This is a genomic window from Natrononativus sp. DTA114, assembly GCF_059736515.1.
In genome coordinates this window covers 115,344-173,014 of sequence record NZ_JCASSN010000006.1, presented here as the reverse complement: position 1 = coordinate 173,014, position 57,671 = coordinate 115,344, and the positions used below count along the sequence as shown (strand labels likewise).

At 55.9% G+C, this 57,671-nt stretch carries 51 protein-coding genes, 1 pseudogene and 2 CRISPR repeat arrays (2 of these 54 cut by a window edge); of the genes and pseudogenes, 21 read left to right on the top strand and 31 right to left on the bottom strand.

Features of this window, described 5'->3' with window-relative positions:
• A CRISPR array of direct repeats spans positions 1 to 3,388; the repeat unit is 37 nt; unit sequence GTTTCAATCCCGTTTTGGGTTTTCTCTTCGCCGCGAC (it extends 66 nt beyond the left edge of the window).
• A 116-nt stretch (positions 3,389 to 3,504) separates the two neighbouring features.
• The gene (csa3, locus tag AC6I6S_RS19570) at positions 3,505 to 4,155 is read right to left on the bottom strand and encodes a CRISPR-associated CARF protein Csa3 (RefSeq protein WP_497952557.1); all 651 of its coding nucleotides are present in this window, start codon (positions 4,153 to 4,155) and stop codon (positions 3,505 to 3,507) included.
• Positions 4,156 to 4,689: 534 nt separating this feature from the next.
• Between csa3 and cas6 the strand changes: the two genes are divergently transcribed.
• From cas6 to cas2, 8 genes are all read left to right on the top strand, one after another.
• Positions 4,690 to 5,136, top strand: coding sequence for a CRISPR system precrRNA processing endoribonuclease RAMP protein Cas6 (gene cas6, locus AC6I6S_RS19565; protein WP_497952556.1), 447 nt, complete (start codon positions 4,690 to 4,692; stop codon positions 5,134 to 5,136).
• A 4-nt stretch (positions 5,137 to 5,140) separates the two neighbouring features.
• On the top strand, positions 5,141 to 8,239 hold the full coding sequence (cas10d, locus tag AC6I6S_RS19560) for a type I-D CRISPR-associated protein Cas10d/Csc3 (RefSeq protein WP_497952555.1): 3,099 nt from the start codon (positions 5,141 to 5,143) through the stop codon (positions 8,237 to 8,239).
• A gap of 3 nt (positions 8,240 to 8,242) precedes the next feature.
• Complete coding sequence (cas7d, locus tag AC6I6S_RS19555) at positions 8,243 to 9,232, top strand: type I-D CRISPR-associated protein Cas7/Csc2 (RefSeq protein WP_497952554.1); 990 nt, start codon at positions 8,243 to 8,245, stop codon at positions 9,230 to 9,232.
• A 10-nt stretch (positions 9,233 to 9,242) separates the two neighbouring features.
• Positions 9,243 to 9,989, top strand: a complete 747-nt coding sequence (cas5d, locus tag AC6I6S_RS19550; protein ID WP_497952553.1) for a type I-D CRISPR-associated protein Cas5/Csc1 — start codon at positions 9,243 to 9,245, stop codon at positions 9,987 to 9,989.
• 64 nt (positions 9,990 to 10,053) lie between these two features.
• Entirely contained in the window at positions 10,054 to 12,135 is a 2,082-nt protein-coding gene (cas3, locus tag AC6I6S_RS19545) for a type I-D CRISPR-associated helicase Cas3' (RefSeq protein WP_497952551.1), read from the top strand.
• Complete coding sequence (gene cas4, locus AC6I6S_RS19540) at positions 12,132 to 12,749, top strand: CRISPR-associated protein Cas4 (protein ID WP_497952550.1); 618 nt, start codon at positions 12,132 to 12,134, stop codon at positions 12,747 to 12,749. Before cas3 ends, cas4 begins: the two co-directional genes overlap by 4 nt.
• Positions 12,746 to 13,741, top strand: coding sequence for a CRISPR-associated endonuclease Cas1 (cas1, locus tag AC6I6S_RS19535; protein WP_497952549.1), 996 nt, complete (start codon positions 12,746 to 12,748; stop codon positions 13,739 to 13,741). Before cas4 ends, cas1 begins: the two co-directional genes overlap by 4 nt.
• A 2-nt stretch (positions 13,742 to 13,743) precedes the next feature.
• Positions 13,744 to 14,016 (top strand): CRISPR-associated endonuclease Cas2, encoded by a 273-nt coding sequence (cas2, locus tag AC6I6S_RS19530; RefSeq protein WP_497952547.1) that lies wholly within the window; start codon positions 13,744 to 13,746, stop codon positions 14,014 to 14,016.
• Positions 14,017 to 14,148: 132 nt separating this feature from the next.
• Positions 14,149 to 16,220: direct repeats of the CRISPR family, unit length 37 nt; unit sequence GTCACGGCGGACCGAAAACCCAGAACGGGATTGAAAC.
• Positions 16,221 to 16,623: 403 nt separating this feature from the next.
• On the opposite strand, the gene AC6I6S_RS19525 is transcribed toward cas2, so the two are convergent.
• The gene (locus AC6I6S_RS19525) at positions 16,624 to 18,597 is read right to left on the bottom strand and encodes a hypothetical protein (protein WP_497952546.1); all 1,974 of its coding nucleotides are present in this window, start codon (positions 18,595 to 18,597) and stop codon (positions 16,624 to 16,626) included.
• Positions 18,590 to 18,715, bottom strand: a complete 126-nt coding sequence (locus tag AC6I6S_RS19520; protein ID WP_497952544.1) for a hypothetical protein — start codon at positions 18,713 to 18,715, stop codon at positions 18,590 to 18,592. The genes AC6I6S_RS19525 and AC6I6S_RS19520 overlap by 8 nt, the downstream gene beginning before the upstream one ends.
• A 187-nt stretch (positions 18,716 to 18,902) precedes the next feature.
• Between AC6I6S_RS19520 and AC6I6S_RS19515 the strand changes: the two are divergent.
• Positions 18,903 to 19,089, top strand: a pseudogene (locus tag AC6I6S_RS19515) (integrase); the annotation flags it as partial.
• A gap of 71 nt (positions 19,090 to 19,160) precedes the next feature.
• On the opposite strand, the gene AC6I6S_RS19510 reads toward AC6I6S_RS19515, so the two are convergent.
• Entirely contained in the window at positions 19,161 to 20,084 is a 924-nt protein-coding gene (locus AC6I6S_RS19510) for a hypothetical protein (RefSeq protein WP_497952543.1), read from the bottom strand.
• A gap of 402 nt (positions 20,085 to 20,486) precedes the next feature.
• Between AC6I6S_RS19510 and AC6I6S_RS19505 the strand changes: the two genes are divergently transcribed.
• Entirely contained in the window at positions 20,487 to 20,681 is a 195-nt protein-coding gene (locus AC6I6S_RS19505) for a hypothetical protein (protein WP_497952541.1), read from the top strand.
• 258 nt (positions 20,682 to 20,939) lie between these two features.
• On the opposite strand, the gene AC6I6S_RS19500 is transcribed toward AC6I6S_RS19505, so the two are convergent.
• Positions 20,940 to 21,353 (bottom strand): hypothetical protein, encoded by a 414-nt coding sequence (locus AC6I6S_RS19500; RefSeq protein ID WP_497952540.1) that lies wholly within the window; start codon positions 21,351 to 21,353, stop codon positions 20,940 to 20,942.
• A gap of 78 nt (positions 21,354 to 21,431) precedes the next feature.
• The gene (locus tag AC6I6S_RS19495; protein ID WP_497952539.1) at positions 21,432 to 21,746 is read right to left on the bottom strand and encodes a hypothetical protein; all 315 of its coding nucleotides are present in this window, start codon (positions 21,744 to 21,746) and stop codon (positions 21,432 to 21,434) included.
• Positions 21,747 to 21,873: 127 nt separating this feature from the next.
• Here AC6I6S_RS19495 and AC6I6S_RS19490 point away from each other — a divergent pair, with 127 nt between their 5' ends.
• Together AC6I6S_RS19490 and AC6I6S_RS19485 are read left to right on the top strand one after the other, a co-directional pair.
• A complete protein-coding gene (locus AC6I6S_RS19490; protein ID WP_497952538.1) occupies positions 21,874 to 23,262 on the top strand; it encodes a hypothetical protein in 1,389 nt (462 codons plus the stop codon).
• 262 nt (positions 23,263 to 23,524) lie between these two features.
• Complete coding sequence (locus AC6I6S_RS19485; protein ID WP_497952536.1) at positions 23,525 to 23,728, top strand: dodecin family protein; 204 nt, start codon at positions 23,525 to 23,527, stop codon at positions 23,726 to 23,728.
• Positions 23,729 to 24,127: 399 nt separating this feature from the next.
• On the opposite strand, the gene AC6I6S_RS19480 is transcribed toward AC6I6S_RS19485, so the two are convergent.
• The 20 genes from AC6I6S_RS19480 to AC6I6S_RS19385 form a co-directional block, all read right to left on the bottom strand.
• Positions 24,128 to 26,608, bottom strand: coding sequence for a hypothetical protein (locus AC6I6S_RS19480; protein WP_497952534.1), 2,481 nt, complete (start codon positions 26,606 to 26,608; stop codon positions 24,128 to 24,130).
• A gap of 44 nt (positions 26,609 to 26,652) precedes the next feature.
• Complete coding sequence (locus AC6I6S_RS19475; protein ID WP_497952532.1) at positions 26,653 to 27,708, bottom strand: hypothetical protein; 1,056 nt, start codon at positions 27,706 to 27,708, stop codon at positions 26,653 to 26,655.
• A 324-nt stretch (positions 27,709 to 28,032) separates the two neighbouring features.
• Positions 28,033 to 29,610, bottom strand: coding sequence for a hypothetical protein (locus AC6I6S_RS19470; RefSeq protein WP_497952530.1), 1,578 nt, complete (start codon positions 29,608 to 29,610; stop codon positions 28,033 to 28,035).
• Complete coding sequence (locus AC6I6S_RS19465; RefSeq protein WP_497952528.1) at positions 29,610 to 30,911, bottom strand: hypothetical protein; 1,302 nt, start codon at positions 30,909 to 30,911, stop codon at positions 29,610 to 29,612. Before AC6I6S_RS19465 ends, AC6I6S_RS19470 begins: the two co-directional genes overlap by 1 nt.
• Positions 30,908 to 31,981 carry a hypothetical protein gene (locus tag AC6I6S_RS19460; protein ID WP_497952526.1) on the bottom strand — a complete coding sequence of 358 codons (1,074 nt, stop codon included), beginning with the start codon at positions 31,979 to 31,981 and terminating at the stop codon, positions 30,908 to 30,910. Before AC6I6S_RS19460 ends, AC6I6S_RS19465 begins: the two co-directional genes overlap by 4 nt.
• Positions 31,978 to 32,574, bottom strand: a complete 597-nt coding sequence (locus tag AC6I6S_RS19455) for a hypothetical protein (RefSeq protein ID WP_497952524.1) — start codon at positions 32,572 to 32,574, stop codon at positions 31,978 to 31,980. The genes AC6I6S_RS19460 and AC6I6S_RS19455 overlap by 4 nt, the downstream gene beginning before the upstream one ends.
• Positions 32,571 to 32,795, bottom strand: a complete 225-nt coding sequence (locus AC6I6S_RS19450; protein ID WP_497952522.1) for a hypothetical protein — start codon at positions 32,793 to 32,795, stop codon at positions 32,571 to 32,573. Before AC6I6S_RS19450 ends, AC6I6S_RS19455 begins: the two co-directional genes overlap by 4 nt.
• A gap of 119 nt (positions 32,796 to 32,914) precedes the next feature.
• Complete coding sequence (locus tag AC6I6S_RS19445) at positions 32,915 to 33,205, bottom strand: hypothetical protein (RefSeq protein WP_497952520.1); 291 nt, start codon at positions 33,203 to 33,205, stop codon at positions 32,915 to 32,917.
• 12 nt (positions 33,206 to 33,217) lie between these two features.
• Positions 33,218 to 33,448, bottom strand: a complete 231-nt coding sequence (locus AC6I6S_RS19440; protein WP_497952518.1) for a hypothetical protein — start codon at positions 33,446 to 33,448, stop codon at positions 33,218 to 33,220.
• A complete protein-coding gene (locus tag AC6I6S_RS19435) occupies positions 33,445 to 34,386 on the bottom strand; it encodes a hypothetical protein (RefSeq protein ID WP_497952516.1) in 942 nt (313 codons plus the stop codon). Before AC6I6S_RS19435 ends, AC6I6S_RS19440 begins: the two co-directional genes overlap by 4 nt.
• Positions 34,380 to 34,694, bottom strand: a complete 315-nt coding sequence (locus tag AC6I6S_RS19430) for a hypothetical protein (protein WP_497952514.1) — start codon at positions 34,692 to 34,694, stop codon at positions 34,380 to 34,382. Before AC6I6S_RS19430 ends, AC6I6S_RS19435 begins: the two co-directional genes overlap by 7 nt.
• Positions 34,691 to 35,059, bottom strand: a complete 369-nt coding sequence (locus tag AC6I6S_RS19425; protein ID WP_497952512.1) for a hypothetical protein — start codon at positions 35,057 to 35,059, stop codon at positions 34,691 to 34,693. Before AC6I6S_RS19425 ends, AC6I6S_RS19430 begins: the two co-directional genes overlap by 4 nt.
• A 223-nt stretch (positions 35,060 to 35,282) precedes the next feature.
• Entirely contained in the window at positions 35,283 to 36,038 is a 756-nt protein-coding gene (locus AC6I6S_RS19420; protein ID WP_497952510.1) for a hypothetical protein, read from the bottom strand.
• 5 nt (positions 36,039 to 36,043) lie between these two features.
• Positions 36,044 to 36,196, bottom strand: coding sequence for a hypothetical protein (locus tag AC6I6S_RS19415; RefSeq protein ID WP_497952508.1), 153 nt, complete (start codon positions 36,194 to 36,196; stop codon positions 36,044 to 36,046).
• A gap of 22 nt (positions 36,197 to 36,218) precedes the next feature.
• Complete coding sequence (locus AC6I6S_RS19410) at positions 36,219 to 36,686, bottom strand: hypothetical protein (RefSeq protein ID WP_497952506.1); 468 nt, start codon at positions 36,684 to 36,686, stop codon at positions 36,219 to 36,221.
• Between the two features lie 115 nt (positions 36,687 to 36,801).
• Positions 36,802 to 37,068: a hypothetical protein gene (locus AC6I6S_RS19405; RefSeq protein ID WP_497952504.1), complete on the bottom strand. Its 267-nt coding sequence runs from the start codon at positions 37,066 to 37,068 to the stop codon at positions 36,802 to 36,804.
• Complete coding sequence (locus AC6I6S_RS19400; protein ID WP_497952502.1) at positions 37,069 to 38,157, bottom strand: hypothetical protein; 1,089 nt, start codon at positions 38,155 to 38,157, stop codon at positions 37,069 to 37,071.
• A 130-nt stretch (positions 38,158 to 38,287) separates the two neighbouring features.
• Positions 38,288 to 39,133: a hypothetical protein gene (locus AC6I6S_RS19395; RefSeq protein ID WP_497952500.1), complete on the bottom strand. Its 846-nt coding sequence runs from the start codon at positions 39,131 to 39,133 to the stop codon at positions 38,288 to 38,290.
• A 10-nt stretch (positions 39,134 to 39,143) separates the two neighbouring features.
• Positions 39,144 to 40,739 (bottom strand): S8 family peptidase, encoded by a 1,596-nt coding sequence (locus AC6I6S_RS19390; RefSeq protein ID WP_497952498.1) that lies wholly within the window; start codon positions 40,737 to 40,739, stop codon positions 39,144 to 39,146.
• Entirely contained in the window at positions 40,736 to 43,096 is a 2,361-nt protein-coding gene (locus AC6I6S_RS19385; RefSeq protein WP_497952496.1) for a hypothetical protein, read from the bottom strand. The genes AC6I6S_RS19390 and AC6I6S_RS19385 overlap by 4 nt, the downstream gene beginning before the upstream one ends.
• On the opposite strand from AC6I6S_RS19385, the gene AC6I6S_RS19380 reads away from it, so the two are divergent.
• On the top strand, positions 43,097 to 43,258 hold the full coding sequence (locus AC6I6S_RS19380) for a hypothetical protein (RefSeq protein ID WP_497952494.1): 162 nt from the start codon (positions 43,097 to 43,099) through the stop codon (positions 43,256 to 43,258).
• Between the two features lie 39 nt (positions 43,259 to 43,297).
• Entirely contained in the window at positions 43,298 to 43,486 is a 189-nt protein-coding gene (locus tag AC6I6S_RS19375; RefSeq protein ID WP_497952492.1) for a hypothetical protein, read from the top strand.
• Positions 43,487 to 44,433: 947 nt separating this feature from the next.
• Here AC6I6S_RS19375 and AC6I6S_RS19370 read toward each other — a convergent pair.
• Positions 44,434 to 45,183: a hypothetical protein gene (locus AC6I6S_RS19370; protein ID WP_497952490.1), complete on the bottom strand. Its 750-nt coding sequence runs from the start codon at positions 45,181 to 45,183 to the stop codon at positions 44,434 to 44,436.
• 275 nt (positions 45,184 to 45,458) lie between these two features.
• Between AC6I6S_RS19370 and AC6I6S_RS19365 the strand changes: the two genes are divergently transcribed.
• Positions 45,459 to 45,650, top strand: a complete 192-nt coding sequence (locus AC6I6S_RS19365; protein ID WP_497952488.1) for a hypothetical protein — start codon at positions 45,459 to 45,461, stop codon at positions 45,648 to 45,650.
• Between the two features lie 803 nt (positions 45,651 to 46,453).
• A complete protein-coding gene (locus tag AC6I6S_RS19360; protein ID WP_497952486.1) occupies positions 46,454 to 47,743 on the top strand; it encodes an amidohydrolase in 1,290 nt (429 codons plus the stop codon).
• 171 nt (positions 47,744 to 47,914) lie between these two features.
• Here AC6I6S_RS19360 and AC6I6S_RS19355 read toward each other — a convergent pair whose 3' ends face one another.
• Positions 47,915 to 48,670: an IclR family transcriptional regulator gene (locus AC6I6S_RS19355; protein WP_497952484.1), complete on the bottom strand. Its 756-nt coding sequence runs from the start codon at positions 48,668 to 48,670 to the stop codon at positions 47,915 to 47,917.
• A 201-nt stretch (positions 48,671 to 48,871) separates the two neighbouring features.
• The gene (locus tag AC6I6S_RS19350; RefSeq protein WP_497952482.1) at positions 48,872 to 49,642 is read right to left on the bottom strand and encodes a creatininase family protein; all 771 of its coding nucleotides are present in this window, start codon (positions 49,640 to 49,642) and stop codon (positions 48,872 to 48,874) included.
• A 230-nt stretch (positions 49,643 to 49,872) separates the two neighbouring features.
• Here AC6I6S_RS19350 and AC6I6S_RS19345 point away from each other — a divergent pair, with 230 nt between their 5' ends.
• From AC6I6S_RS19345 to AC6I6S_RS19325, 5 genes are read left to right on the top strand one after another with little or no spacing between them, the layout of a single operon-like run.
• Complete coding sequence (locus AC6I6S_RS19345; RefSeq protein WP_497952481.1) at positions 49,873 to 51,498, top strand: ABC transporter substrate-binding protein; 1,626 nt, start codon at positions 49,873 to 49,875, stop codon at positions 51,496 to 51,498.
• Positions 51,499 to 51,516: 18 nt separating this feature from the next.
• A complete protein-coding gene (locus AC6I6S_RS19340; RefSeq protein WP_497952480.1) occupies positions 51,517 to 52,518 on the top strand; it encodes an ABC transporter permease in 1,002 nt (333 codons plus the stop codon).
• Between the two features lie 2 nt (positions 52,519 to 52,520).
• On the top strand, positions 52,521 to 53,510 hold the full coding sequence (locus AC6I6S_RS19335; protein WP_497952479.1) for an ABC transporter permease: 990 nt from the start codon (positions 52,521 to 52,523) through the stop codon (positions 53,508 to 53,510).
• Between the two features lies 1 nt (position 53,511).
• Positions 53,512 to 54,630 (top strand): ABC transporter ATP-binding protein, encoded by a 1,119-nt coding sequence (locus AC6I6S_RS19330; protein WP_497952477.1) that lies wholly within the window; start codon positions 53,512 to 53,514, stop codon positions 54,628 to 54,630.
• On the top strand, positions 54,627 to 55,961 hold the full coding sequence (locus tag AC6I6S_RS19325; protein WP_497952476.1) for an ABC transporter ATP-binding protein: 1,335 nt from the start codon (positions 54,627 to 54,629) through the stop codon (positions 55,959 to 55,961). Before AC6I6S_RS19330 ends, AC6I6S_RS19325 begins: the two co-directional genes overlap by 4 nt.
• 84 nt (positions 55,962 to 56,045) lie before the next feature.
• On the opposite strand, the gene AC6I6S_RS19320 is transcribed toward AC6I6S_RS19325, so the two are convergent.
• Positions 56,046 to 56,870, bottom strand: coding sequence for a polysaccharide deacetylase family protein (locus AC6I6S_RS19320; protein ID WP_497952475.1), 825 nt, complete (start codon positions 56,868 to 56,870; stop codon positions 56,046 to 56,048).
• Positions 56,871 to 56,937: 67 nt separating this feature from the next.
• A protein-coding gene (locus AC6I6S_RS19315; RefSeq protein WP_497952473.1) for a phosphotriesterase family protein crosses the window boundary here: on the bottom strand, positions 56,938 to 57,671 show its 3' portion. The gene runs 364 nt beyond the window's last position; the window shows 734 of its 1,098 coding nt (coding positions 365-1,098); its start codon lies off the right edge, out of view; it ends in the stop codon at positions 56,938 to 56,940.

Sequence of the window (57,671 nt, the reverse complement as noted above, 5' to 3'; positions counted from 1 at the left end):
AACGGGTTTCAATCCCGTTCTGGGTTTTCTCTCCGCTGCGACCGGTCGTGCTCATCATCATGATGGCTGCACTCGTGATGTTTCAATCCCGTTCTGGGTTTTCTCTCCGCTGCGACTAGCGGATCGACGCCGCAATGTCGTCGATCTCGCCGTTTCAATCCCGTTCTGGGTTTTCAGTCCGCCGCGACTACTGTTGCCCCGAGTGTGGGTGTCAGACCTACTAGTTTCAATCCCGTTTTGGGTTTTCTCTTCGCCGCGACGGCCGATCATCGGGAGGACCACGATCTCGTCCCACGGTTTCAATCCCGTTTTGGGTTTTCTCTTCGCCGCGACACTCCGTATTCCGTGAGAGTCTGTATACAATTTTGTTTCAATCCCGTTTTGGGTTTTCTCTTCGCCGCGACAGTGTGATGATCTGGTGAACGAGAGCGTAGAAGATCCGTTTCAATCCCGTTTTGGGTTTTCTCTTCGCCGCGACACTGGGACTTGATCCACGCGGACGTTGACGAGATCTGTTTCAATCCCGTTTTGGGTTTTCTCTTCGCCGCGACCTCTCGTCTTTGTCGTCGTCCGGGCAGGGACAGTCGTGTTTCAATCCCGTTTTGGGTTTTCTCTTCGCCGCGACCCGACTGGGTCGCCGACGTCACCGGCTCCGGGCTGATGTTTCAATCCCGTTTTGGTTTTTCTCTTCGCCGCGACTCGCTTGGCGCGTCTACGCTGACGATCGCTGGTTCGGTTTCAATCCCGTTTTGGGTTTTCTCTTCGCCGCGACTCGCGATCGTCGCGCTCGCCCTCACGTTTCACAAGGTTTCAATCCCGTTTTGGGTTTTCTCTTCGCCGCGACTTAGTCATCGGCCACCCCACAGAACGACTCTAAAGAGTTTCAATCCCGTTTTGGGTTTTCTCTTCGCCGCGACTCCAGGGCGCGCTCGAGTCGATCTACCGTAACGTCGTTTCAATCCCGTTTTGGGTTTTCTCTTCGCCGCGACCCCGGATCCTGCTATGTGCGAAAAGTACAGTACAGAGTTTCAATCCCGTTTTGGGTTTTCTCTTCGCCGCGACATTAGCTCGAAGTATTTGCGCGCTTTATCCTCTAACTGTTTCAATCCCGTTTTGGGTTTTCTCTTCGCCGCGACCGCGTTCGCGAGCACATCCGCGAAGCCCAGCAGCACGTTTCAATCCCGTTTTGGGTTTTCTCTTCGCCGCGACCGCGCCGATGTCGTCTTCGCCATCCGAATCGAACTGTTTCAATCCCGTTTTGGGTTTTCTCTTCGCCGCGACAATCGATCCGAACACCATAGTTACCTACCCCACAGGTTTCAATCCCGTTTTGGGTTTTCTCTTCGCCGCGACACTTCGCTGGAAGAACCGGACTTGCACTTCAACGTGTTTCAATCCCGTTTTGGGTTTTCTCTTCGCCGCGACCATTTGTGCCTGCCCGTCCATCCTGTCCTCGAACATGTTTCAATCCCGTTTTGGGTTTTCTCTTCGCCGCGACCCGGGCGCTCGACGTACAGCGACTGGATCAAGTTCAGTTTCAATCCCGTTTTGGGTTTTCTCTTCGCCGCGACGTCTCGAGGAGTTCGTCGACCAGCTGTGCCTCGCCGAGTTTCAATCCCGTTTTGGGTTTTCTCTTCGCCGCGACAACGGGCAACTACCGGAATCTGTTCGTCACCGGGAGTTTCAATCCCGTTTTGGGTTTTCTCTTCGCCGCGACGCCTGAGATCGCAATGGGCGACATCCCACTGGCCGGGTTTCAATCCCGTTTTGGGTTTTCTCTTCGCCGCGACCCCTCGAGCAGTTCAACCGGCGTGTCGTAGTCGGCGATGTTTCAATCCCGTTTTGGGTTTTCTCTTCGCCGCGACACTCCTCGAGGACGTGGTACGCGACGAGCGCTGCACGTTTCAATCCCGTTTTGGGTTTTCTCTTCGCCGCGACGCTGACGCCGCAACCATCGAAGACTTGGAAGAAATGTTTCAATCCCGTTTTGGGTTTTCTCTTCGCCGCGACTCGATTACATCCAAGATTTCGCTGTCGGCTTTGAAGTTTCAATCCCGTTTTGGGTTTTCTCTTCGCCGCGACAACCGTCCTCGGGACGCCCCGAGATATCGGTGTCCGGTTTCAATCCCGTTTTGGGTTTTCTCTTCGCCGCGACGCGGCCTCGAGCAACGGCCGACAGGGAATCCTGTTTCAATCCCGTTTTGGGTTTTCTCTTCGCCGCGACGAGAGTTGTTCAGCTGTGTCCGCGTCCGTTACCGTCTGTTTCAATCCCGTTTTGGGTTTTCTCTTCGCCGCGACACGACACGTACCGACACGGCTCCACGCTGCGCACCGTTTCAATCCCGTTTTGGGTTTTCTCTTCGCCGCGACTGCCTTTGTGGAGATGCGTGTCTGCCTTTGTGATGAGTTTCAATCCCGTTTTGGGTTTTCTCTTCGCCGCGACCCGACGGCGGCGAAGACTCCCACGCCGCCCGCATCAAGTTTCAATCCCGTTTTGGGTTTTCTCTTCGCCGCGACAGGCGTTGTCGCGGCGTCTGTGCTCGCTATCGTAGAGTTTCAATCCCGTTTTGGGTTTTCTCTTCGCCGCGACCGTGTGGGTGGGCTGGGCCAGTCCCTCGCTCCCGAGTTTCAATCCCGTTTTGGGTTTTCTCTTCGCCGCGACCGCATCTTGTAGACGAGCACGGCGAGTTTCGTACTGTTTCAATCCCGTTTTGGGTTTTCTCTTCGCCGCGACATCGTGATGTACGTCTCGTCCTCGGAGACCTCGATGTGTTTCAATCCCGTTTTGGGTTTTCTCTTCGCCGCGACAGCATCGAACCATTTGATCAGGTACGCCTCGTTATGTTTCAATCCCGTTTTGGGTTTTCTCTTCGCCGCGACATCATCACGCGGGTCTCGTCTTCGGAGACCTTGATGTTTCAATCCCGTTTTGGGTTTTCTCTTCGCCGCGACTCGGCGGCGACACCTACGACAAGTGCGTCGCCGCCGGGTTTCAATCCCGTTTTGGGTTTTCTCTTCGCCGCGACGATTCAGAACCCAGGTCGAACCGATCGAGTCGAACGGTTTCAATCCCGTTTTGGGTTTTCTCTTCGCCGCGACCGGGCGGGCTTCCGCTGCGTCCAGCGGGACGTGCTGTTTCAATCCCGTTTTGGGTTTTCTCTTCGCCGCGACAAGAACCCACTGAGGATATTGCCGAGGTTCGCGACGTTTCAATCCCGTTTTGGGTTTTCTCTTCGCCGCGACAGCCGGAGCCTGAGCCGGAACCCGCAGTCGAACCAAGTTTCAATCCCGTTTTGGGTTTTCTCTTCGCCGCGACACCCACGACGGCGTGGCTCACCACACGGCGACCGAGTTTCAATCCCGTTTTGGGTTTTCTCTTCGCCGCGACAGGGGGTTCAGATACGGCTATCTAATCTAAAAAGCTTTCTCAGAACGCGATTTTGAGCCGCTTGGTCATGGACCCCTGCTGTACACGCTGTTTATATGGGTCAGCGAAGAACGCGGTTACGAAGAGGGTCCCGAAACCAGGTATAGCTCTCCTCCGAGCGTGATTGTGACGTACTTTTTCCGATCGTTTGTCTCCGACTCCGCTAATCCTTCGCTTTCTAGTTGATTGACGTGGCGGGTGATCGTACTCTTAGCACTATCCTTCTTTTTGTGGAGGTCATCGATCGAAATTGGAGTTTCGGCTTGCTTGATTAGCGATAGCGTTTCCAGAGCGCCTTTCGACTGTGTCGCTCCGAGCCGCGGCAGTATCCACTCCCGAACTTCTCCGTCGATGTCACTGTACCCAAATACTGAGTCAATGTGTTCTGCCTGTGCAACAGCCGCAACTGTAAGTGGGGCTACTACGTCTCGAGCGCCACTTCCGAGGTTGATGACTGGATGATTGGCTTCGAGCAGAACCGTACTACAAGTCAGTACCGCCGACGTGAAATCGTTGTGGGAGATTCGTTCGATAGTCGTTTCTATGCTTGAGTCGAATTCGTGCAACGTTCGTTCGACATCGTCGATTGCTTCGGTCGCTCGGTTGTCGTCAGTTTCCCGCTTCGGACGAATCAGCACGACTGAGTCCGGCAGTTCGAGATCGAGCTTAAGTATTGGTCGCATCACGCTCGTTGTGTTGAACCCAATCGGGGAGACGTAGGTGTGCATGAATGGGCGGTACTCACGCTGAACCTATAGTATTGCAGGAAATCGCAACGAACTCAAAACAGTTGCAATATCTATATTTCGCTGGATTTATCACGTCCGAATGGCGTTCTCTACCACGGTCGTATGGGACAACAAACCAGACAAGCGGCCCGACTACGTCGGATCGAACTTCGTCTTCAGGCCAACAAGCGATTCGACGTTCCTCTGTCGGACGGATACACGGTCTATAGTGCATTGCTCGCTGCACTGGAATCCGCAGACGAGGAGGTCAGCGCACGCGTACACGACTCCGATATCGGGAGTCTCCATAGTAGCGGACTTCAGGGTCAGTTCGGAAGCAGCGATCGACCACACCACAAACTCGTTCTTCCGAACAAAGAGTATCGGCTTTCGCTCGGGGTGACCGACCCCGACGACGAGACAATCTTTCAGGGTCTCGTCTCCGCTCTGGTTCTCGAGGGTGACTCGATCGAACTGACCAACGGTTCGCTCAACGTTGATTCGTTCGAGAGCGAAAACGCTACGCACTCCGAGTTGCTCGAACAGGCGAACGACGCCGAAAGCACCCCGGTGACAATCGACTTTCGAACGGCGGCATGTATCGAAGAGGTCGGCGAGGTCACGACTGCGTTTCCCCATCGCTGGAGCGTGTTCAACTCTCTGGCAGGGAAGTGGAACCAGACCTGTCCCGCTGATCTGGAACTGGAATTGGATCGGGAGACGATACTCGACTCTGTGATCGAAAAACCCGACACCGACAGCTACCAGACCCACAGCGTGCTCGTCAACCGGGTCGAGAACGAGACCGGCGAAAACCGGAACCTGTTTCGACAGGGGTTCACCGGCGAAGTGACCTATGACTTCAAAAACGCGAGCAAAAGCGTCGAGAACGCCGTGAAAGCGCTTGGGTTGTTCGGAGAGTACAGCGGGGTAGGGAGTGCGGTTGCTAGGGGTTGTGGTAGCGTGAATGTTGAGGTGTAGGAAAATGAGTGATAGATCAGACGAAGAACAAAGTGGACTCGATGATTTCAGCGAAACGGATAGAGGAAAGTGGGATAAGTCACATGTGATGGAAGAGTCACAATCTGGTGTTGCATCCCTTTCAGAAGAAATCTTCGAGGATCCTGATGAGGCATTTGCTCCCGATGAGACAGTGTCTGGCGAGCAGGCAGCACTCAATGAGGTGTTTAAGGAATATATCTCTCATATTGATGGAAAACTCATCGAGGCGGGTTGGCTATATCTCCCGAATAAGAGCATCGAGTACGGGAAAGTCGATCAATCGATGCTCAACCATACTCGGAATCTCGTTTTCTTCCTCCACCGGCTTGCGACCCAGGCAGAACGAGCCGGTCTCAGACCGATATCTCCGAAAGAGTTGCGTCACCTCATCGCTCTTGCAGTCATTCATGATTATCACAAACTCCGTGATGAAGACGAAATTCGGTCAGAGCGATTCAACATTACAATCACGGAATTAGGGCCTTTCATTGACGAACTCGCCCTCAAGGAGTTCAGTACCGATCCTTCGGAAGAAAATTCAGCACTTGAGATGCGGGACTTTCGTTCCTGTGCTGTCGATCATCACGCGACCGACAATGCAAAATCAACGAACGTGACGATTCGGTGGGAAAGATACCGACCGTTCATCCGGTTAGCAGACGGAATGGCATCCTCGACAACGCCGGAAGAAGCGGCGAATGCAAGAATGCAAAAACAGTTTCGGGAATGCTTTCCTGGCGCGAGCGTTGCACTGACTCACCACCGAATCGATCATGTAAGTGGTATTTTCACGAATCTGCTTAATACAGCAGTAAGCGAGTATCTGAGTGACGAATTTGACTTCACTCTTCTAACGATCTATCAAGATGGATGTGTGTATCTATCGCCAGAAGATACATCCCACCCAGAGAATGAAGGGGAACTATCCGAAACGATCGCAAACCGCTTCGGTAAATCAATCAAGAAGTCTCACTCGTCGTATAATAACCCCGATCAGTTACTGTTGAACTTCTCAACAATCTCACAGGGGTTATACAGTCTGAACGCGCCAGATTTCTTCTACGCAGGGGCACATAATATGCTTCGGGCAGTCGTGCGGAAAGGAGTCAACGACGGCAAGGAAGATGCCGGTCCTAGCGAGGCTGCACTGGACTCGATGGAACTACTGGAGGAAAGTCTGGACCAAACGTTCGCCAAGACAGAACAACAATACGGTCTCGGACGGTTCGTCAATACCATTAAAACGTCGTTCGTCAGACCGTTACTCGACAGTGATGCAACTAGCGACGATCTGATTCGAGCAACAGTAGCAGTGTTTGATCTCCCGGAGACTCTCGCAGATCAACTCATCAACCTTTCTGATGAGACGTCTTCATCGTTGACGAGTGGGGGTAAGTGGGAATACTCCTACGCTATCGCTCAGGGACTCCTGAATCGTCACGGTGGCGGCCCCAACATCCGGAATGCCGAAGATGATGTCTTCTCGACGGTTGATGCCTGCCTCAGTGAGCTCGCTGGCGATACCGATGAATGGCGCCAGGTCATCAGAGATGAGCACGCTGGAAACCTGAAAAAGGAGGTACGGGCATTTATCAGCGAAAATCTTCGACTCGGCTCTGGTAAAATGATTTCATCCGAATCGACTGTGGATACCTTCGACGAATATCTGAAAACGTCTCGAGGGAAAACGTGTACACTGTGTAGCCGTGGCGTTGCTGCAGGTGGCAATTTAGGCCCGATGAAATCGAAGAAATCACTCACAACGCTGCAGAGTGGCTTTTCGAACCGCGAGATGATAGGGGCCAGAGAACGGGAAAAGCTCCTGTTGTGTTCTGCCTGCCGTATCGAATTCTCCCTTCGGGAGACAGCTGCTCGACGTCGAGGACCCGGTCGGTTATTTTTCCACCTGGTCCCAGACTACTTCTATACGCCATTTTCCTGGCAGCTGTATTCTCGAACAATTAATCGATTTACTGGAGAGAACCGCGTTCGGATTGGACGGCTGGCTGAGGCCATATTCGACATCAAATCACCGGATGAATTCGCTTCAGTCATGGACGAATTGACCCAGCCCGAAGGAAACGGGCGAACAATGATTGAGTCGTTATCTCAGGAGTTCGATCGGAACCGGCAGTTCGGCGCACAAACCGTTGGGTACTTTAAAAACCCCGATAACGATACCGAGTTCCAGTTTTTCGGGGCATTTCTCGCCCTTGCAATCAGTTCCTACACGGGAATGAGAGTGTATCTTAGCGCATCTCCAATCCCTGAGATGCGGTCGCGTGACTTCCAAGAATTCGTGAAGATTGGAGGGGGGTTCAGCCAAGTGACAGCGTTTTATGGAGACAGCGTACCACTCTCTGAATTGCAAGGTCGCCTTCGGTCTGCAGCGGCACTAATCAAACTCGGCCACGCCTTGCAGGGAGACTCTCGAAAGGACTCGCTGTTCGCAAAGTACCTTCGGGTAACTCGTAACGAGATGCTCCCGGGGTCGTACCTGCTCAAGCGAGTAGCCCAATCCTCAGATGAGGGGCCGTACATTCCTGCCCTGATGAGGTACGCTGTCACGCTCGATGAACAAGCCGGTATCAAGCAGTACGGTTCAAATATGAGTGATACACCACACAGCCGCATTACGCAACTCGCTGATCTCGCCTACGACGCAATCCGTCCCGCAAGTGGACACGGGCGAAAACCCCATCGCGTCGAGCGAGTCTTTCGCGAGAGTGTGAAGGCGGTCTCGAAAACAGGAGAGCAACTTAGCCGAGACGACTACGTGATGCTCGTCTCAGGACGACTGCAGAAGATGCTCGACCGACAGGCAGGAGACGGCGTTTACCCGGTCAGTGCAGAAATGTCGAACGCTGGTACACCATTGCAAGAACGCATCGAGGAGTATTCCGAGTTCTTCGTCGATGAGATTCTCTATGGTATCGCTAACGGTCGCCCTTCGCAGCTGAAACGGCTCAAGAACAACCTTGCCGATGGGTTCTTTGGTGCGACGCTCAGGGCAGAATCGAGGTTCTACGAAGAGCGTGGCCAAACGAACGAAACCAACGATACGAAACCGGAGATGGAGTAACCAATGCTATCAGAATCAGTCACTACGGCGCTAGAGGGCGGTACCGTTCCGATCGACGAAATGACGAACACACCGGGAACCAACTACACGACAATCCTGGTCCTCAGAGAACTCGAAAGTCACGCAATCTTCACGACGAACGGCCAGGACGCGGACATCGCATCGTTGTCGGTCGTTGGAGATGACTCGAGTATCGAGTACTCGCCAGGAATAATGTTCATGCGTAAACAAACCGGTAGCGACCGTCGCATGGGCAAGGCCATCCAGCGTGAACTGCTGGATTACGAGGAAGAAGACTCGATGGAGGTGAACAACATGAACCCTCGTTCAGTCGAATCCGCCCTCTACGGTAGCGCAGCAAGCGGTGATGACGACGTCGATATCGGCGTCACCTCGCGAGTGATGTACGATACAGCGTTTAGCGTTCGGGATGCGAGCGCGTGCATCGACGAGAAGTTCCAGAACGCACCAGGTGAGGATTACGCCAAAGGTTCCCGTTCGACCATCCGCGAGCCGGATTTCTTCGAACCGGGTTCACTCTTCCCGTGCGCAATTACGCTCCGAGACGCCACCCCCGCCGAAGTAGCGTTCGTTGTCGCAATCACGAAACGAAACAAGCGGTACGGTGCAGCAACGACTCGGCTTGGCCGCGTCAAAAACCACATTCTTGGCGTGTACACCGGCGCCGAGGAAGGACCTTCGAACCGTGAACTCACGGCAAAGGCCATCACGTCGTTCGCTGCTGAGAACGATTATACGTTAGGTGACGTCGTTCAGGCCCCAGCACTCGATGTTGGGAAGGCAAGTGAGTACGTCCGAGATGCGTACGACGCTGCTTGCACAGAAAAGGTGGCACAGAATCCTGTCGATCAAACGATCGTGAACGACCTCATCAAGATAGCTGCAGATGACGAACTCAAGCCCATCTTAGAAGCCCAGCGACCGAATTCTGAGGAGTTTATCGATAACGCGATCAAAACTGACGGGGACTGACGGGGCAGCCATGCAGGTAATTGAAGCAACGCTCACGACGCACGGAAAAGTTGGATTCGCCTCACGAGAAGTGGGACGAATGACTGATACTGATCCGTGTATCCTGAATACAGCGTTGCACTACGCCCTCGGACTAGCGAGTGGACGGTACGTGGACGTGATTCACCAGCCAACTTATATTGAAGATACTGCTGATGTAGTCGACGAAGTGTACGTCACTCCCGCGGCGCCCGCTCGTGTCGAACAGCAAGGGACGACCCGTACAGAATATCTCACGACGAATCGGAACGCGAGAAGCGACACCTACGCTACGCCAAACTACCCGGCAACTGATGATCCCACAGGTCGGGCTGACAAGAACATCCCGACATTCGAGCGTGAGCGGGCATTAGCACCCGAGAACGCGTTCCATTTCTACGTCTTTCCGTACGGGCAAGACGCGAGCGAAGTATCTACACGACTTCCATCGTACATTCGGCTCGGGAAGAAGCGAGGGAAAGGACACGTCAGTTATCGAATTGTCGACGCCGAGCGCCGATCAGGCTCGTTCAGTCTTGGTCATCCGCTGAGCGTATACGATCACGATGCCACGCCGACTGGTGGCGTCGTGATGAAACAGATGCAACCGACACCGGTTTGGTTCGAAGGGGAGTTCGACACCGACCACTATGCAATTGAGCCTCCATTTCGGAACGAATCGAGGATACGGTACCCAGCCGGGGCAAAATTCCTCGCGACAAAACGGGACGATGTCTAATCTCGATTCAGTCTCGCTTCAGCTTGCTGGACTTGGACTTCGGACGTATCCAGGTGAGTATCCGATGGACGGCATCACCCCGTACCGACACCAGTGGGCCCTCCACGACGCACTTTTAGCACGTGAACCCGGGATATTCGTGAACGATGCCCCTACCGGTGGGGGGAAAACGCTCTCCTGGCTCGCGCCAGTGATTTCAGAAGGGCTCTCAACGGTCGCTGTCTATCCGACAAACGCCCTCATTGACGATCAGAAACGAAACATATCTGATATCCTGAGTGATATTGATGGTGGAGACGACTGTCAGCTCTTGGCCGTGACCAGTGAAACGCTCCAGAACGAATATGCGGATCGGTTCCCCCATGCTAGTTCGAACGGTGAACGGCTTTCGCTACTGCTGAGGCAGGTGTTTTCTAGTCGGAAGACCGTCGTCCTTCTCACAAACCCCGACATATTCGTATTGCTTCGGCGGGAGATTTATCGAGAGCGAATTGGGCATATCAAACTGTTCGAAGTGGCCGTTGTCGACGAATTTCACCGGGCAACACGAAAAGAGCGGAATACGATGCTTTTCCTCCTCGACGAAATGTACGATACTGATGAGTCAATATGTCGATTGAACCATCTCGTCTTCTTGAGTGCAACCCCAGACGCGCGCCTCGAACGGCAGTTCGAAGATGCGATGGTTGCACCATATTATCGAGTCAATGACTTTAACTGGCGAAAGACTCCGCACCCTGCAATCACAGAAGAAACACCATCAACAATATCATTTGCACCGGGTGATTTGCCTGCAGAGTACAGAGCGGTCTTGCCCCCTGTCGATTTGTTAATCGAGCCAGCACAGACCTTCGGGACCGCAGCGGAAATATTAGCCAACGACGAAGTAGTGTTGGGGCGATTAGCTACCGGCCGGACGGTTATCATGCTCGATGGAGTTCACGAAGTCGATCGCGTGTATAATTTCCTACTCGGTACGGATCTCCCCCGGATTGAGCGCATCGACGGATTTCACCGCGAAGACGTCCGAGAGAAAATCGACACGTTCGACACGTTAGTGAGTAACTCAGCTGTCGAAGTCGGTGTCGACTTCGATACAGACCAGGTCGTGTTCTCGGGACACGATGCTGCTAGCTTCTTCCAGCGACTTGGACGACTTCGCACCCGCTCTGACCGTTCTGCTGCGTTCGCGTACGCACCTCCTTATCTCTTTCATGACCTTGAGCCAATTGCTAACTCTCTCGCTGAACAATGGGTTGATCGCTCAGAATTCGAAAAGCGTGTTAAATCAGCCTACGTCGATTCTTCCACACCCACTTCGTTTGACTGGCGGTACTCTGCTGTAGAGGCATACGATCATATTGAAGAGCGAGTGAAAAGTGCAACACCAGACGATAAAGTGGGCATTCGGAAGGCTGGTTGGTACCGAATTGAACGCCACTTTTTCAGCGAAAACCAAAGTGGTCTCTCAAAAACGGATCTCCAACGTATACACGAGGTCGCTGATTCATCTCTTCTTGATACGTTGAAGACGTACCGAGGGGGAAGTGTCCAGACGCTCGTTTACAATCAGTGTTCGCAGACCGTTCAAACGTACAACGTTCTATACCTCCTCCGCCATTCTGACGTTTCGTTTCACACCCGAGAGGACTTCATAGCTCAGCTACCGGACGAGCTGATCGACTCGGTATCGAGATTGGAACCATACAGTAGCGGCTATTGTATCTACCGAGGAGACTATGACGGACAATCATCCGATCCGAATGCAGGTCAGACAACTGGAAGGGATGTTACGTACAAAGCAACGGGGGAACTCTATACTCTTTTAAGCGAAACTCCTCGAGGTATCCGTACCCCAGAGGTCTGTACCGGTTTAGAGATCGAAGTGACACCTGGCGTTAACGGTGTTGACTTACTAAAGGACGAACTCGCCACCGACCAGATACTTTGTTATCCGCTCGAGGGGCACGTCTCACAAATTCAGAACCAGTACTCGCTCGGTTCATTTGGCTTCATCTATTCACTTCTCTACTCAGAGGGGAAAGCAGCGGTGGCATTTAACCACGACGCACTTTACCTTCATTGTCGTGTCCAAGATAGGAAACGTACAGAACCAAGCACCCTCGACGAGGTGCTTGATTTTTGAATTTTCCCACAACCGTCGGAAAACAAGACGAACTCGTTCACGTTAGCGCGTTGAACGAGTATGTGTACTGTCCACGCCGGTTCTACTATCAGCGATATCACGACGAGATCGGCACCCCATACGAACTCGTCGATGGTCGATCGAAGCACCAGAATCAATCGAACAGAGGTGGGTGGGTGACTGAACGATACTTCAGGTCTGACGAACTCAAGCTACACGGAAAAATTGATTTGATCGAATCCGATGGTGAAGTTCTTACCCCAGTCGAGCGGAAGCGTTCCGAAAGTGGGCAGTACTATCCGAGCGACGAGGTGCAACTCACCGGCTACTGTATGTTACTGGAAGCCGCACTCGACGAACCAGTGAACGTTGGCTACATCTATCTGTACTCGACCGACACCCGGCACGCGATTCGAATCACCAAACGGCATCGAGAAGCAGTTCACAAGATCGTATCGAAAATCACTGAAATGACTGTTGATACCCTCCCCCCATTCACAGACAATCCGACAAAGTGCGACGCCTGTTCTGCTCGTGAATACTGCATGCCGGCCGAAACCACCCGTCTCGAACCGGACAAAGCAGCCGGAACGGGTTGGGAGGATCACGTATGAAAGAGTCAGAAGGAATGTACGACGAGGCGGTGCTGTTTGTTACGAGACAGGGTACACAGATTCGCGTCGACGGTGGACGAATCATCGTCTGGGACGTTGACGGTGACGAGGGCGAAATCGCCTCCCGTCCAATGGGGAAGATCGACACGATCAACGTCTTCGGTGGGGTAAACTTTTCGACGCCGTTTGTTGCAAAAGCCAACGAGCATGGCATCGTTTTGAACTACTTCACACAGCACGGGAAATACCGCGGCAGCTTCGTCCCAGAGAAGAATACGATTGCGGAAGTCCGGCGAGCGCAATACGCACTCTCCGAGGAAGCAGAACTCGAAATTGCCCAGGCGATAATCACCGGCAAGATTCGGAACGCGCGGACATTGCTCTCTCGAAAGGGTGTTCACGGAACAGACGTACTGAAAGACCTCGGTATTCGTGCGGGTGCCGCTCGAAACAAGGACGAACTCCGTGGGACGGAAGGTGAAGCCGCAGAGCGCTACTTCGCCCGACTAGACGAAACGCTAATCGATGGTTGGACGTTCAGGAAACGAACGAAGCGACCACCGGAGGACCACATCAATTCGTTGCTCTCGCTTACCTACGTCTTTATGAAAAATGAGGTCTTGGCAGCACTTCGTCAGTACAATCTCGATCCGTTTCTGGGCGTCCTGCACGCTGACCGCCACGGTCGTCCGTCACTGGCACTCGATCTTCAGGAGGAGTTTCGACCAATCTTCTGTGATGCGTTCGTCACACGACTCGTCAATCGTAGTGTCGTGACTCACGACGACTTTCGAAAGGATAACCGATTGAACGACGACGCGTTCAAGACGTACCTCTCGAAGTTCGACGAGTACATGCAAGAGGAGTTCACCCATCCACACTTCGAGTATACCGTCTCGCGACGAAAGGCCGTCCGTCAGCAGTCAATTCTGCTCCGGAAAGCAATTACCGGAGAAATGGACGAGTACCACGCACTCACTTTCGACAGATAACAATGCGTCTCGCAATTACATACGACGTCAGCAAGGATTCGAATCGACGACAAGTGTACCGAACGCTCGAGAGATACGGTGCCTGGAAACAGTACAGCGTGTTCGAGCTTGAAGTCTCGAAAACCGATCGGGTCAAGCTCGAAGACGAACTTGAGTCACACATTGAGCCATCCGACGGCGATCGAATTCGAATCTACAGTCTTTGTGATTCATGTGTCGACGCGATCGAGGATCTCGGCGCCTCACAGTCTGGAGAGCAGTCGAACGTCATCTGAAGTAGTGTAGTTTCACACCCCGATTTCATCGACCCCTATAAATCGCGTGTATAGCCATAGTTGACGACAGCTATAGTGAGATTCAGCCGTCGAGAAACGCTTATTAGACCTATAGCCGAATTATCACCCCCTGTCACGGCGGACCGAAAACCCAGAACGGGATTGAAACTCGATCAGGGCGAGTTCGTCCCAGTGGACCTCTGCGTGTCACGGCGGACCGAAAACCCAGAACGGGATTGAAACATGCTGTTCTTCGCTTCCTGAATCGGGCCGATGAAGTCACGGCGGACCGAAAACCCAGAACGGGATTGAAACGACGTGAACCTTTGCGAAGGGTGCGGTTGGAGCGAGTCACGGCGGACCGAAAACCCAGAACGGGATTGAAACTTGCCGTGCTGGTGCTGATGCTCGACTACATCACCAGGTCACGGCGGACCGAAAACCCAGAACGGGATTGAAACCACGTGATCGGGAGAGTGGAGTGCCTCAGCAAGCTTGTCACGGCGGACCGAAAACCCAGAACGGGATTGAAACGAGGCTCCGACCCTTGTTTCGATCGATGCGAGCGATGTCACGGCGGACCGAAAACCCAGAACGGGATTGAAACTCGAAACATGATATGCATCCCCTACCACGAACCCTGGTCACGGCGGACCGAAAACCCAGAACGGGATTGAAACCCGCATAATGGCCCGGAAGTGCTCATACTGCAGTCACGGCGGACCGAAAACCCAGAACGGGATTGAAACTGTACGATGCGCCGTCGAACGAGTTGACGGTTGTGTCACGGCGGACCGAAAACCCAGAACGGGATTGAAACCCGATCTCGTCGTCAACGAGTGTCCCGCGTGTACGAGTCACGGCGGACCGAAAACCCAGAACGGGATTGAAACAAACTAAACGACCGCGTCGAGCGGTGGGATCCGCTGGTCACGGCGGACCGAAAACCCAGAACGGGATTGAAACTAAGTGACGGTGTGTGATTCGCTCCCGTCTTTGAGCAGGTCACGGCGGACCGAAAACCCAGAACGGGATTGAAACCGCATCTCGTCGAGGATGAACTTAACGACCTCCTTGGTGTCACGGCGGACCGAAAACCCAGAACGGGATTGAAACTTGTGAAGCACTCGGTTGCGGTACATGGCTTCGGGAGTCACGGCGGACCGAAAACCCAGAACGGGATTGAAACGGCCGGAAGGCAGAGGAGCTCGTCGAGGAGATGCAGTCACGGCGGACCGAAAACCCAGAACGGGATTGAAACCGGCTATCCTACTCAGCGCCGGAGTGTTCCTGTACTGTCACGGCGGACCGAAAACCCAGAACGGGATTGAAACAACCCGAGCCAGCCGAGTGACCCCCAGTTGTGGGAGTCACGGCGGACCGAAAACCCAGAACGGGATTGAAACGCAAAGACCTCGAACCCCATCGAGTTCGCGAAGGTCACGGCGGACCGAAAACCCAGAACGGGATTGAAACATCATGACGTTCGGATGGTTCCTCGGTGCGATCGAGTTGTCACGGCGGACCGAAAACCCAGAACGGGATTGAAACCAGACCTGGGGCATGTTCGCATCACGAGCGAAGACGGTCACGGCGGACCGAAAACCCAGAACGGGATTGAAACCCGAACCCAACGACTCCGATGATCAGCGACGGGTCACGGCGGACCGAAAACCCAGAACGGGATTGAAACAGCACGCCACAGATCGACGAGCGGACGGCCAGCCCGGGTCACGGCGGACCGAAAACCCAGAACGGGATTGAAACGCGGTCGATGATCGAGATCCCGGCGTTTGAGCCATGGTCACGGCGGACCGAAAACCCAGAACGGGATTGAAACGTGATGCGGCGTGACGCTGCGGAACAAAGCCGTCCTGTCACGGCGGACCGAAAACCCAGAACGGGATTGAAACGACGAGAACGAGGAAGCGGCGATCACGCTCGACTGTCACGGCGGACCGAAAACCCAGAACGGGATTGAAACACGATAGACGGCCGTCGAGCCGGAGAGGCAGCGACCGGTCACGGCGGACCGAAAACCCAGAACGGGATTGAAACCGAGAAAGGCAATCTGTACGTCAAACCCATCCACATGTCACGGCGGACCGAAAACCCAGAACGGGATTGAAACAGCGACTCGTCAACATCGCCGACTTCTCGATCGAGAGTCACGGCGGACCGAAAACCCAGAACGGGATTGAACCGCCTTCCAAGTGTCGGGGTTCCCCTCGAGGGTGCCCCTTTCGTCCGATTCGACGGCCGGTCGTAGCTAGTCATGAACAAGCGTCTTCGGCCGTTGAATACGGGATATTCGACCCGTTGCGGCCTTCTCGAGACTAAGACCGATCCACGCACCTGACTCGGAATTTCGAAGATGCCAGTGCGTCCCACAGTACTCCGGACCGGCGCCTGACCACGACAGACAGTAGATCTCGAGACCGCTGTCGCGACCGCCTCGGACGTGATAGTACGCCTCGGCGGCGGAGTAACCGAGTCCTTCAACCGTCCCGTCGCGGCCGTCGTACTCGCCTTTCCGTAGGTCTGGATTAGAACGCAAGTACGCACGGATTCGCGCTGCGGTCTCGTCCGGCTCGACGAGGATTCGGTTCATGAGCGAACACCCATGAACCGCTGTCGTCCCGACCGGCGTTCGTCGGCGGACCAGACGTCACGCTCGAGGCGCACCGTTCCGCCGGCGATCGACAGCACGGTGAGCAGTTCGTAGCGCTCGAGTTCCGCTCGCCACATCTCCTCGGGATACTCGCCGAGCGTCTCCTCGAGGTCCTCGAGGTCGGCCCGGCCGTCCGGGGTGAGCTCGTAGCGGATCGCTTTCCGTATCGACTCGCGAAGCTCTTTCTCGACGTCACCGTCGACGACGCCCAACTCGAGGAGGTCCTCCGCCCGCTGTTGACCGACCGTCACGGGGATCGTCCGTTCGCGCTGACCGACGCCGGCGGCGACGTCGAGCGTGTCGTCGACGGCGTCGTCGATCGACTCTCGAGAGACGTGCCGGTCGGAACCGATCTTCGCGAGCGGGTGTAGCGTCCCGTCAGCGTCCTCGGCAGCGTACGTCTGAATGAGCACGCCTTTCGACGGCGACTCCTCGCCACCGAACAACTCGAGGCGGTAGGCCGCTCGATCGACACTCTCGTAGGCCGCGTAGACGGCGAGGGCGATCATCACTGCCCCGATAGGCGCGAGTACGTGCGAGCGCGTGAACGCCCACAGGACGCCGTACGATGCGAACAGCGCGAACAGCGTCAGTCCGCGCTGGAAGATCGCCAGCCGAATAGACTGTCGGGCGAACGTCTCGGTGAGCGCGTCGTGAACCTCTTCCTTCGCGTCTCGAGCGGCGTAGGCTACCGCGCCGATCGCGAATGCAACGACACCGAGGACAGCGAGTTGTGTGAGGATATCGGCCGCCCAGAACGCTGCGAGAACCGCGACTAATCGGCCCTCGATGAGCACGACGAGTGCGTACGCTGGAATCAGTGGCGCGGCCGCGAGCGCGAGACCGACCGCACAGTAGCGGGCGACCAGGTAGGACGCGACGAGGACGTCCGGACCGCCGCTCCAGTCGATCGTTGCAGCGTGTCGAAGCCGTTTCACGAGTGACCGGACGGCGTACGCCAGTACGATCAGCGTCGCGACGAACGCAGCCACCGCGCCGATCGCGGTGCCGACGGCAGCGATATCGAACGACCGCTCGAGGACGTCGACCGTCCCGACGAGCTGTCCGAGGCCGGCCGGGATCACGCCGGCGAGCCAGATGATCGCCACCGCACCGACGGTCTCGAGTGCGAGCGTCCCGCGGTGTTCGTACAACTGCGTATCTAGACCGTCCGGAACGCGTCGATCGAGGACGGTCACCGCGACCGCGCCGACGAACAGCAGGACCGAGAGCACGTACCAGTGGTGGTACGCGAGCGTCAGTGCGAGCAGCGTGTGCGCGAAGACGAACTCAGCGAGAAACGCCCCGCCAGGGAACGTCGCAAGCCCACTCACGATCATCGACAGAACGGTCTGGGTGATCGGGACGGCGTCACCGAGCAGCGCCGTCAGTTCGGGGAAACCGCTGCGCTCTCGAGTGAGCGAGGCAACGATCGCATCGGTGGAAACCGCAAGCGCTCCGAGGACAGTCACCAGGACGGCCACGCCACCGACACGACGAGCCGCTCGCGGAACGGTTGGGATCCGGTCACCGGCCGCCTTGTGTAGCTCTCGCGCGACCGTCGAACTCGCTTCACGGATCGTTACACGGTCGGGGTCGTGATCGGCGTCCTCGCCTCGAGCACGTGCAAACGACCGGTCGAACGCCGCCTGGAGATCTCCGCGGTACTCGTCGACATCGGCGCCGGCGGGAATGCGGACCGTCTCGGGTGTGCTGTTACGGATCGACCCGAGGAGCGCACTCTTCTGCCGGCACTGTTCTTTCGGCAGCTTCGAGAACTTGTTTCGGCGGTAGGCGGTGATAAGCGCCCCGACGAGGACGATCAAGACGAGCGCAGTCAGCCAGAACTGTCCGGTCGTGCGCTCGGGAACCGACACCCCTGACGCCGAGAGAAGAATCTCCTCAAGCATCGGTACGACTCCGGTGGCTGTCGAGGAACGTTCGCAGTTCGTCGTCGCGGTCGTCCTCGCTCACTGAGTGTTTGAAGTGCTGTTTGTAGTACTTCGCGATCTCGATGAAGTATGGCAAGGTGTCGCCGGATACCCAATCGGCAGAAAGCCGTAGAGAGAATCCTATATCTCGTCCGAACGAACGACGTCACGTTTCATTCACTTGTTCAACCCCATATGGGTATGAAGGCTATGGCATCCAAGTTTTCGCGGTCACCTTCGAGGCATGCGTCCAAAATAACGGCGGTGCTGGCGACGTCGAGGTCGACGGGGAATATCTCAAGCCCCAGAGTGGCCGTCGAAGCGTCGGCGAAGCCATTTATCGCGAACGCGGCGCGGCGGCAGCACAACGAGCGCTCCGGCACGCCAACCCACGGACGACCTCACAGATGTACACACATTGAAGCGAGCGAACTCGCCAAAGAGGCGGGCGAGGTTTTCGAAAACGGGTGAGTTAGTCCCGCTGAAAAACAGCTTTCACACGCTGAAGAAAAAGCACGGAAATAATAGCGCTGTTTATTGCGTTAGCAAGTATCAGAGTAGTCGAGATCTCGATCGTCCAGGTAAATTGTATTCTCAAGTTCCATCCAGTCGGCATCGTATAGGCCCTGTACATCGAACCTTGACTTTAGATCGAAACTAAGCCAATCTTCCCCCTCAGTGTCAATGAGGAAGTAATACGTGTGTCTAGAGTAAGGGAATCGGTCGTGAGAATATTCCCACTCACTTTCATTATCGTTACCAGGCTGGCTTATCTGTGCGTTTTGTTCAGATGTAAATGCATTATAGATGTCGGATGCGCTGTAGAAAGCACCGAACGCATCGTTCATACTGATTAGTTCTTTCCCTACAGTCTCTAATCCTGCTTCCAAGTTCAACCCATCGTTGTTTACTGGCGGTGTCACTCCGAATATATCGTCATGTTGATCGTCTTGTAGGTTTAGATTATCATCGAAGTAGCCAGTACTCACTGATAGTTGGTTCTCAAATATTTGGCCCTTCGGAAACTGCTGATCACCGATGTCTCCTGGCTCAACCTTGTGACGATCGCCGCTAGAATCGACTCCAACTAACTCGGAATTAGCAGCCACTCTGAACAGGTGCTGCCAGTCGTAGCCTGTGGATGTGTCGCACCGTCGGTCGGTACCGATATACGAGATTGTTTGTGTACAGTAATTTTCGACATACTCATATTCGTGTGGTGAATCGCCAATCCAACTGGCGAACTCATAGTTGTGATTTTTATCAGACTCGTAGTCGCCAGCGGAGACTTCAACAGTATCAATAATTTCTCCTCTGTCAGAGGCGGCTACCTTCTCAGATAGCATTGGTGTTAGGCTAAGAGCTCCAATTGTACCAAGAGTGCCAATGAATGACCGGCGGGTATTAGACCGGATTTGTTCTGATTGCGGATCTTCTTTCATACGGCTATTATCACCATCAGACATTTCTGTTGGAAATGTAGGTCAAGGGAATAAAAATATAACGGTTTTCGACCTATCATCTCGATGTTCGTTGCAACACACCTACGACAGCAACTCACAGGCAAACATCCAACCCTTGACCCTGACTCAGCGACGAGATTTTCGAGTGGCTAAAAGACGAGTTCTACCGAGGAACCATTGCTGTCTTATAAATTCTCTCGCTTTGTGATTGTCCAACTACCAATCCCCTCAAGTACCTCCTCAGCCATCTTCTCCCCCACACCGGGAACACTTTCGAGCGCTCCCGATGGTCTGGCAGAGGTCCTCGAGTGAGTCAAACTCCTCGGCGATCGCCTTACTCGTCTTCTCCGCGATCCCATTGACGTCCTCGACGACAGCACGGATCTGCTCGTTTCGGTCGTCGAGATGGAACTCGAGTACTCGCCCAAACTCCCGTTCGTCGATTTCACCGTTTGCGAACCGTTCCTGCGCTCTTTCAACAGGGATGTTCGGCGTCGAAAGGCTGTTCCGAACGGCCAATACAAGTGCGAACGCGAGAACGACCGCGAGTACGAGGAGATCTATCCAAGTGGGCTCTCCGTAATGGTTCGACGTATTTGAACCCGCGCGTTACGGGTTCGGTCGGGAGCGGTTCGTCGATACGTTCGAGCGGCGTGATTCGAAGCTCTCCGATTACGATCTCGAGGACACCTCCGCGGGCGTGGACGAGATCGCCGTCACAGAACAACACCGACGCGCTTTGACCGGTCTGTCGGGGCGTCCCGTTGACGCTCCAGTAGCAGTAATCGTGACTGGCAGGGAGCTCGCCCTCGAGTTTGTGCTCGACCGTCTCGCGGCGGGCATAGATCAGGACGTCCTTCATACGCTCACCTCAAGTAAACCCAGATCAGCGAGGATCCCTTCCGTTCGATTCGAGGGTCGGTCGTAGCCGGTCATGAACGACCGTCTTCGTCCCGCCGAGTACGGGATATTCGACCCGTGAGCGGCCTTCTCGAGACCGAGGTCGATCCATGCACCCAACTCGGGGTTTCGGAGGTACCAGTGCGTCCCACTGTACTCCGGATCGACGTCCGACCATGACAGGCAGTAGATCTCGAGACCACTGTCGCAACTGCCTTGAGCGTGATAGTACGCCTCGGCGGCAGGATAACAGAGACCTTCGACCGTCCCATCACGACCGTCGTACTCGCCTTTCCGCAGGTCTGGATTCTTCCGGAGGTTCTCACGGATCCGTTTTGCCGTCTCGTCGGGCTCGACGAGGATCCGATTCAAGGCCGAACACCCGTGAAACGTTGTCGTCCCGATCGACGCTCGTCGGCCGACCAGACGTCGCGCTCAAGGCGCACCCTCTCACCGGTGATCGAGGTCGGCCCGCCCATCCGGGGTGAGCTCGTAGCGGATCGCTTTCCGAATCGACTCGCGAAGCTCTTTCTCGACGTCGCCGTCGACGATGCCCAACTCGAGGAGGCCCTCCGCACGCTGCTGGCCGGCCAGCGCGAGAATCGTCTGCCCTCGCCGGCATATACAGTGATATGAGCAAATTATTCCTGTGGTCAGCGATCCTCTTTTTACTAGTATCACCATAGACATGATTATGGCAAACAACGGCGTGTACCCCTTAGACGGGGCTCGAATGGCGGATTTGATCTCCGAACCTGGAGACATACCGGCGCTCCGCGAGCAGATCAAGGCACTGGCGAGGGACGCTCGAGGTCGTGGCGAGGACGTCCAGGTCGATGATTTCCTCGCCCAATCCCGGAAGAACGATGCCGCCTATATCGCACCAGCGGATATGGAGAAGGCCGAATGGATCGCTGATATCTACGAGAAGGAGGGGGAACCAGAGCTCCACCCGCGGAACTTTCACTATATGATCCTCGGCAAAGGCTATGAAATGCGAAACGGGGACGTCTATACGAACTCCGATAAGTGCTGGGTTGAGTTGAAAGAGGCGTTCAAGTGGGCGCGAATCTTGGGGTTGATCGACTCGTCGAGGATCGAAGATTCAGAGAACCCAGACGCCAAGCCGACCGCGTTTTCGGACGTGAAACGGCCGTTTCCCGATGACGCCGGGGTGACGCTCGCCGAGACCGGGGCCGACGTCGACGACGGCTACCGGCCAGCGCGAATCCCGGAGACGATCGAACCCGCCCGTGTGCTCTTCGAGGACGTCGACGACTTCATTGAAACCGCGGCGAAGATGGTCGCGGATCAGGCGTTTCACCGGCTTTATTTCGACGCGACCGCCGAACAGCGGTACTACATCGAAATTTGGAGCGAGAAATCGGGTGTGATTCCGGAGGATCTGGCTGGGGAGTATGGCGCGACGATCCGCGAGGCCGGCAAAGGTGAGTTCTCGCTATCGATGTGCGAAGAGGCGATCGAGATCGCGGGCAAGCGCGGACAGGATCTGGCCCTGGTGGTCGTCTCAGATTTCGACCCACGGGGACACGATATGCCGATTTCTGCAGGGAGGAAGCTCGAGGTTCTCGGTGCGCTCCAGGGCGTCGAGGTTGAAGTGACCCAGGGCGCAGTGACGAAAGAGCAGGTCCGCGAGTACGGTATTCCCGGTGATCCGGCGAAGACACCGGACGGTCTCGAACAAGGGATCGCGGGTGCGAAAGGCTATGAAACCCAGAAGAAACTGTTCAGCGAGTATGCTGGGCAGTTCCCCGTCGAGATCCAGGGATTCAGCACTCGGTATCCCGACGCGTTCGAGGCCGAGATCGAAGCGCGCGTACGTGCGTTTTACGACGCCGAACTCGGCGAGCGGATCAAAGAGCATGTCCACGACGCTCGAGACCAGGCACATCGGGTGCTTGAGAGGGCGTTCTACGGTCACGAAGCGGAGATTGAAGCCGCACTCGAGGATCTCCACCAGGGGATCGATACGTACCAGGACCGCCTCGAAAGCGATATCGACGGTGCGTTGACGGGCCTCGAGATGCTCGGTCGACGAGAGCAAACGGTTCGTGATCAAGAGAATCTCGAGACGTTGCGCGACGAGCTCACAGAAACGATCGCCGCGGTCGACCATCGGGATGTTCTCGCGGGCGTCGATATCCCGTTGCCCGAACCCGACTCACCTGGTGTCGACGATCCGGTATTGGATACGCGGCGGTCGTTCCTCGAGCAACTCGAGGCGTACCGGCGGTACAATATGCGATATGCGGACGCGTAGTGAGAATGACAACTTAGATTGTTCGGGGGTATTGAAATCTAATGCAAGAATGGACGGGTTTAACTGGTTGAAGTCTTGAGTCTGAATCGGGCCAGGGTTACCGTTTCACCACCTACTACCTGGCCCACTGCTGTCGTAACATGTCTCGTAGTATAACAATTGTTATTGACTATGTACAATATCAATTCTGTCTTCACTGCCGTTCTACCAGTCCGAATCCGTGAACAAGGACTAAGAGTAGGTTCGTAGTACGACGGTTGTTATGACGGCTGTCAAAGTTATCCGCGTGATGGGAACGTCCGAAGAATCCTGGGAGGATGCGGCTAAGGAGGCATTCCGCGAGACCAGCCAATCCGTTGATGACATCTCCGGCATCAACGTCGAGAGATGGACTGCTGACGTCGAAGACGGTGAGATCGTCGAATACAAAGCGACCACCGAGATCGCGTTCCCCGTCCAGCACTAACTTCTGCGACGGTTCTCGAGCGCCCACCCTGAGTAACCGATCACGATATCGATATCGGGCACCAATAGCGGTATCACTCACGGTATTGATATCGATATCCGTGCCTATCCCGGCGCAGTCGTGTGGTTTTCGTTTTGCCGACTGCTCGAGGTCGACTAACCGCAGGGCTTCGTTGCCGGGTCACTCTGTGTGGGTATTTCTGTCCCTATCTGGAGGCCAAAAGCAAAGCGAACACCGTGGTGTTCGGCGATCAGATTTGATTTGGAATATCCCGCCAGTATTACAGTGTACGTGCGTCAGTGTGCACGGGTTGTGATACGTGATATGGGGCTCCACCAAACCGCAAGGCTGCGCCCGATTTAATTGTGTATCACTCGATGAGATGGGTAGTGATATGTATCACTGGATCAGATTGTCGAGGTCTTCCCAATCTACTTTTAAAGCCCGGCGTCCGATTCCGGTGAGTTTGTACACATTGTCGGATTTCATGATGCACCGATCGAGCTTACCACCCTCTTTGAAATAGTGTGAGGCGGTACCACGGGATATCCCTGCAGCTTCTGCGATCTTCGGCACGCTGGTCATCTCTTCGCGATCGTCGTGTTTGATCACGTGTAGCAGCGCAAGCAGCTTCTTGCGCATGTCGCGTTTCTCTGCTCCAATCCAGTCCTCGAGACACTTCGGGACGCTCTCTTGGTCGAGGATCTGCTGTTTGCGCTGGGATTGAGCTTCGTCGTGGCCCTGGAACGATAGTGTCCGTTCAGTCCGTCGCGTCGCCGCAGAGAGTTTCAGGTCGCTCGGGATCTCGCCATCTCGCCGTGCCTCGAGTGTGGCGTCGATCACACGGTCGGCGAGCGCGTCGCCCGCCTGGACGTCGTCGGGATCGATCGTCACCGGGACGGTTTCGAGGACGTCCTCGAGTAGAAGGTGCCAATGGCCGAGGTCGGGGAGGTCGTCGTTTTCGAGATCGATCGGATGAACGACACCGGTCTGGGCGTCGACCCACCAGTCCTTGTCGTCGTTCTCTTTCTTCCACCCGTCGTACAATCCCTGTCGGACGCGAGCGCCCCACGCCTTTCCGTATCGGTCTCTCCAGGCTTCGTCGCCGAGGCCGAGGCCACAGCGTGCGCCACGCCACTGGATCGGCCAGTACTCTTCGCCTTCGGTGAGCAACATTCCCCACCCGACGTCGAAGCTGGTGAGTTCATCGATCTGGGCCGGCGAAAAGTCGTAGGAGCGGTCAAGAGCCATGATCTCCTCTTCGCCCAGCCGAAGCAGGATTTTCACCGGCATGTTCGTCCGGATTGCTTTGTAGATGTCGTTCAGCTTCTGGGTCGATCCCAGCATCAGAATCCGTCGAGAGCCGCCTCGAGTGGCGATCTCGTAGATGGTATTCCGGAGGGCTTTCACCTCCTTGTTGAATTTGGCGTTTGCCATCACCGAGGGCGCGATATCTTTGAGTTCGCGGATCTCGAGTAACGCCCGTGGGAGTCGTGGGTGCTCGTCGCGGGCGCGGAAGATCAGGCGCAACCAGAGATTCAGGATGATGTATTTCAGCGCCTCGTTCCGTGGCTCGAGGAAGTTACAGTTGAGGACGGCGACGCGGTCTTGGGCGGCGAGTTCGGCCTCGATATCGAGGTTCGTCTCTGCACCGGGATCGCCGATCAGTCCCTCGCCGGCCAGCATCATCAGCGATTCGGCACACTCCTCGAGTGCGCTGTCAGCGGCCATTTCGTAGTTGACCTCGCGGATCGAGTAGTCCTCTTCGACCGCGTCGGCGTCTTTGACTTGCTGGTGGCCGTCTTGCTCTTCGAACTCGTCGTCGATGAGTTCGGTGACGGTAATTGTCGCCTCGAGTTCTTCGGCGTACTCGTTGAGCAGTTGGACGAGCGTCTCGACGCCCTTGCCCTGGAGTTTAGTCTCCTCGAGTGCCTGGCCGATCCGCCGCATGGTATTCGAGTCGTCGGTCGTGATGCCAGCCAGTCGGAGGATCAGCCGCGGGGTGAGCGTGTCGATCCCCAGTGTAAAGCGGTGGAAGTTCGACGGGAGAGCATCTGGGACACCGCCCGTGTCGGGGACGTACACACGGGTGTCGTACGCTTTCGGTTCCTGGTTGAACTGCTCGAGGTTCTCTTTGATCGGCTTTTCGTCATTGGCGATACCGATCATCGGTGTTTCGTTGCGGCCGTCGTCGAGACACGAGAACCACTTGTAGCCGTGTTCGTCCTTGAGGTTGCCGCACATGTTGACGATCGTCGAGTCCTTGCCCTTACGCGGGAGCGCGACGACCAGGACGTGTTCGGCGTCGTCGTGATTGATGAGGACCTCTTCTTGGGTTTCGTCGAGTGTCTGGGATTTGCCGATTCGCCGCCGCCCGATCGGCGTCACTTCGCCTTCGACGGGTGACTTCGCGCCAGGGAGATCGAGTTTCTCGAGGCGGACGGGGACGTACCGCGTCGTGTCCTTGTAGGCGTAGATATACTGCAGTCCTTTGGCGATCTTGACGTCCGTTTTGTACTCTTGTGCCGGCGGTGGGTGCATCCCTCGCTCGCGGTCGCGTTTCTGGGCGAGAAACTGGACCTTAGTCTGGCGGTCGAGGCGGGGATCTGACGGGTGCAGCAGCCGCTCGAGGCGGTCGTCGTGGATCAGAAAGTAATGGATCGTCTCGAGGACCTCCGTCGCGTCGTAGGCGCTCTCGCCCGCGAGTGCGTCATCGGCTTCGGCGAGCAGTTCGCGGACGTGGGCTTCGATCGCTCGATTGTCCTCTTCGATCCGCTCGAGGACGCGGTCGGTGAGTTTGCTCTCGATCGCCTCGTCGACGTCGATGCCGTCTTTTGGCTGTACGCTCGGTGCTTTCTGTGGGTCTGGGTCAGAACTCATGGTTGTATCTGGGTTGCTGTATGAAAAGGGCGGTGAGCGGGCTATTAGCAGAGAACGGCCGTGTAGCGGACGACCTCGCCGTCGTCGGTCACGACGTCGAACTCGAGATAGGTGCCGTCGATCGGCGCTTCGTCACTATCCGGGCCCAGGTCGTTGCCGGCCAGTTGGATCGTCACACTGTCGTCGTTGACGCTGTTCTCGCGGTGGTGGGTCAGATCGATGGAATCGCCCTCCGTGACGATCCCTTTCCGGTAGCTGTCGATGTAGTGGCCGTCAGTGTGTTCGACCTCGAGATCGAGCGCGAGTTTCGCCGTTCCGAACGTCTCGAACTCAGTGGTCGTCACGTTGAGATCGAACGCCGAGAGTTCGTCGTGTGTCTCGGTGACCGGCCGGTGGTCGTCTGGCCGATCGACGTCGACGCCAGTGGCGCAGATGAGGTCGTTGCCGTCTGCCTCGAGTACGTGGGCGAAGTGTGCTTCGAACGCGTCGGGATCAAGCCCCTCGTACTCGGTTTCGTCTTCGTCGTCTGCCTGGAGACCGGTCGCGTCGGCGACAGTGCCGGCCACTCCGACGCTCGCGATCGCGACCACGATGATGACTGCGAAGAGGGCGACCGATCCGCCGAGGACAGTCGTGAACGTGTCGCCGGAGAACTCCGTTGCGACGTCACTCGAGAAGACCGCCTCGACGAGTGCGGCCGGGGCGAGAAACGCCGCGGCGTACACGAGGAACGTGATGAGCGACGGGATGAACGCGAGTGTCGCGCCCACTGTTCCGTAGGCGGACACCGCCGCGAGTAGTACGCCGATGGAGACGGCGAGTTGCCAGACGCGCTCTCGAGGGAGGACTCCCGAGAACCCCCAGATGGCGGGCATCGCGACCAGCATTACGAGCGAGACGGCTGCGATTACGACTGAGGTCTCGATCGCCAGTTCTGCATAGAGGTTGAACGGGTCTGTGAGTGCGGGTGTGTTGCCATCTCGAATCTCGCCCATGAATATGATGAGGGAGACGAGAAGGCCTGCGAGGATGCTTGCGACGACGATTCGGCCGGTTCGGTTTGCGATCTGCGTTGGGTTGATGTGACTAACGTATTTCATGGATCTGTGGTGGTGACTGCTGGGTGGGTTACTGCGCCTGTACAACGTCGGGAGTGTCTGCTCCTTGACCTCTATTGGTAGTACTTGTGACTGTCCGCGGCTTTACCAACCGTGGGCTATATCCTCTAGATATCCAGATTAGAGTGATTCGGTAATGCCTACAACCGACGAACAACGAGCAAAAGCGGCTGTTGACGAGTTTCTCCAGCGTGGCTTACTGTCTGAGCGGGTGGCGACGGCAGTAACGACCCATCTCCGGAATGGTGAGTCGGTGCAAGCACTCGAGGTAGTGCTTGAACATCGTCACCAGCGGAAACTCTCCTCTCAGACCGTCATCGAAACGTCGGGAAGCTCGAACTCAGGTTCGTAGTCCGGCTTGTAATCGACCGAAAACCGCGCTTGGGTCTTCGCGACGTCCGGGCCGACCGCGTGGGTTCGCAGCCGGACGATCGTCATCTCCGTCTCGCCGCCGGTCGGCGTCTCGATCGGGACCGTCTCCTCGACGAGCGCGTACGGGACGACGTGTTCCTCGTAGCATTTCGAGATCAGCCGTGGGTCGTAACCGATGCCACCGACGCGACTGCGATCCTGTTTGATCACGCGGTCACAGAGCTTGTTTTTCGGGAGCATCTTGCCCTCCGCCTCGGCGACTTCGCGGACCAGCATATCGATGATCTCTGGCTGTTCGACTGTGTCGAGATAGCCCTCGAGATTCGGGACGAACTGCGCGAGATTCCGGGCAAACTTTTGCTGGACCGTCGGTGGGACGGGCTCGCCTTCGATGTTGGCGTGGGCCACTTCGGAGAGCGTCCAGGCCAGCCGAATCGCGTTGTAGTCGGCGTAGACCTTCCCGTCGCACCAGCCGTAGTAGACCGTGACGTCGTCCGTCTCGACCTTTTTCACGAGGACGGCGATATCGTGGTAGGCCGGTCGGTGGTCGGGTTCGCGAAGCGTGCGGGCGTAGCGGCGTCGCCGCCAGTGGACACCCAGATACCAGGCCGATCCCACGATCACCGAGAGTACCCCGAAGATGGCATACACCCACAAGGCGACCCAAATCTGGACGATGAGTACGAGTACCGCGAACACCGTGAGCGCCGGCATCGCGAAGTTCCAGAAGAGGTCGGTGAAATCGAGCGTCGAGGCGATCTCGAGGCGCGTGAGACGGGCACGGTCACCCACGTCCATGTTCGCGCGCTCGTCGACCACGAGATCATCTACGTCGGCGGCATCGGCGCTTACATCTGCGGTATCGACGACGTCGCCGTCGATCGTATGGGCGTCTTCTGCGCCTTTGATGTACGTCGTCGGGAGGTCGAACGCCTCTAGAATCCGGGTGGCGGTCGCGTTGACCGTATCGGACGGGCTCGCGACGACGGTTGTGCAGCCGTCAGCGGTCTTGGCTTCTGCAGCCAGTCGGAGACAGGTACGAACGCTGAAGCCGCTCGAGGCCGCTGCACGTTTCGCCGAGCGGCGATTGCGGGCGTACCGAAGTGCTCCCACCAGGAGTAACGTGAGCAAGGCGTAGGTCCACAGCGAACTGACGGTCCCAACGAAGCGGGACATGAACCACGAGGAATCGCTCGAGGTCTCGAGGCCCCACGTGAGCGCCGTGATCACGCCGCCGGTTACGGCGAGGATGCCAAGGATCATGATCGCCGATCCGATGCGCGTACCGATCTGGTCGGAGGGGCCGAGAATCCAGAGTTTGAGTCGGTCGACTGTTGCTCGAGGCAGGTTCAGTAGCCGGATGATAAGACCAGACAGTCCACTGCGCCCTCGAGACGCGCCACCAGCGGCCAGTGAGCGGATCACAGCCACGAACGCGGCTATCCGGCCGGGTTCTGCGTTGGTCGCTGTCTCCGCTTCATTACTCTCCTCTATTGGTGTTTCGTCTTCCATCAGAACCCACGCTCCGTTTCCATGATCTCTTTCATGAGGTCCTCGACGTCGGCGCGGGCGTCACCGTAGATGTGACCCATGCCGTAGACGGCTTCCATCCGAACGAGACACGCTCGAACACACGAGAGCGCCTCGTCGGGACTCGAGAGTCGATTCGTCGAGAACACTTCGGCCAGCCATGAATCGCGGATCGTTTCGGGCTCGAGTTGCCCGATCGCTGTCTCTGCGTACGGTTTGCCACCGTCAGCTTTCAGAACGTCACCGGCCTCGAATTTCGACGGCCCGCGGCGGGCGAGTTCGGCCATCTGGTGGACCGAGTAGACATCGAAGGCATCCTGCCAGTAGACGGCTTGCTGGTCGTTGATCTCGTTGAGTTCGGCGATGTGCTCTTCGTTGGCGGTCTGTTTGTGATTCTCGTAGGCGGCTTTGAGTTGCTCGTGTTTGCGTGCAGTCTCGCCGGCATCGTTCTCGATCCGGTCGAGAATCCAGCCGTGAGCCTGTTCGCGTTTCGCGGCGACGATCGCAATCAGCGCGAGGCCGAGAATCCACACCAGTGGGTTCTCCGCAGCCATGATCGCCAGCATGAACAACTGGACGGCGCGTTCGACGAGGAACGATTCCACGAGTTCGACGCGGTCGACCTGCCAATCGTAGTAGTCCTCGAGTCCGGCTGCGGTTGTCTCGTAGCCGCGATCCGCCGCGTCATCCTTCATGTCCTTGATCAGCCCTTCGTACTCGGTCATCCCCGCTGCGGCGACGGACACCGACGTCTCGGTCGCGTAGAGGTCGACCGTTTTCATCGATCCATCGGCGAAGTAGACCTCGAGTTCGAAGTAGCTCGAGCTCTCGCCCGCAGCGTCGTCGTCGTAGTCGACGTGGACGGCCTGGTCGCCTTCGATCAGCGACGCGTCGGCCGAGGACTGGGAGATGCGGACGTTCTCTGCGGGTTCAGAGAGTGAGAACACAGCGAACGGGCCGCTCGTGTTGAACGTCTCGTCGCTCGAGGTCGTCTCGATCGACAGGTGATCCTCACCGAAATCGATCGGTGTGATCCGCAACCGGTCAGCCACACCTGGAGAGCCGTCGTCGGCTAGCTCCGTGGCGTTGTCATCGACGAAGTCCGGGTTCTCTTCGGCCTCGGTCGTGTTCGAGGCGCTGTCGTTCGACGCGTTCTCGGCGTCTTGGATCGACAGCGTCGAGGCCGTCTCGGGTTGTGGACCGTCGTAGGCAACAGCGCCCATCGGGACGATCGAGCCGACCAGCAGGATTGCGATCAGGGCGAGTGTGAGTGTACGCTTCATCGGTTCTCACCTCCGTCAGTCGCGGCCTCCGCTGGTTTCTCTGTGCCGTTCGACGCGCTCGAGTCGCCCTTCGAGTCGGTGATCCCGACGTAGGTCTGGCGTTGTCCGTTCGGCGTTTCGCCGTCGACCGGCGCTGGGCCGATGATATCGGACATGCGCTCGAGTTTGTCGAAGATGTACTCGTGTTCCTTGTACCGGCCGCTTTTGAGCATCCGGGTGAGTTTCTCGAGTTCGTTCTCGACGACGGCCAGCGTCGCCTCCATTCCAGAGAGACGCTTCTGGGCGCGTCGCTTGCTCTCTCGCATTTCGATGTACATGTCGTAGGAGAATTCCACTGGGGCGCTGTAGACGTAGTCCGGGCGCGTGTGGACGTCTGTAGTGACGTTATCGCCCTCCGTGCGCTGGACCCACGTCGTCGCGTCGACCTGTGTAGCGTGGTCGGCGATCTGGTGTTCGATTGGCTTGCCCGGTGCGCGGTGGGTGCCCTCGAGTTCCGGGTCTTCGGCGACGTGCCTGTATCGTCGGAAGAGGCCGAGGACACGGCGTTTGCTGTACTCTTTGACGACCGGATGACCCTTCGAATCGGCTCGGATATCCCGCGTATCGATCGGGATCTTCTCTTTGCGAGTGTCACCGGTTTCGGTCTCGTAGATGTTGATGAGTTCGCCCTCGTGCCGACTGGCAATGTTCGCGGCCATGATGCCGCCGACGAAGCCGATCAGGACCTTCGTACCTGTGAGGATCTGGTCGGCGAACATGACCTCCGCGGGTGAGCCCGTCCGGATGGTCTGGAAGATGAAGACGGCGATCACGAGGATCAGCAGACCCATCGAGGCGAACATGATCTTGCCCGTCCTCGAGAGCGCCTTTGCCCTCGCTGAGACGGGGATCGACGTGCCGCCTTTGGAGTGACTTGGTGTCGAGCCGCGGTCGTGTTCGTCGCCGTTGCCGTCGTCGACGTACTCCGTCGCCGAATCGATCTCTTCGCGCGACTGGCCGACGATGTACCAGACGCCGACGAGGATCAGGACGACCGTGATCACGGCCAAAAGGATGGTTCCGATGTTCACGGGTACTCGACCTCCTCGTCGCCGACGTCCATGTGTGGCTGTGCGCCCGGCTGGGCCATTTCAGTGAGTTCGACGTCGATCTGTTCGTGTAGCTCCCAGCCCTCGTCAAGCGTGGTCTCGTATCGATTCTCCCACTCGGCGATCCACTCGGGAATCCGGTGGCAGTCGTAGACGCCTGCGAGTTTGCGTACGCGACGCTTGAACTGCGAGGCGGTTTCGGCCTCATCTGCGATCCGGTTGAGTTCGTCCTGTGGAACGGACTGGGTGACGATCGGGCACCCACCGCCGTAGTGCGGGCAGGGTTCACAGGCATCGGGAAACGCGTCAGTCGGCTTGTCGACGCCGTCGTGGTCGTACATCTTGAAGCCACCCACGTCGTCGCTCTCGCCGCTGGTGAGCTCGGTGCGCTTGGTCTCGAGGTACTCTTCGACGTCCCCCGCGGGGATCTGGTAGGAACTGCGAATCCACTCGCGGACTTCACGTCGAAGGTCCGTGTCCTCGATGTAGGGAAGTTGATCCTGCAGGTGGCCCCTGAGATATTCGATCTGCTGTTCGTTCTGTTCGTTCGCGTGCTGTTGGTGACTCTTGCTCATCGAATCGCCTCGTGTTTGATCTGCGCGTCGATCGGTGGGAGATCGAGTGTCTGCCTGGTGTCCCGTGGGTCGGTGAGGACGACCGCGTCCTCGACGACGCGAGCGACGAACGGATCGCCCGCTGCGAAGGGGAACTTCGAATCCGTCGCGACCTTGACCGCGACGTAGAACTGGAGTGCCTGATTGACGTCCGAGGCAGTGCCGGCGCACTGCAACATCATCCACGCCTCCTGGTGGTCTGTGAGCGTTGCGACTGTCTGGGTTGTACCTTCGGTTTTCGCATGATAACAGGCCGTTATCAGTCTTTCAAGTGTGTTTCAAAGTCGATGCCAAACGAAAATCACGACCGCCCGTTGGCGATCTGGGTACGGGCTCCTCGCTCGCTCTTGTAGCGGGCGTAGTTGCCTCGAGCGAGGAAGTAGCCGCCGACGATCATGATGACGCCGGCAACGTGCAGCCCGCCGATGATCAGGAACACGCCGACGATCACCCAGAAGGTCATCGTCACCGTGCCGATTCCCGAATAGATCTCGACAGAGGACTCGCCTTTACTCTGGAAGAGCAGGTGACCGAGGGCGATTCCCACGCCGATCGCGAACAGGGCCGTCAGTAGGGTGTTCAGTGGTGTCATAGTCTGTTCTGGTTACTCTCCCCGGTCTTTCCGCAGTTGGTCGCGAGCGCGGCGCTGGACTTTCGCCGATCCGACGCCACTCTGTCGCTCGAGGGCGAGATCGCGCAGGAACGGCAGGCCGTAGCGACTGCCGAGGATCACGAACGCGATCAGCAAGCCGATGATCAGTCCACCGGGGTTCGCGAACGAGATCAGGACCGCGAGGATCGCAATCCCCCAGATCACGGTGTCTGCGTGGCTCATGGACTCACCTCAAGTACTGACGTGTCTGGCGTTGACACGGCCGTGAACGGCAAGCTGAAATCAGTCCAGCTTCGGAGATCCGCGGTGTAGGACGTCAGTTCGTAGTCGAGCTTATCCCGCAATCGCGGGTCTGCCGTGAGGTGAACCGTCGCGTCCTCGTTGTAGGTGACCTGTATCGCGCTCACCTCGCCGTCTTCGTCCTCGAGCGCCCGATAGAACACGGGTGCATCGGAACTGTCGCCGATCGGGGCTTCGTGGCCGTCGATCTCGTAGGTCGCGTGCCAGTCTTCGAGTGGTTCGCCCGTCTCGGGGTTTGCGAGATCGACCGTGATCGTCTCCGATTCGTTGCCCTCGAGTTCGTACTCGCGGGTCTCGAGGTCGCTTCCGAGGCCGAGGTAGCCACCAAGTCGGTCGGTCAGCCCATCGTAGTGTTCTGCACCGGCTGCAGTCCACGAGAGTGATTCGATCCGCAGGTGCGACGGTGCGAACAGCGCCTCGCTTTCGGCGGGCATCGCGACGGTCACACGGGTGTACGTCTCGTCATCAGTGAAATCGTGGGTCGCTTCCCACGACGCGGTGAGATCCGAGTCGGTCGCCCCGACGTTGCCGAGCGTCGACGGCGTCACGACGATTTCAGAGAGTTGAATCTCGAACTCGACGCAGTAGGAGTTCGGATTCTCGAGCGTAAGACGAGTGAACGCGTCACCGTCCTGGGTCGTCACGCGGGTGTTCTGCTTGGTCACCTGCGCTGATCCCGTCTGGTTAGCGTCCTCGACGGTTGCGTCGTCAGTCCGGAACTCGTCGAACGTGACGGTGAGTTCCGGATCGCACTCGGCGTCGCCATCGTCCGAATCAGCGGCTGCAAGCGCCGGGACGAACAACGAGCAGACGAGCACCAAGGCGAGCGTGACCGCGAGTGTGCTCGAGCGCGTTACCATGGTCGCCACCTCCAGATCCGACCGAGGCCGCCGGCAACCCAGTGATAGGCGCGCTCGCCGGCCTTTCCGGTCATCAACGAGTGGATGAACCGATCGAACGCTTCGACCGGGAGTGCGGCACGAAACATGTGGTAGAGCAGTACCGTGCCGATCGCGGCGAGGATCACGGAACTCGTCGCCGCAGAGAAGGCCAGCAGCAGGCCGATCAGAACGACGAACAACGTGATCGAGAGCCCGCGAGCGGTGAACAGGCCGCCCGACCGCAAGGCTTCTCGAGTATCGAACGGAAGGTAGTCGTTTAGGCTCATACTGGTGTCTCACCTTTCGAATCCGTAAGCGGCCACAACCGGTCGAATACCGGGTGTAGCCGGAACGCACCGATCAGGAACGGGATGATCATGATCACCGACAGTGGCGTGAGGATGCCGATACTGACGACGATCATCATCGCCGCGATCGCGACGCTCGAAACCATCTGCTCGTAGGGTGTCGACTTGTAGCCCGCCGCGTTGGGGAACTGGTCGGTCACCCAGTCAAGGGTATTCCAGAACCGATCCCACAACCACGGTGGGACTGCGTCGGAGATCGACGCTTCCCGGAGGACTGCCCAGATGTTACTGAACCACTGCCTGGTGACGCGAAATGGCCACGTGACGGCGGCTTTGACGGTCATTGGCCACCTCGTGTAATCGTTTTCCAGACGCGTCTCGAGGCCGCTTCGAGTTTCGCACCGGCCAGTACCAGCCCGTAGGCGGCTCTCCGGAACGGCCAGAGAACCGCGTCCGGGACTGTCTCTTTCGTGACGCCGATCCGTGCGCCCGTACGCTTGATTGCTCGGTCCATCCGAGCAAACTGCCGTGCAACCGGGACGACGAGTCTTGTGGTGAGCGTTCGGGTCATTCGACGTCCTCCGTGTCGTCGGTGCCGTCGAAGCCGTCATCGAGCATCGTCGATTCGAAGTAACTCCCGAACAGGCCACCGTACCGCGTGGCAACTCGAGCGGTGTACTCGTCGTCGGGGTGGTCGTTCTGCATGGCGACGTTCTCGACGAAGTACTCGAGTTCGTACGCTGTCTCTTCGGCGAGGAAGCCAGAGTGACGGTGTTCCTGGTCGACGTTGCGATCGGTCGACCGAGTGGCGGTGACGTCTCCCCACTCCTCGTTGGTTTCGTCGTACTCGAGGGTGAGGTAGAACCGCTCTTCGACGTTCTCGTCGCCGTTGTCGTCGACGAGCGTGGACTGATGAACTTCGTACTGATCGGTGTCGTAGGCCGACGGGTTCGTCTGGTTGTTGAGATAGTCGACGAGGACGTCATCGTTCTCGTTGAGCACCTCAACTGAGGCGTCCGCTTGGGCCTCGAGATCCCCGGGTTCGGCCCACGGGTTGATCTGGGAACTCTCGTACTGGAGACGGTCGAAGAGACCGCCAGCAGCGCCAGTAGCCGCGCTATAGAACGCTGAGGCGCGATCACTGGCCGCCTCGAGTAAGTTACCGTCTGTCTCTTCGTTCTCGTCCCTCGAGGTGAGATCGGTTACAAAATCCGTCTCGTTATCGGCGTCGGCGACGGCGCTCATCGGCGCGATCGCGAGACATGTGCCGATCGCGAGGAGTGCCACCGTGAGGATGGTGAGCCGGCGCTGTGTATCATGCATGGCGATCAGAGCCCCGGAACGATCCAGCGGACGAACGCGGCGAGTCGCCAGCGTGTCCGCCGGAGTGCGGTCTGCAGTCTGTTCTCGTAGCGTTGATGGGCGGCATCGGAGTGGCCTTTCGAGTCACCGTACCAGCCGCCGCTGTTCTTGCGTGGCATTGTTTGGAAACTGAATCGAGGATTAGACGCTCATCGCGAGCTCACGCATCTCTTCGGCGGCGCGTCGAAACGCCACCAGCCGTGAGGCGTTCTCGAGGATCGTCTCGCCGTCGATCGCGACCGACCACGTGCCCAGAACGGGTTTCGACACCTCGACAGTGTGGCCGTAGCCGCTCCAGGTCTTCTCGAGGGCCGCCTGTCGGATTGGTTCCCACTCGCCCGGCGGTCGCACTCGGATTCTCGAGGGGGATCGCAGGACGTCCCGTGCGGTCTCGAGAAGTTCGGGGCTCTCACCCGGCTGTGTCGGCGTAACGGGCGTTGCGTCTCTCGAGATCATGTCCGAGTGGTCGTACTCTCGTGTGTGCGCCTGGACGCCCTCGCGCTCGAGGGCGCGTCGCAGCCGACCCGATCGCGGGCACTGGTCGGTCGTCTGTGACTGTTCGTCTGTCTGTGTCTGTGCCTGTGGTGGTCGTTGCTGGTTCGTAGCCATCGTTGTCACCTGGTCGCGCTGGAGCAACCGTGAAAAACCGCACCGCGAGTCCCCGCCGCCGGAGTCGAACCGGCGTGCCACCTCGACGGGAAAGGTCGTCGGAAGAAAGCTCAGATCAGGGGAGCGGCCGCCACTCTCCATCCCCTGCTCCGGTGAATACATACACCGTCTGCGATGCCGTCCACGAGACTGTCCGGGAGATCCACTGGGCTGGTGCTTTGTCTTCCGACAGGTCGTCGCGTCCGCTGATCAACTGCCAGATCAGGTCGACGACGCCCCAGATCATCGCGACGACCGAGATGATCATGGCGATCAGGTAACCGATCGTCGACAACCAGATGAACGTCCAAATACGCCCAAGGGCGCGTTGTCGGTTGCTCATCTACGCTCCGTGTCCGCGGTGGGTGAGGAGCAGTCCGCCGGCCAGCGAGAACGGCAGGATGCCGCCGTTGGCGCTGAAGATTTCGGAGAAGACGCTCCAGACGCCGTCGCCGATATCGAGCATGCCGAAGCCGTGGGCGTCGAAGTAACTCGAGCGCAGGTCACCGAAGCCGACGTCGTCGAGGTCGCCGGGTGCGTGGTTACCCACGTGGGCCTCGAGTCCGGTCTCGCCCTCGTAGTCGTCGCCGACGTTGATCTCGAGTTCGCCGGAGTGGACGAGCATGTAGGTGTCTTCGCTGTCGGCCTCGTCGCCGGGCTCGTCAGCGTACGCGCGGTAGACTTCCTCTTCGTCGGTGTCGTAGAACGTCACGTCCGAGAGGAACTCACCGAAGTCGGCGTCACCGCGATCGAATGCGTCCTCGATATCGCCGTCGAGGAACAGGTAGACGGTCGTTGCGTTGCCGTCGATCACGAACTCGTCTTCGATGTGGTAGGTGTCGGGCTCGTCGTCCTCGTCGCTCCACGGTGCCCATCCGCCCTCGTACTCGTCGACGTCGACCTCGACGCCAAGGTCATCGTCTTCGACGGCCTCGTCGTTGAGGTAGATGACGGTGCGCTCGTTGGTCGCCTCGAGCGTGACGGTGAGTTCGGTCTCGTCGGTGACGACGTCATCGTCGGCGTTGGTGTAGGTGTGCTCGAGGACGAACGTGACGTCAGTTGCGCCGTTGGCGTCGATCGGCACCGTCTCGAGGTCAGAGTGATCGAACTCGAAGGTGTGCGTGACGTCGACGTCGTCGTCAGTCGAAGAGTAATCGATGTGCGAGTCGTCCATCGAGAAGTGCGTCGCGTTCTGCGCTTTCACGCTGAACGCTACCTCCTCGGTGTCGATCGTCGAGTCCGTTGTGAACTCGAGTGTCTCGAGTTGCTCGCTATCCGCGTTGTAGCCCTCGATGATGGTTCCTTCATCGATGGTACTCTCCGTGGTTACTGCGGGTGACTGTTCTGCTGCGACGGTCCCGGTCGCGCCCGCGAGGGCGATCGCGAGGACCATCATGATAACTGCGAACTTACCGATGTGTGTGAATTTCATTGAAGCTGCCTGCTGTCTACTGAGTGGTTGCCTATCTGTGCGGTCGGAACGGGCGTATTCGGGAGGAGGAAGCCCTCCTACCTCGTATCTGATTGCTGTGGGTGTCATTGATGGATCACTGATTCAAGAGTTAGAACCACGAATCCGAGATTTGGAGCCGTCTCGAGGTGTCGTCTGCACCGCGTAGGCCGAGTTTGTACCACCAGCGGGCGGCACGCGCGTCTTTCGAGTCTTCGGCCCACCAGGAATCTGCCCGGCCGTTGAGCAGCGACCACGGGTTGTCGATCGCGAGCGGGTTTGAGTTCTCGAAGGTGTTCTGGCGCTCCCAGCTATCGCGGACCTCGAGTAGCGACTCGAAGCGGCCGAAGCCCTCCGGATCGGCACCGCGCTCGTCTCTCGAGAAGGTGTAGTGGTGCCACGGGTCGATCACGTCCAGGTTGACGTGCGTCTCGAACGCGCCCTCCGAGTGTGTGAGCACAGCGTTCTCGGCGCTGATCTCGATCGGGAAGTGGTGGTAGCCCGTCGCGATGACCGTCTCGACTGCGCCCGTTTGCGGATCGACGAACACGTACGACGGTTCGTGATCCCATAGGTGGGAGTCACTCGCAAGGATACCAGCCGCGTAGTCGACGATACCGAGTTCCTCGAGTCCGGCGTCCTGGTGGGTGTAGCGCGCCCAGATTACGTGGGCGTCAGTGTCGTGATCCGGCGAGCGAGCGGTGTAGCCATAGCAGCCGATGAACTCGCGTCTCGATTTCGCCGAGATGTTGAGAAACGGTTTGTACAGCCGGAGTTCGTCCAGGTCATCGGATCGGTAGATCGTATCGCCGCCGTCCTCCCACTCGTAGCCGTCTGCAGCGACTCGAGCGGTCGTTGCGGTTGCCCCGATGCCGGCGGTCGCGAGCGCCGGTAGACGGGTGAGAACCTCCCGGCGAGTGCAGCCGTCGCTCGAGGGGCTGGATTGTGCTTCGGACATGGTGATCTCCTTAGAACAGACTCGAGGCTTGGGCGCTGATGTTCGTCAGCGGATACGCGCTCAGGTGATCGTAGCCGAGTCCACGGGTCGCCGCCTCTTCGGTCATCGCCGCTTCTTGATCGTCCTCAAGCTCATGATCGACCACGGCGCGGGCGGCGTGGGGCATCCCTGCACCGACCTCTTCGACCGCCGCCTTCGGGATTGGTGAGGCCGTCCGTGCCAGTCGGTCGTTGATCTCCCGAAGGTCGAATCCGCCCTCGGCGGCGAGCAAGAGGCCGGCAACACCGACGACCTTCGGGCCGGCCATCGACGTCCCCGTGAGACTCAGGTAGTCGTCGCTCCCCCGGCGTTGGGGGACTCTGGCGATAGACTTGCACCCCGGCGCTCCAAAGTCGGGCATCGCCTCGGCGGTTGTTCCACCGGAACTGTCGATCAGGCCGTCGTGTGGGCCGACGTTGCTGTAGTAGGCGCTCAGGGCGTCTGTTGGGTCTACGACTGTCGTTGCACCTACGGCGAGGGTGTGTCGACTCGAGGCCGGCGTTGCGACCCACCGGGAGAGTTGACGGTCATTGCCCGCCGCCGCGATCGGGATCGAACCCATGTCGACGGCGTAGGAAAGCGCCTGGTTGATCGTCTCCGAGTAGACGTGCGAACCCAGCGAGAGACAGATCAGGTGTGCACCCTGGTCGGCGGCGTAGACGATCGCGTCGACGATCGACGTGGTCGAGCCGCGGCCCTGATCGTCGAGGGCTTTCAGCGCGAGGATCTCTGCACCGGGCAGGTAGCCCCGATAGTGCTGTTCGTCCAGGTTCGCCGTGATTGCAGAGGCGATCCATGTGCCGTGATCGTCGCCGTCTGCGACGGCCTCGACGCCCGTCTCCCGGTCGTCGGTGACGAATTCTTTCGAGTCCGCGCGTACGCGTGAGTTGCCGTCACCGTCCTCGAACGGAATGCCGTCCGTGACACCCGTATCGACGATTGCAATCAGCAGGTCGCCCGTGTAGGGCTGTTCTTCGCCATACTCGTCAAACGCCGCCGTCGTCGCACCCGTTGCGTCTCTCGAGGCGTAGATCGACGTCTCTTCCATATCGCGCTGGAAGGCCACGCCGTCCGGAGTGGGTGCATCCGATCCGCGCGCCCACAGATAGGCATCCTGCGTTCGGGAGAACGACTCCCACGAACTTGGCCCATCGAACCCGCTGTACTCGAGCGGGCGGGCGAGCATACGCTCGCGATTCAGTTCGATGTGTTTCACCCAACTCAGCCCCTGCAGGCCGTTGCCGAGATGTTGATCGAGCGTCCCAGCACCGATCTCGCTCGGTTCGGCGACGATCGTCGCCGTCTTCGTTGCCTCGTGCCACGTGCCGTCGACGACGAAGCCGTCGGTGTTGCGCTCGAGATGGTCCTCGAGTACGTCGAACTCGACGTCGTCCTCGAGCGTGATCGGCCAACTGTACCGGTCGCCGGAGTGTGCGACCGCGTCGGATGGTGCGCTCCAGCGTCGGAAGACCGGCGAACGGTCCATCGTGCCGAGTGAGAGGATGGTCGCTGCTGGGGCCGTCTTCTCGGCGCTCGAGGTGAGGAACTGTCGTCGTGTCTGTTTCATGCCATCACCCCCGCAACCGGGGTCGTCGTGGTTGGTGTCGCGGTCGGTGTTGCAGGTTCGACCGGAATCGTCGCTGCAGCGTCGACTGCTGCGGCCTCGAGCGTCGTGACCAGCAGTGTGAGTGCGTCGACCAGTAGGGGGACGAACGGGATACTGGGCATCCAGCGATTGATCCGGTGTTCCTGTCGGTCCCACCAGTCGGGGTTCTGCTCGATCCGTAGGTCTGCGTTGCCCCGCTCGTCGGTGTGGGTCACTAAGATCACTTTGCCATCCTCCCTCTCATCGATCTGGCCGTGTCGATCGCTACTGTCAGTGATCGCATTGCCGTTCACCCACGCGAGCGCGTCGTCTGAGTACTCGTCCAGGTGGAGGAACACCGAGACGTGGCTTCGGATTTGCTCTTCGGAACTTCCTTCGAGGACGTTTACGTCGATCTCCTGTGAGTCGTCCTCGAGTGCGGCTTCGGGCATCAGGTGGAGCTCGCCCGGTGGGTTCTCGCCACTGCCGATGATCGCGTCGATGGTGAGTGTGCCGTCGTCTTCGGTGATTCGGGCGTTCTCGAGGCCACCACCGATCACAGCGTGGGTTCCAAGTGGGGACGTCCCGGCGCGGACTGTCGCCCGGTCGCTTCGTGCAGACTCTCCCGCGCGTACGCGCTCAGTCACGAGGAACGAGTCACCGCTACTGGATTCGACCGTCATCCGGACAGTGTGCAGCCCCTCACCGTCGGTGTCGAAGCGCACGCGGTCGTCCTCGAGCGTTGCCTCGAGTTCCTCGCCATCGGCGTTGAACACTTCTGCGTTCGAGACGCCGTCGAACTCGATCGGATCTGCGGGCTCGAGGTCGACGGTCACCCGCTCGCTTGGACCGGGGGATTTCGTCGAGAACTGAACTGCGTCGATCTCGGGGAGTGTTCCGGAGAAGGCCGGATTCTGGACTGTCGTCGAACCGGAACCGACGCCTTCGGAACCGGCGACCTGGAGCTCGACGTCTGCGATCGAGAAGTCGATATCGTCGACCGGGTGGTTCGAAACGCGGACCGTATTGGAACCGAAGAAGCCGCCGTCTTCGATCGAGATGTACTCCTCATCTATTGCGTGGGTCTCCCCATCGGACGTGTGGATCAAGACTGCAACGTCGTTTTCGTCGACCCAGCTTGGGATCGCCCATGCGACGTCGAAGGTGTCTTCGTCAACCTCGACTTCGCCGTCGCCGATATCGACAGTGTCGTCCATCTCCTCGAGTGCCTCTCGGATCGCCTCGAGTTCTTCCTGCATCTCCTCGCGTGACTGCTGGTCATCATCGGAGAGTTCGCGATCGAGCAGTTCCTCGATCTTCTCCTGGAGTTCGCTGTTGTCTTCGCTGATGTTCCGGTAGTTCTCGTGGATCTCGGTCAGCCGGTCATCGTCGATCTCCTCGATGAGTTCGTCCCATTGGGCCTCGAACTCCGAGACAGAGCCGTTCATGAACTCCTCGAACAGCTCTTCGAATCGCTCTTCGAACTGCTCGAGGTCCATGATCCACTCGCCTGTGTCCATCCGCTGGACCTGGATTTCGACGGTCTCGTCTTCGTCGAGGCGGTGGGTGTTGATGTTCGCTTGACCGAAGACCACCGTGGTATCGTCGAGTTGGAACGCCTCGATCTCCGTGCGGATGTTCTCGAACGTGATATCCTCCGGATTCTCGTAGTCGTCGATCGCGATTCCTGCGGGCAGGTCGTACGCAACCGCGTTGACCGTGATCACGTCACTTGGGACGTCGACTTCGAACTCGCCGTTTTCGTCGACCTCAACCGATTCACGCCAGATCGCCTCGTTCTCTACGAGGTCTTCGATCCGCTCGGCGTTCGCGAAGAGATCCTCCGACAGTTGCTCCATATCCATGATCTCCTCGCGGATCTGGCCCGCGTACATCTGCGTGAGATCATCCGGGTCACCGACACTGAACGCATAGCCGCGTTCTGGATGCCCCTCCGGATACGCGCGATACATCCCTTTCGGGAGGTCGACCTGGACCGCGTGGTGCTCGACGTCGCTTCGGAACGTGCGTTCGACCGTGACGATTGGCTCGGTTTCGTGGGTCGTCTGGGTGTACTCGAGCTCGACCGGATCGAACTTTTCGATGACGACCTCGCCCTCAGTCGGGTGGCCGGGGAACGAGTTGCGAACCGGTCCTTCGAAGATCCCGTAGCCACCCTCGTTGGGGTCCCACAGCGAGATCGTCACCGTCTCGTCGGGGTCAGTCGTGAGTCGAGGATCGTCAACCTCGCTCGAGACGGTCGTTGTTTTGCCGAACCAGCCACCCGATCCCCAGTCATTGGACTGGTGAACGAGTGGGTAGGTGGCGTCCGCTTCCATGTGGCCGTCGAGATCGTAGTCGGCATCCCACTCTTGTGGGAGTGGGTTGGTGAGCTCGTCCTCGAGTTCTTCGGCGAGGCGCTGGTACTCTCGAGCCTCGTCCTCAATATCATCAACATCGGAGAGATCGAACGCTGGCTCCCGAACGCCGTAGAAATCTAATGACGTACTGTTACTTTGAACGCGGTCGCCATGCTGGTCGTGGACAGTGCCAACGATGGAATCGCCACCTTCACCACCGGGTGCGAAGTCGATTCCATCCAGATGCTTCGCAGCAATATCGTATACGGAGGAGGAGGTGCTGTCTGTTTCTTCAGCGGAGAGATCATTTATGTTGTGTCTGACAACATCATTGTTATTACTCCCGGTGTAAAGCATCCCATCGCCTAATCCAACCCCCCAAGACGTGTCGCTGTGTCTATACCCCTCAACAACTTCGTACGTGTCCGAATCTATCTTGAGAACGTTATCCTCATTCGAATCTTCATAAGCGGTTGTATACAGGTATCCGTCGTAATATTTCACCGCGTGCCCTCGGTTCGAGGAATACACATCGTGAGTGTCAACCACCTCCAGTGTATCCATCGTAAGTTGGTAGAGTCCACCCCCATCACGGTTAAACGCATACACATAATCACCATCCCAAGAGATTTGGTAGACGTTCCTTCCCCCGATATTGGTGTGCTCTAACTCCTCCATTGACTCTGTATCAATCTTAGCAACACCAACGTCAGTCCCTACGTATGCGATCCCTCGGTCGTCAAATTGGATCGAAACTGAATCTCGGTTAACAGTGTCAACGATTTCGAGGTTGTTTGGATCTACCTTGAGAAACGCACCACCGTCGTCTGCGACGTAAATGTACCCGTCAGGTCCTAGCTCCGTATCACGGATACTCCCCTGGTCATTGAACGATTTAGTATCGACCGCGGTCATGTCAGAACCGTCGATTTTGTGAAGGGTGCCGCCCCGGTCAGCTCCAAATACGTAATCCTCCGAAACTGTAACTCCCCAAAAGTCGCTCCCCGTCCCAGTAGTATACGTATCTATGACCTCGAGCGTCACGGGATCTCGTTTCTCAAGTTCCTCGTCACTGTTGGCAACGTAGATGTAATCTAAGTGACTGTCTCCAGAGGCTTCCGCGATTCCGTCGTGTGAGCCACCGAAGATTCCGGGAGCTGCCACCATCGTAAACAGCGAGGCAGTGAGGATAAGCGAGAAAATGAGTGCCTGTAGCTGTATGCGCCCGATAGACGACATGGATGTGTTGATCGTTTTGCGTAGTTTGCTGGCGAGCGATTCGTCTCTCGAGTCGGTATATCCTGTCATGGTGTAGATTAGTTATCCATGCTCCGGTACACCCGGTACAGCACTTGGATGAGCGCGTCCTGGTCGGAGTTCTGTGGGCGCTGTTTCAGTTCCTTTGCGTCCTCGAGCCACCCGTCGATCTTCGACTGTTGGAACGAGTGTTTGACCTTGAGGTTTAGGAGGACGTCCTCGACAACGTTGAGAAAGTCGGCGATCGGGAGATCACGAAACGAAACGCCACCGATGTAGCCGTGTTCAGGGTCATACCGCCGCCGATAACGGTGTTGGCCGTACTCTTCGACGCCATGTTCGTGATGGTGCTCTCGAGAGACGTACAAGACAGGGTCGGTTAGCCGGACCTCCCGATTGTCGGTATGGACCGCAGTCGGGTTGTGCTGGAGGTGTTCGCCGTCGAACAGCCACGCACAGAGTTGTCGTTTCCGACCGCCGGGGAGATTGGGTGGGTGGTACTTTGTAACTGTTGAGATGGGGTCTGCACGCTCGCGGAGCACAGTATGTGCTTTCGACCGAGCGCGTTCGAAATCGGTCACACAGACACCGGGGTAGTCCGGGCGCTCACGACGGTCCCGAACCCACGACCGAAGTTCGCCTCCGCTCATCAACGAGACATCTAAGTTAAAGAGCGTTGACTCCTCTATGAGCCGCTGGAGTTCAGGAACGGTGAGTTCTGAGATCGGCGTCTCGTCAAGTTCATCAATCGATTTTCTTCCCCACCAATTCTCTCGACTACCGAGTGCTACAGGTTGATTCGTACTCATGGTTGTCTCCGTTGACGCTAGAAGTAACTGCTGTCCCGATCCAGCTGGCGGTCGTCATAAGACGTTGACCGTTCGAGTCCATCCGACGAGCGTGTCGGACCACCACCGGGCGGGTTGTTAGTATATTCATGACTACCATCATATATGAAGTTATCGACGACAACTAGATCAATAGCTATCAATCAATTCTGGTAGACTTTGGAAGGTGTCTGAGTTTACTAATCCACGTTCACCATAAACCGTAGATTATTGACCCGGCCGTGAGAGTGGCACATATGGGCGGCGAGCCCGTTGACGGTGATGAGTTAGACGAAACTGAGTCGAAGAACGTGACGCTGAAAAAACGGACGTTCCAGGCGCTCGCAGAACGATATCCGCACGGACTCGACGATCCCGAGCGCGTTCGAATGGCGATTCACGAGGCACTCGAGGGAAGCGACTCATCGACTGTCGACGAAACGGAGTAAGCCGAAGCCCGTAGTCCTTGGCCGGGAACGGGCGTCGACAGTGGCTACGCTCTCAAGCAGGTAAAATGATTCGCAAGCAACCAGAGTGGGTATTTTGTCGCCTCGAGGGTATTGACAGCATCGCGCCTCGATCTGGCAACGGAACGCCGGCTTGCTGACAGTGTTCTAGACTCGCCAATGGCGAAGCCCTTTCGGGACGCCATTGATAAGATTTCTGCCAAGATCAATAGAGATTGGAATTGGGCATTAGACACAATATATCCCGTTTGAATCTCTTTCTCGATGTTGCAGTGTTCGAATGACGAGGTGCCGTTGCAACCGCTGCGGTCCTGTATGATTGACCAGGAACACGATCCCTCCGAGACAACGTTACTCGTCCATGGCTACGGCTAGCGAACTTACATTTCCCAACTCAGATTGACTGCTGACTCGACCATGTCGAGCGAAGCCTAATCGAGAAATGGATTCATACGCCGAAGATGCGTGTTCACCGCTTCCACAAATCGTTGGGGCGAGCGTCAGGAGCTGTCTTGAAATTTTTATACACTACTATAATGTGGTGTGGTTGGACTTATTACTTAATAGACATCCACTGGAGGAGTTGCTAACTATACAGAACCATATTTCCAATAATTGGGCATTTAAATAAGCAAAACCTATCATTTTCGGATCTTACTGTACTACAATGTGTGGATTTCGTATCAGGTGAGCAAACCATAGTGTATAGTCCTAAATTTGAGTGTACAAGTATATTATAACTGAGTGAGAAGATAATTATACTGTGTCGACCAAACGTAGATAGTATGAGCCAACACAGTGACCAGGCTCGGCTGTCAGAACTCCGGCGAGAATTCCATGCTCATCCTGAACCCGGATGGAGAGAATTTTGGACGACCTGCCGTATAATCGACGAAGTTGAACGCCTCGGTGTTAGTGAGTGGTTTGTTGGTAAAGAAGTTCTCAACACAGAGTATCAAACAAATATACCTGATGAGGAGGTGTTAGACCAGTGGTTCGAACGAGCACGTGAATTAGGCTCATCTGAGTCTGTTCTTGAGAACCTCGAGGGAGGGTATACCGGTGCGATAGCGGTATTCGAGCGTGGTGAAGGGCCAACTGTTGCACTACGAGTCGATATTGACGGGCTCCCACTAACAGAATCAACTGATGAGGATCATCTCCCCGCAGCAGAAGGATTTCGATCATCTACTGAAGAGACGATGCATGCATGCGGTCACGATGCACATATCACGATCGGATTGGGGGTATTAGAGGCAATTATGGAGAGCGACTTTTCGGGAACGCTCAAAGTGATCTTCCAACCGTCGGAGGAACTAATCGCTGGCGGAGAACCAATCGCAAAAAGTGGCCATTTGGAGGATGTTGATGCACTACTTGCAGTGCACGTGGGGTTGAACCATCCGACAGGGACCGTCGTTGCAGGGATCGATGGATTCCTCGCGGTCCGTCAGATGGAGATTGCATATACTGGTGAATCTGCTCATTCGGGTGCACGTCCAAACGAGGGAAAGAATGCAAACCAGGCACTGGCTGCTGCAGTGACCAATTTGTATAGCATACCACGCCACGAACGTGGATCGACACGGATCAACGTTGGTGTGATGGAAGGCGGGACAGCAGTCAATGTCATCGCCGATCGGGCCAGAGCCGAGATCGAGGTACGTGGGGAGACGACAGAACTTGTAGATTATATGCATTCTCGAGTGCAGTCGATACTTAGCGGGGCCGCTGAAATGCACGGGTGTAATGTTGATATCGAATCTGCAGGTGGCGCACCGAGTGCAAAAAGCGATGATCGCCTTCGGCGTCTCGTCTCAAAAGCAGCAGACTCACATTCTGATGTTCTCCAAGTGGTAGAGACGGATTCGCTTGGGGGTAGTGAAGATGCATCTCACTTGATGACCACTGTCCAACAACAAGGGGGAGTCGCAGCCTATGTCGGTATCGGCACAGACCATCCAGATGGTCATCATACACCGACTTTTGATGTTGATGAGTCGAGTCTCCCAATAGCTGTGGACGTGCTCACCGATGTTATTCTCGAATTCTCTGCTCCATCCCAGGGTGATTGATTACTGATTCAGCGGGTATCTGATTCCGGAGAAAAGAATGGTATTCGTCTTTCTATATCTGTTTTATAGCTCTCACTAACACCTGCGACTATTACACTGGTATGCGTGTAATCCCCTACACTAGGTCCACATGGAAACAAGAACGGAAATCTGAACAGATCTAACGGACCACTATGATAAATTGATCTTCAATTCACATTCATTAGCGATACTAAGTACAGTCTGTGGTAGTTCCTCTTCAAACTCTGTTCCATGCATCCGATTTGCGGGGCCCGATACACTGAAAGCGCCAAGGACGGCGTTATTAGAGCTGAATACCGGGGCACCGACAGCACGTACTCCTTGAATTTGCTCTTCTAAATTGAAAGCGTACTTCCGTTCCCGTATTCGTTCTAATTCAGTTCGGAGCTCGGCTTTCGATGTAATCGTTTCAGAGGTCAACCGGGTCAACTCGAGTTCGGAGACTGAAATTGAGTCGTCGAATGCTAACACTACTTTTCCAGCAGCTGTTGCGTGTAGCGGAACGCGCTTTCCAATCGTCGACCCCGTCCAGAGGCCGTGCTTCCCGGCTGAGGTATGGATATAGATTCCAATATTGCTTTCCTCTACAAGGAATATCGACCGATAACCAGTTTCTTCGGCGAGCATCTCTGTATATGTCTTTGCAGTCTGATACAGGTCCCTTCTATTTTGAACGTATTCTCCTAACTGGAGAAACCGGAGACCAAGATAATATTGGTCATCATCCTGGGTAACATACCCACTGTTTCGTAGCGTTGCCAGGTGACGATGAACCGTGCTCGGGGCCAAATCAAGCTTATTTCCCAGCTCTGTTACCCCTGCACCATCAGCTTCCCGTAAAGCCTCTATCACCTGCAGAGTGATCTCCGATGTTCGTAGCATCTCGTTTCTTTTTCCCTTGTCCATACGCTACTATTTCTGTTGTGAGCAATCAATATTCCGGTGAGCGGAATCAGAATACATGCGGTTAGCACGATCTACCCATTAGAGTGATGCCAATGGGTCAACCCGAAGCCTTGGTTTAGCAACCTACTCAGAATAACAGGGAGGTCAGTCTATGAGTGCTAAGTCCGACTGGATATGTATGTACATCGTTGACGGCCGCTACTAGTCGTTGGTTGCAACTGCAGACTTATTGCTTTGTAAATCCGACCGAATGGACCGAAGAATATCATCAGTGGTTTCAGCAATAACTTGCTCGATGAATTCTGGGTCAGACTGTGTCGGGTCGCCTAATCCACCTTGTTCAGTTATCTCATCAAAGTAACTGAACTGTCGAGATTCGTATCGGGACCTCCTCGTCTGAGGTTCTTTCTTTTCGGAACGCACAGCTTCAGGACAATAGTGCTCAATCTGGCTTGTTTCGTATTCACCCGCATGACCCCACTCAGTTCCGAATTCCTCTTCGAGTTTTTCTCGAGCGAAGTCCGTCCAATTCACATAGTAGGTCGCTAAGTCGGTTGTTCGTTGGAGACGATCCATCGCAAGTTTGTGCGGTTCGATATTCCCTGCATGGCAATTCACAATGACGAGATCGGAGCCCCCATGCTGAGACACACACTGCCCGATTTCGACAATCATCTGAATATATGTCTCGAAAGAAAATGTGAACGTTCCCGGGTAATTCATATGGTGTTCAGAATATCCGTATGGTAGTGTTGGGAGCGCATGCATTCGCAAATCGAACTCAGAAGCTCGTTCCAAAAGCTCATCAGTTAATTCCGTTGCTCTAATTGTGTCTACTGACAATGGAAGATGAAGTGAATGCTGTTCTGTGCTACCACATGGCAGTACTATGAAGTCAGTTGTTTGGAAGACATTTTCTGCTTCCTCCCATGATAAGTCCTCTAACCAGCCGGTATCGACCGAATCAGCCATGAGGTCCCCCTTTGAGCAACAGGTATATAATATTTTTGCTGGCCATCAAATTTGATGACTTATTGCATCTATGCCACTTACAAAGCAAAACTGTGTACGAAAATCTATTTTGGAGGGAGCTGCATCCAGTGTAATAGTCAGTAGCTGCTTGGTAACGTGTTTTAGCATTTAACCGGTTAATGTTGCCCATACAGCCCCTTATTTATCTGGGGGCACTAATGCGGTCTGGTATGGCAAGCATTGGCAGGAGGAAACTCCTTGCAGCAGCAGGTGCTTCAATGTCCCTTACCGTCGCGGGATGTTTTGGAGATACCGGGAGTGAAAACGGGGAGGGGAACGGCAATGGAAATGGCAATGGCAACGGTGCTGATGGGTCTTCTGATGAGATACTAAACATTGGACAGGCACTGAGTCCGGTCCATTTCGACCCCATCGAACAGTTTTCGAATCCAGATGGCATCGTCGGCAATCGCCTCTACAGTTCGATATACACCTATACGGAGGAGTTCGATGTCGAACCTGAATTGGCAACAGACATGCCTGAAATTGAGGAAGACGGTACTCGGTACATTATCGAAATTACCGATGAAGCACGATTCCACAACGACGAGCCAGTAACTGCCGAAGACGTTGAATATTCTATTACGGCACCAGTTGACGAGGGAACCCCGTTAGCAGCATTATTCTCTCCAATTGAATCGACAGAACTCATTGATGAGCAAACGATCCAGATTGATCTGGAGTCGCCATATGCAATGTTTGAAGAGGTGTTGACGCACCATGTCGTTCCAATGGACGTCCGCGAAGCCGACCCTGGTGCATTTGGAACCAGTGAACCAGTCGGTTCCGGCCCCTTCCGGTTTGTTGATTGGGAAGAGGGCAACTTCGTAGAAATCGAACGATGGGACGACTACTGGGGAGATGAGCTACCCAACGTTGCTGGCGTTCGATTTGTACCAATCGACGAGTCGACGACTCGAATCACAGCAATTGAAACTGGGGAACAAGATATAATTGAGACGATTCCTCCGCAACTCTGGTCGACAGTCGAAGAAATGGATGATACTACAATACACGAGACCCCCAGTGTAGGATACTTCTATGTTGCATTTAATTGCAACGAGGGCCCTACTGCAGATGCTCGAGTCCGGGAGGCTATCGACTATACCTTCTCAATGGATGATGCAGTTGAACGGTACATCGAACCTGCCGGTGTGAGACAGTACAGCCCTCTGCCCGCAGAGATGGCCGATGATTGGGATATGCCGGTTGATGAGTGGGCAGAAATCCCACATGAGCCTGATATTGACAGAGCAATTGAGTTATTTGAGGAAGCAGGTGTTCCTGATGACTGGGACGCGACAATTCTCGTTCCTCCGGATGACAACCGTGAAGAAATAGGTCTCACGATTGCCGATGGCCTCCGCGAAGCGGGATACGATGGAACCGTTGAGCGGTTGGACTGGGGTGCGCTACTTGACCGTGCATATACCGGGAATGCAAATGACTACAACATTTACGTCCTGGGTTGGATTCGGTACGCCGACCCTGATGACTTCATGTACAATCTCTTCCACGAAGATGCGGAAACGGTGAACCAAGGTGTCTTCTACCGAGATGAGGAAGTCCAAGAACAGATTCTAGAAGCACGGCAAACGCTTGACCAGGATCTTCGTCGCGAGCTATATATCGATTCGATCACAACGCTATTAGAGGAACGGGTTCACTTGCCATCGTACAACTATCAGAACGTCTATGCTGTTAAAGACGATGTAGAGGATTTCCAAGTTCACCCGGTTGGGCCAATTAATCCTCGGCTCTTGACTTCCTACAACAACGTTAGTATTAACAGATAGCACTCCTCCACCTATACAATGAGTTTGCTTCGATATACGATACGCCGATTATTCCAGTCAGTCTTTATTTTAATCGGAATCGCAACGATCACCTTCTTTCTAGTTAATGCCATGCCCGGTGACCCCGTACGCATTATGCTTGGGCCCGGTACTGACCAGAGTACTATCGAAGCTGTCGAAGCACGATATGGGTTAGATCGGCCAATCTATGAACGATATTTCAACTATATGATGGGCGTTGCTCAGGGCGACCTCGGACGTAGTATTCACTACAATGGTGTCCCAGTTACTGAGAAGATTTTCGAGCGGCTTCCGGCGACTCTGCTCCTCGTTGCGTCGAGCTTTACGTTAGCGATCTCGATGGCAATCCCTCTGGGTGTTATCTCTGCAAAGCGCCAGAATAAACCGACTGACCACATCTCTCGAGTCATCGCTCTTATCGGTGTCAGCACGCCTTCGTTCTGGATCGGATTGATGCTCATTATCATCTTTGCATATCACTTGAATCTCTTTCCATCCTCAGGGTTGATCATGCCGTGGGCAGACCCTGCGAATGTGAATAGTGCTGGAACTCGGCCAGAGGTACTCTGGCAATCCTTTGGACACTTGATCCTCCCTACGATTACCCTGGGGACCCTTCAGACTGCCGCAATTATGCGAATCCAACGCTCTTCGATGCTCGATGTACTTGATCGAGAATACGTCGTACTTGCCCAGGCATTCGGCGTTCCCGAGCGGTCAATTCTCCGCAAGCACGCTCTACGGAACGCACAACTTCCAGTCGTAACGATAATCGGTATTCAGCTAACTACAGCACTCGGTGGGGCTGTTCTCACCGAGACGGTTTTCAATATTAACGGTATGGGAACACTCATGATCACTGCAGTTGAAAGTCAGGATTACTCACTCTTGATGGGGGTAACGCTGTTCTTTGGACTAATATTCGTCGTCGGGGTATTGATTACCGATATCCTGTATGCTTACCTCGACCCACGGATATCGTATGACGGAGGTGAGTAGTGATGGCGAGCCATTCTGGCCAGGCGGATCCAGATCGGCCCGATGACGCCGCAGTATCGGGCGACCAGTCAGAACGAAATATTCGGGATCAGGCTCAGTGGCGATACGTATTAGCGCAAATAAAACGTGACACGACCGCCAGGTTGGGGCTGTATATCATCAGCGTCGTGACTGTAATCGCGATCTTCGTTACTGTTGATGCCCAAATTCTCGACTACTATCTTGCAGACCGATTCTGGTACCATCCAGAACGGGATACTGGGTCACCAGCCCTTCTACCTCCACTTGGTATCGAGAATAACTTCGGTAGTAGTACCTGGCGACACCCTCTAGGGACGGATCAACGAGGGCGAGACATTCTAGTTAGACTCGTCTATGGAACTCGCATTGCGATTCAGGTAGGAGTCGTGGCGACAGGATTCGGTGTAATTCTGGGAACCGCTATTGGTGCGATTTCTGGATACTATGGGGGATGGATTGACGACATCTTCCAGCGTACGGTAGAAACGGTCTACGCCATCCCACTCCTCGTTCTTGTGATTGCGATCATGGCTGTCTTTGGTCGCCACCTCTGGATCGCAATTCTCGGAGTCGGAGTCGTTACAATCCCGATTTTCGCCCGCCTGATTCGCTCAGAAGTCCTTAAGATACGTGAAGAGGAGTACATTGAGGCTGCCAAATCGATTGGGGTTAAAGACCGGCATATCCTGCTCAGACACATAATCCCGAATAGCTTTGCGCCTGTGCTGGTACAAGCTACGCTACAGGTTGGTGTGAACATCCTCATCGTGGCTGGCCTCTCCTTCCTTGGGTTTGGTGTCCAGCCACCGACGCCTTCATGGGGGCAGATGCTAGCTGACTCCAGAGGATACATGCTTCCAAATCCGTGGTTTAGCATCTGGCCCGGATTGGCAATCCTCATAACAGTGATGGGATTCAATCTCATCGGTGACGGTGTTCGAGACGCATTAGATCCAAGGAACAATAATTAAAATGACTTCGAAACCACTACTCAGCGTCGAGAATCTGACAACGCAATTCGCTACGGACGAAGGAACCGTTAGAGCAATTGATGGTATCTCATTTGATGTGTATGAAGGTGAGATTGTCGGGTTGGTTGGCGAATCTGGTGCCGGAAAAAGCGTTGCTATTCGCAGTATACTACGGCTTATCAAATCACCGGGTGAAGTTGTCTCTGGGACAGTGAGATACAAAGATGAAGTGCTAATCGATCGTTCTCAAGAGTCTACCGGCGAAGTCATCGACGGCGAAGCTATGCTCAGTGAATCTCAAATGCGTTCACAGATTCGCGGCTCTGAAATCGCTCTAATCTTCCAGGATCCGATGGAGAGCCTGAATCCCGTTTTCACGGTTGGGAGTCAGCTTCGCGAGTTTATTGAAATAAATCGGGGGCTTTCAAAGAAAGAAGCTGAAGCAGAGGCAATACAAATGCTTCGTGAGGTCGGAATCCCCGAAGCCAATGACCGCTATTCTAATTATCCGCATCAGCTCTCTGGTGGAATGCGACAGCGTGTGCTCATTGCGATGGCACTTGCGTGTGAACCAAACCTCATTATCGCTGATGAACCCACGACAGCACTTGATGTGACTGTTGAAGGCCAAATCATTAGTCTCGTCCGGCAACTACAGAAGAAATATGATACTAGCTTCATCTGGGTCACTCATGACCTCGGTGTGGTTGCAGAAATTTGTGACCGTGTGAACGTGATGTACCTAGGGGAGATTATTGAACAAGCTGGAGTTGATGACATCTTCCATGATACGAAACATCCCTACACTGAAGCACTGCTACGGTCGATTCCAAAGCCACATGAGACCGTTGGAACTTTCGAACCCATTGAAGGGATAATGCCAAGCCCTCTCGAGGCGCCCACTGGATGTCGGTTTCATCCACGATGCCCCGATGCTCGAGAAGTTTGCAAACAAGTTCACCCTGACATTCGAGAGGTCGATGACCGACAGCGCTCTGCGTGTTTAAAACACGACGTCTTTGGCTCACAGTATGAGGAGAGCCAGCCACTCAAGTCAGGCGCAACTAACAAGACACCGCTGAATCAGGCGAACCAACCAATTGAGGGGAGAGAACAATGAGTAGTGAAAGCAACGACAATCCATCAGTTGCTCCAGCAGGGAGAACGAACGAGCGGGTCGATGATGAGCAGATCCTGCTCGAAGTAAACAGCCTCTCTAAATACTTCCCCACAGAGACTGGGCTATTTGCCGGAGTGAACCTAGACTGGGATGGATACGTTCCGGATGTAACGTTCGGTCAGGATTACGTAAAGGCAGTAGACGACGTCTCTTTTACCGTCCGCAAAGGTGAGACTCTCGGGCTTGTTGGCGAGTCTGGATGTGGGAAGAGCACGCTTGCCCGTACAATCCTTCAGTTACTCAAGCCAACTGAAGGTAGCATTCAGTTCGATGGGACCGATATAACTACGCTGAGCGGTGAGGAGCTGCGACAGCAACGCCAGGACATGCAGATGGTGTTTCAGGACCCTCAGTCGTCACTCAACCCCCGAATGAAAATCGGTACAATCGTTGAAGAACCATTGAAAACACACGGCCTTCTGGACAGCGAGGGCCGAGAGGCACGTGCGAAGGAACTCCTCGAGAAGGTCGGACTAGACTCACAACATTACAATCGATACCCACACGAATTCTCTGGAGGGCAACGCCAGCGGGTAAACCTCGCACGTGCACTTGCACTTGACCCGGATTTCATTATTTGTGACGAGCCGGTTGCGTCATTAGACGTCTCGATTCAAGCACAAGTTCTGAACACGATGCAGGAACTGCAGCAAGAATTCGGACTCACGTACCTGTTCATCGCTCATGACCTGAGCGTCATCCGACAAATCAGTGATCGCGTTGCTGTGATGTACCTCGGGGAGATCGTCGAACTTGCTGAAAAGGAAGAGCTATACGAGAACCCACAGCACCCGTATACACAAGCTCTCTTGGATGCGATCCCTGTCCCGGATCCGCGACTCAGGAGTGAACGCAGAACGCTTGAAGGTGATCTGCCGAGCCCAATGAACCCCCCAAGCGGATGCCGGTTCAGAACGCGGTGTCCTGAGTTGATCGCACCTGAGAGGTACAATTGGAACGGTGAGTGGGATAGCGTCCGTGACCTGATCTGGGCGATTGACCGCCAACTGATTGAACCCGAACCGGTTCCAAAAATCAAAGAACAATTTTTGGGTGATGCAGACCTCTCTGCTGATATTGAGCAAGACCTCGATTCGGGTCTCGAATTGTTTGCGGAGGGGAAATACAATGAGTCAGCAGAGTTGCTTACGTCTGCGTTTATGGATACTAGTGTCTGTGCACAAGAGAAACCGAATTACGAAGTCAAACCAGAGTTCAGTGATGACCGACACTACGTCGGCTGCCATCGGGTAGCCGAGAAGTTCTCGTGAGGTACCCACTCTCCTCGCTCGCGTGTGCACCCCTCGGGGACAGAAGTTTAGTGCCCGCTTTTTCAGCTAAATACGAACGCGATCTTACACCATGTTTTGTGTCTCGATATACTCAGCAATCGTTTGGAATTCGACTCCAGACTTCGATTTGAAGTATTCGAGTAACTGCTCAAGGTGACTAAGTCTGTGAGCTTGCCCGCTAATCTGTGGATGAAGTGTGAGAACGAAAACACCGTTCTCAATGTGCTGGTGCATCCAATCGAACTGCTCACGCCAAGCACTGAACACAGCTTCTCCGTTTGCAAAGCCTTGACCTCGGCGATAGGCAAACGCCGGGAAGTCATCGCGCTGCCAAGAAACCGGGACTTCAACGATATCTGTTTGGGTTCCTCGGTCGAACGGCCCATCTTCGGGAGCGTTCCAATTGGCCGGTACGAAGTATGGTTCGAAATCCGCGGCCATTTGGCTCGAGTCCCATTCAAAGTTCAGTTCCTGCAGAATCTCGAGCGTGTGTAACGAGAAATCCCACGAGGGGGAACGGTATCCTGTCGGCTTACGCCCAGTGAGTGATTCAATACACTCAATCCCCCGCTCAATGTCCCTCCGCTCTTCCTCTTTTGATTCAAACTCTGATGGGGGCTTGTGAGTCCATCCGTGATGCTGAACGTCGTGCCCCTCTGACCAGACGGTTTCACATCGCTCTGGGAAACTCTCTAAAGTGTGCCCTGGGATGAACCAGGTCGTATCGATACTGTGTTTGTCGAATAATTCGAGCAACCGCGGTGCACCATGATCGACACCGAATAAGCCTCGAGAGATGTTCGTGGGGCTTTCCCATGCATCGAACAAGTACAACCAGGGGGACACTCCGTCGAAGTCACAACTTATACAGACCGTTGATTGAGGCATGGCTGGCGTAAGCAGGACAGTAAGGTAAAAGTTAGCACACCGGCTGGATCTGCTATTGCATATCCTGTCAGGCCGGTTCAGCAAACGTCAACATTCTCTGTGGGTTTTCTCGACTCATCACTGAGATCTGCCTATCACTAATTCCACGGTCGCGCATCATCGGCACTACAGTATCTAGAATATGCGTGTATCCATAGCCACCATACGTAGATCGAGTAGTCTTCGATGCGACGTCATGGGACAACAAGATGTTCTCGAGATAGCCTGCCTCGATTAGTTCCTTAATCGAATCCACTCGCCACCTATCAGACGGGTAGCCGTCTTCAAACACTTCCAGATAGGAATGCCTCCCAAACAAATCATATTCGAGATATGCACCACGCTTTGCGATTTTCTTCTGGTAGGAGAGATCCTCATACAGCGATCGATCGATGTGGCCGATTACGACCTGTTTAGGGGATAACCCCTCCTGTTCAACGATATCTAGAATTTCTAATCCCCATCGGGAGGTGGGGTATGTTCGGTCGCGTTGGCTTTCTTGGGTCTTTCCGGGTGGGTGGATTGTAAGCGGTGCTCCAGTGCGAACAGCGGCACGCGCTGCCGCACGGAGAACTTGCCGCTCAGCATCTTTGATTTGCCCGCTGAGCCCGATTTCACCGATGATACCTGCACGTACGTCAGTCCCGCCAATCCCTTTACAGACGTCATCGACGAGTTCTTGTGTTATATCTTTCACAGACCGATGGGAAATCGACTGTGGGTGTGCAGGTTCTATGTAGTAGCCTGTTCCGTGAATGATGG

Bases quoted from the DNA above. Each gene is read 5' to 3' on its own strand.
- AC6I6S_RS19440 (WP_497952518.1), bottom strand. From the start codon at position 33,448: ATGAGCCACGCAGACACCGTGATCTGGGGGATTGCGATCCTCGCGGTC.
- cas1 (WP_497952549.1), top strand. From the start codon at position 12,746: ATGAAAGAGTCAGAAGGAATGTACGACGAGGCGGTGCTGTTTGTTACG.
- AC6I6S_RS19350 (WP_497952482.1), bottom strand. From the start codon at position 49,642: ATGGCTGATTCGGTCGATACCGGCTGGTTAGAGGACTTATCATGGGAG.
- AC6I6S_RS19445 (WP_497952520.1), bottom strand. From the start codon at position 33,205: ATGACACCACTGAACACCCTACTGACGGCCCTGTTCGCGATCGGCGTG.
- AC6I6S_RS19455 (WP_497952524.1), bottom strand. From the start codon at position 32,574: ATGAGCAAGAGTCACCAACAGCACGCGAACGAACAGAACGAACAGCAG.
- AC6I6S_RS19415 (WP_497952508.1), bottom strand. From the start codon at position 36,196: ATGCCACGCAAGAACAGCGGCGGCTGGTACGGTGACTCGAAAGGCCAC.
- AC6I6S_RS19465 (WP_497952528.1), bottom strand. From the start codon at position 30,911: ATGAAGCGTACACTCACACTCGCCCTGATCGCAATCCTGCTGGTCGGC.
- AC6I6S_RS19435 (WP_497952516.1), bottom strand. From the start codon at position 34,386: ATGGTAACGCGCTCGAGCACACTCGCGGTCACGCTCGCCTTGGTGCTC.
- AC6I6S_RS19325 (WP_497952476.1), top strand. From the start codon at position 54,627: ATGAGTAGTGAAAGCAACGACAATCCATCAGTTGCTCCAGCAGGGAGA.
- cas7d (WP_497952554.1), top strand. From the start codon at position 8,243: ATGCTATCAGAATCAGTCACTACGGCGCTAGAGGGCGGTACCGTTCCG.
- AC6I6S_RS19510 (WP_497952543.1), bottom strand. From the start codon at position 20,084: ATGTCTGATGGTGATAATAGCCGTATGAAAGAAGATCCGCAATCAGAA.
- cas3 (WP_497952551.1), top strand. From the start codon at position 10,054: ATGGACGGCATCACCCCGTACCGACACCAGTGGGCCCTCCACGACGCA.
- AC6I6S_RS19360 (WP_497952486.1), top strand. From the start codon at position 46,454: ATGAGCCAACACAGTGACCAGGCTCGGCTGTCAGAACTCCGGCGAGAA.
- cas10d (WP_497952555.1), top strand. From the start codon at position 5,141: ATGAGTGATAGATCAGACGAAGAACAAAGTGGACTCGATGATTTCAGC.
- AC6I6S_RS19345 (WP_497952481.1), top strand. From the start codon at position 49,873: ATGGCAAGCATTGGCAGGAGGAAACTCCTTGCAGCAGCAGGTGCTTCA.
- AC6I6S_RS19395 (WP_497952500.1), bottom strand. From the start codon at position 39,133: ATGTCCGAAGCACAATCCAGCCCCTCGAGCGACGGCTGCACTCGCCGG.
- AC6I6S_RS19390 (WP_497952498.1), bottom strand. From the start codon at position 40,739: ATGAAACAGACACGACGACAGTTCCTCACCTCGAGCGCCGAGAAGACG.
- csa3 (WP_497952557.1), bottom strand. From the start codon at position 4,155: ATGCACACCTACGTCTCCCCGATTGGGTTCAACACAACGAGCGTGATG.
- AC6I6S_RS19485 (WP_497952536.1), top strand. From the start codon at position 23,525: ATGACGGCTGTCAAAGTTATCCGCGTGATGGGAACGTCCGAAGAATCC.
- AC6I6S_RS19330 (WP_497952477.1), top strand. From the start codon at position 53,512: ATGACTTCGAAACCACTACTCAGCGTCGAGAATCTGACAACGCAATTC.
- AC6I6S_RS19400 (WP_497952502.1), bottom strand. From the start codon at position 38,157: ATGAAATTCACACACATCGGTAAGTTCGCAGTTATCATGATGGTCCTC.
- AC6I6S_RS19525 (WP_497952546.1), bottom strand. From the start codon at position 18,597: ATGCTTGAGGAGATTCTTCTCTCGGCGTCAGGGGTGTCGGTTCCCGAG.
- AC6I6S_RS19505 (WP_497952541.1), top strand. From the start codon at position 20,487: ATGGAACTCGAGTACTCGCCCAAACTCCCGTTCGTCGATTTCACCGTT.
- AC6I6S_RS19420 (WP_497952510.1), bottom strand. From the start codon at position 36,038: ATGCATGATACACAGCGCCGGCTCACCATCCTCACGGTGGCACTCCTC.
- AC6I6S_RS19385 (WP_497952496.1), bottom strand. From the start codon at position 43,096: ATGGAAGCGGACGCCACCTACCCACTCGTTCACCAGTCCAATGACTGG.
- AC6I6S_RS19430 (WP_497952514.1), bottom strand. From the start codon at position 34,694: ATGAGCCTAAACGACTACCTTCCGTTCGATACTCGAGAAGCCTTGCGG.
- AC6I6S_RS19495 (WP_497952539.1), bottom strand. From the start codon at position 21,746: ATGTCTCCAGGTTCGGAGATCAAATCCGCCATTCGAGCCCCGTCTAAG.
- AC6I6S_RS19370 (WP_497952490.1), bottom strand. From the start codon at position 45,183: ATGAGTACGAATCAACCTGTAGCACTCGGTAGTCGAGAGAATTGGTGG.
- cas2 (WP_497952547.1), top strand. From the start codon at position 13,744: ATGCGTCTCGCAATTACATACGACGTCAGCAAGGATTCGAATCGACGA.
- AC6I6S_RS19480 (WP_497952534.1), bottom strand. From the start codon at position 26,608: ATGAGTTCTGACCCAGACCCACAGAAAGCACCGAGCGTACAGCCAAAA.
- AC6I6S_RS19490 (WP_497952538.1), top strand. From the start codon at position 21,874: ATGGAGAAGGCCGAATGGATCGCTGATATCTACGAGAAGGAGGGGGAA.
- AC6I6S_RS19475 (WP_497952532.1), bottom strand. From the start codon at position 27,708: ATGAAATACGTTAGTCACATCAACCCAACGCAGATCGCAAACCGAACC.
- AC6I6S_RS19450 (WP_497952522.1), bottom strand. From the start codon at position 32,795: ATGATGTTGCAGTGCGCCGGCACTGCCTCGGACGTCAATCAGGCACTC.
- AC6I6S_RS19470 (WP_497952530.1), bottom strand. From the start codon at position 29,610: ATGGAAGACGAAACACCAATAGAGGAGAGTAATGAAGCGGAGACAGCG.
- AC6I6S_RS19335 (WP_497952479.1), top strand. From the start codon at position 52,521: ATGGCGAGCCATTCTGGCCAGGCGGATCCAGATCGGCCCGATGACGCC.
- AC6I6S_RS19320 (WP_497952475.1), bottom strand. From the start codon at position 56,870: ATGCCTCAATCAACGGTCTGTATAAGTTGTGACTTCGACGGAGTGTCC.
- AC6I6S_RS19410 (WP_497952506.1), bottom strand. From the start codon at position 36,686: ATGGCTACGAACCAGCAACGACCACCACAGGCACAGACACAGACAGAC.
- AC6I6S_RS19425 (WP_497952512.1), bottom strand. From the start codon at position 35,059: ATGACCGTCAAAGCCGCCGTCACGTGGCCATTTCGCGTCACCAGGCAG.
- AC6I6S_RS19405 (WP_497952504.1), bottom strand. From the start codon at position 37,068: ATGAGCAACCGACAACGCGCCCTTGGGCGTATTTGGACGTTCATCTGG.
- AC6I6S_RS19355 (WP_497952484.1), bottom strand. From the start codon at position 48,670: ATGGACAAGGGAAAAAGAAACGAGATGCTACGAACATCGGAGATCACT.
- AC6I6S_RS19340 (WP_497952480.1), top strand. From the start codon at position 51,517: ATGAGTTTGCTTCGATATACGATACGCCGATTATTCCAGTCAGTCTTT.
- AC6I6S_RS19365 (WP_497952488.1), top strand. From the start codon at position 45,459: ATGGGCGGCGAGCCCGTTGACGGTGATGAGTTAGACGAAACTGAGTCG.
- cas5d (WP_497952553.1), top strand. From the start codon at position 9,243: ATGCAGGTAATTGAAGCAACGCTCACGACGCACGGAAAAGTTGGATTC.